52 protein-coding genes and 2 tRNA genes (2 of these 54 cut by a window edge) are annotated in these 57,171 nt (G+C 65.5%); 19 read left to right on the top strand and 35 right to left on the bottom strand.

Annotated elements, in window-relative coordinates; translation table 11 throughout:
• The 5 genes from nthB to DCM79_RS10095 all read left to right on the top strand — a co-directional run.
• Positions 1-526 carry the 3' portion of a nitrile hydratase subunit beta gene (gene nthB, locus DCM79_RS10115; RefSeq protein WP_257179705.1) on the top strand. The gene continues 134 nt to the left of window position 1, outside the view, so 526 of the gene's 660 nt are visible here — the last part of the coding sequence; the start codon falls outside the window, past its left edge; its stop codon occupies positions 524-526.
• Positions 526-903: a nitrile hydratase accessory protein gene (locus DCM79_RS10110; protein ID WP_257179704.1), complete on the top strand. Its 378-nt coding sequence runs from the start codon at positions 526-528 to the stop codon at positions 901-903. Before nthB ends, DCM79_RS10110 begins: the two co-directional genes overlap by 1 nt.
• Before the next feature lie 224 nt (positions 904-1,127).
• Positions 1,128-1,619 carry a hypothetical protein gene (locus DCM79_RS10105; RefSeq protein ID WP_257179703.1) on the top strand — a complete coding sequence of 164 codons (492 nt, stop codon included), beginning with the start codon at positions 1,128-1,130 and terminating at the stop codon, positions 1,617-1,619.
• 3 nt (positions 1,620-1,622) lie between these two features.
• Complete coding sequence (locus DCM79_RS10100; protein ID WP_257179702.1) at positions 1,623-2,225, top strand: hypothetical protein; 603 nt, start codon at positions 1,623-1,625, stop codon at positions 2,223-2,225.
• Entirely contained in the window at positions 2,222-2,872 is a 651-nt protein-coding gene (locus DCM79_RS10095; RefSeq protein WP_257179701.1) for a hypothetical protein, read from the top strand. The genes DCM79_RS10100 and DCM79_RS10095 overlap by 4 nt, the downstream gene beginning before the upstream one ends.
• A 2-nt stretch (positions 2,873-2,874) precedes the next feature.
• Here DCM79_RS10095 and DCM79_RS10090 read toward each other — a convergent pair whose 3' ends face one another.
• The 3 genes from DCM79_RS10090 to DCM79_RS10080 form a co-directional block, all read right to left on the bottom strand.
• Entirely contained in the window at positions 2,875-3,651 is a 777-nt protein-coding gene (locus DCM79_RS10090) for an ABC transporter ATP-binding protein (RefSeq protein ID WP_257179700.1), read from the bottom strand.
• On the bottom strand, positions 3,648-4,604 hold the full coding sequence (locus DCM79_RS10085) for an iron ABC transporter permease (RefSeq protein ID WP_257179699.1): 957 nt from the start codon (positions 4,602-4,604) through the stop codon (positions 3,648-3,650). Before DCM79_RS10085 ends, DCM79_RS10090 begins: the two co-directional genes overlap by 4 nt.
• 92 nt (positions 4,605-4,696) lie before the next feature.
• Entirely contained in the window at positions 4,697-5,704 is a 1,008-nt protein-coding gene (locus DCM79_RS10080; protein WP_257179698.1) for an ABC transporter substrate-binding protein, read from the bottom strand.
• 729 nt (positions 5,705-6,433) lie between these two features.
• Between DCM79_RS10080 and DCM79_RS10075 the strand changes: the two genes are divergently transcribed.
• A complete protein-coding gene (locus tag DCM79_RS10075) occupies positions 6,434-8,485 on the top strand; it encodes a TonB-dependent receptor (RefSeq protein WP_257179697.1) in 2,052 nt (683 codons plus the stop codon).
• Between the two features lie 99 nt (positions 8,486-8,584).
• Here the strand turns inward: DCM79_RS10075 and queC are convergent, their stop codons facing one another.
• Positions 8,585-9,298: a 7-cyano-7-deazaguanine synthase QueC gene (gene queC, locus DCM79_RS10070; RefSeq protein WP_257179696.1), complete on the bottom strand. Its 714-nt coding sequence runs from the start codon at positions 9,296-9,298 to the stop codon at positions 8,585-8,587.
• A gap of 127 nt (positions 9,299-9,425) precedes the next feature.
• Between queC and mazG the strand changes: the two genes are divergently transcribed.
• Positions 9,426-10,280 carry a nucleoside triphosphate pyrophosphohydrolase gene (gene mazG / locus DCM79_RS10065; RefSeq protein ID WP_257179695.1) on the top strand — a complete coding sequence of 285 codons (855 nt, stop codon included), beginning with the start codon at positions 9,426-9,428 and terminating at the stop codon, positions 10,278-10,280.
• A gap of 38 nt (positions 10,281-10,318) precedes the next feature.
• Here mazG and hflX read toward each other — a convergent pair whose 3' ends face one another.
• The 4 genes from hflX to DCM79_RS10045 all read right to left on the bottom strand — a co-directional run bounded on the left by hflX (position 10,319) and on the right by DCM79_RS10045 (position 16,066).
• A complete protein-coding gene (gene hflX, locus DCM79_RS10060; RefSeq protein ID WP_257179694.1) occupies positions 10,319-11,701 on the bottom strand; it encodes a GTPase HflX in 1,383 nt (460 codons plus the stop codon).
• A gap of 11 nt (positions 11,702-11,712) precedes the next feature.
• Positions 11,713-11,961: an RNA chaperone Hfq gene (hfq, locus tag DCM79_RS10055; RefSeq protein WP_007591126.1), complete on the bottom strand. Its 249-nt coding sequence runs from the start codon at positions 11,959-11,961 to the stop codon at positions 11,713-11,715.
• Between the two features lie 314 nt (positions 11,962-12,275).
• Complete coding sequence (locus tag DCM79_RS10050) at positions 12,276-13,646, bottom strand: sigma-54 dependent transcriptional regulator (RefSeq protein ID WP_028136496.1); 1,371 nt, start codon at positions 13,644-13,646, stop codon at positions 12,276-12,278.
• 17 nt (positions 13,647-13,663) lie between these two features.
• Positions 13,664-16,066 carry a PAS domain-containing sensor histidine kinase gene (locus DCM79_RS10045; RefSeq protein WP_257179692.1) on the bottom strand — a complete coding sequence of 801 codons (2,403 nt, stop codon included), beginning with the start codon at positions 16,064-16,066 and terminating at the stop codon, positions 13,664-13,666.
• 178 nt (positions 16,067-16,244) lie between these two features.
• Between DCM79_RS10045 and DCM79_RS10040 the strand changes: the two genes are divergently transcribed.
• Positions 16,245-16,391, top strand: a complete 147-nt coding sequence (locus DCM79_RS10040; protein WP_257179691.1) for a hypothetical protein — start codon at positions 16,245-16,247, stop codon at positions 16,389-16,391.
• Between the two features lie 169 nt (positions 16,392-16,560).
• Here DCM79_RS10040 and ntrC read toward each other — a convergent pair whose 3' ends face one another.
• Genes ntrC through dusB form a run of 3 tightly spaced genes read right to left on the bottom strand, consistent with a single transcriptional unit; the run spans position 16,561 to position 20,132 of the window.
• The gene (gene ntrC / locus DCM79_RS10035) at positions 16,561-18,003 is read right to left on the bottom strand and encodes a nitrogen regulation protein NR(I) (RefSeq protein ID WP_128921811.1); all 1,443 of its coding nucleotides are present in this window, start codon (positions 18,001-18,003) and stop codon (positions 16,561-16,563) included.
• A 9-nt stretch (positions 18,004-18,012) separates the two neighbouring features.
• Complete coding sequence (locus DCM79_RS10030) at positions 18,013-19,182, bottom strand: nitrogen regulation protein NR(II) (protein ID WP_257179690.1); 1,170 nt, start codon at positions 19,180-19,182, stop codon at positions 18,013-18,015.
• Positions 19,179-20,132 (bottom strand): tRNA dihydrouridine synthase DusB, encoded by a 954-nt coding sequence (gene dusB, locus DCM79_RS10025; RefSeq protein ID WP_257179689.1) that lies wholly within the window; start codon positions 20,130-20,132, stop codon positions 19,179-19,181. Before dusB ends, DCM79_RS10030 begins: the two co-directional genes overlap by 4 nt.
• Positions 20,133-20,151: 19 nt before the next feature.
• Between dusB and DCM79_RS10020 the strand changes: the two genes are divergently transcribed.
• The 3 genes from DCM79_RS10020 to DCM79_RS10010 are packed head-to-tail and all read left to right on the top strand — an operon-like array spanning position 20,152 to position 22,257.
• On the top strand, positions 20,152-20,400 hold the full coding sequence (locus DCM79_RS10020) for a hypothetical protein (RefSeq protein ID WP_257179688.1): 249 nt from the start codon (positions 20,152-20,154) through the stop codon (positions 20,398-20,400).
• 60 nt (positions 20,401-20,460) lie between these two features.
• Entirely contained in the window at positions 20,461-21,642 is a 1,182-nt protein-coding gene (locus DCM79_RS10015) for a bifunctional 2-C-methyl-D-erythritol 4-phosphate cytidylyltransferase/2-C-methyl-D-erythritol 2,4-cyclodiphosphate synthase (protein ID WP_257179687.1), read from the top strand.
• Between the two features lie 3 nt (positions 21,643-21,645).
• Entirely contained in the window at positions 21,646-22,257 is a 612-nt protein-coding gene (locus DCM79_RS10010) for a CinA family protein (RefSeq protein WP_257179686.1), read from the top strand.
• 5 nt (positions 22,258-22,262) lie between these two features.
• Here the strand turns inward: DCM79_RS10010 and DCM79_RS10005 are convergent, their stop codons facing one another.
• On the bottom strand, positions 22,263-23,042 hold the full coding sequence (locus DCM79_RS10005) for a mechanosensitive ion channel family protein (RefSeq protein WP_257179684.1): 780 nt from the start codon (positions 23,040-23,042) through the stop codon (positions 22,263-22,265).
• Between the two features lie 830 nt (positions 23,043-23,872).
• Here DCM79_RS10005 and DCM79_RS10000 point away from each other — a divergent pair.
• The 6 genes from DCM79_RS10000 to DCM79_RS09975 are packed head-to-tail and all read left to right on the top strand — an operon-like array spanning position 23,873 to position 29,019.
• Positions 23,873-24,580 (top strand): c-type cytochrome, encoded by a 708-nt coding sequence (locus DCM79_RS10000; RefSeq protein ID WP_257180726.1) that lies wholly within the window; start codon positions 23,873-23,875, stop codon positions 24,578-24,580.
• 10 nt (positions 24,581-24,590) lie between these two features.
• Positions 24,591-25,841, top strand: a complete 1,251-nt coding sequence (locus tag DCM79_RS09995) for a cytochrome c (protein WP_373568071.1) — start codon at positions 24,591-24,593, stop codon at positions 25,839-25,841.
• Positions 25,842-25,849: 8 nt separating this feature from the next.
• The gene (locus DCM79_RS09990; RefSeq protein WP_257179683.1) at positions 25,850-26,029 is read left to right on the top strand and encodes a hypothetical protein; all 180 of its coding nucleotides are present in this window, start codon (positions 25,850-25,852) and stop codon (positions 26,027-26,029) included.
• On the top strand, positions 26,026-26,595 hold the full coding sequence (locus DCM79_RS09985) for a cytochrome C oxidase subunit II (RefSeq protein ID WP_257179682.1): 570 nt from the start codon (positions 26,026-26,028) through the stop codon (positions 26,593-26,595). Before DCM79_RS09990 ends, DCM79_RS09985 begins: the two co-directional genes overlap by 4 nt.
• Positions 26,582-28,204, top strand: a complete 1,623-nt coding sequence (locus tag DCM79_RS09980) for a b(o/a)3-type cytochrome-c oxidase subunit 1 (RefSeq protein ID WP_257179681.1) — start codon at positions 26,582-26,584, stop codon at positions 28,202-28,204. Before DCM79_RS09985 ends, DCM79_RS09980 begins: the two co-directional genes overlap by 14 nt.
• Positions 28,204-29,019 (top strand): cytochrome c, encoded by an 816-nt coding sequence (locus DCM79_RS09975; RefSeq protein ID WP_257179680.1) that lies wholly within the window; start codon positions 28,204-28,206, stop codon positions 29,017-29,019. The genes DCM79_RS09980 and DCM79_RS09975 overlap by 1 nt, the downstream gene beginning before the upstream one ends.
• Positions 29,020-29,181: 162 nt before the next feature.
• Here the strand turns inward: DCM79_RS09975 and DCM79_RS09970 are convergent, their stop codons facing one another.
• Positions 29,182-29,652, bottom strand: coding sequence for a type II toxin-antitoxin system RatA family toxin (locus tag DCM79_RS09970; protein ID WP_028136504.1), 471 nt, complete (start codon positions 29,650-29,652; stop codon positions 29,182-29,184).
• Positions 29,653-29,658: 6 nt separating this feature from the next.
• Positions 29,659-30,615: a lipoyl synthase gene (gene lipA / locus DCM79_RS09965; RefSeq protein WP_257179679.1), complete on the bottom strand. Its 957-nt coding sequence runs from the start codon at positions 30,613-30,615 to the stop codon at positions 29,659-29,661.
• Between the two features lie 130 nt (positions 30,616-30,745).
• Here lipA and DCM79_RS09960 point away from each other — a divergent pair, with 130 nt between their 5' ends.
• Positions 30,746-31,345: a DNA-3-methyladenine glycosylase gene (locus DCM79_RS09960; RefSeq protein WP_257179678.1), complete on the top strand. Its 600-nt coding sequence runs from the start codon at positions 30,746-30,748 to the stop codon at positions 31,343-31,345.
• Positions 31,346-31,393: 48 nt separating this feature from the next.
• On the opposite strand, the gene DCM79_RS09955 is transcribed toward DCM79_RS09960, so the two are convergent.
• From DCM79_RS09955 to DCM79_RS09880, 16 genes are all read right to left on the bottom strand, one after another.
• The gene (locus tag DCM79_RS09955; RefSeq protein ID WP_257179677.1) at positions 31,394-34,270 is read right to left on the bottom strand and encodes a valine--tRNA ligase; all 2,877 of its coding nucleotides are present in this window, start codon (positions 34,268-34,270) and stop codon (positions 31,394-31,396) included.
• Positions 34,271-34,399: 129 nt separating this feature from the next.
• On the bottom strand, positions 34,400-35,170 hold the full coding sequence (locus tag DCM79_RS09950; RefSeq protein WP_257179676.1) for a PopZ family protein: 771 nt from the start codon (positions 35,168-35,170) through the stop codon (positions 34,400-34,402).
• A gap of 304 nt (positions 35,171-35,474) precedes the next feature.
• A complete protein-coding gene (locus DCM79_RS09945; protein ID WP_257180724.1) occupies positions 35,475-36,860 on the bottom strand; it encodes a TolC family outer membrane protein in 1,386 nt (461 codons plus the stop codon).
• A 205-nt stretch (positions 36,861-37,065) separates the two neighbouring features.
• Entirely contained in the window at positions 37,066-37,728 is a 663-nt protein-coding gene (locus tag DCM79_RS09940) for a protein-L-isoaspartate O-methyltransferase (protein WP_257179675.1), read from the bottom strand.
• Between the two features lie 138 nt (positions 37,729-37,866).
• Positions 37,867-38,046, bottom strand: coding sequence for a hypothetical protein (locus DCM79_RS09935; RefSeq protein ID WP_257179674.1), 180 nt, complete (start codon positions 38,044-38,046; stop codon positions 37,867-37,869).
• Between the two features lie 217 nt (positions 38,047-38,263).
• A tRNA-Asn gene (locus tag DCM79_RS09930) sits at positions 38,264-38,338 on the bottom strand.
• A 136-nt stretch (positions 38,339-38,474) separates the two neighbouring features.
• Positions 38,475-38,843, bottom strand: a complete 369-nt coding sequence (locus DCM79_RS09925) for a hypothetical protein (RefSeq protein WP_028136512.1) — start codon at positions 38,841-38,843, stop codon at positions 38,475-38,477.
• Between the two features lie 195 nt (positions 38,844-39,038).
• Entirely contained in the window at positions 39,039-40,739 is a 1,701-nt protein-coding gene (locus DCM79_RS09920; RefSeq protein ID WP_257179673.1) for a flotillin family protein, read from the bottom strand.
• Positions 40,740-40,758: 19 nt separating this feature from the next.
• Positions 40,759-41,421 (bottom strand): YqiJ family protein, encoded by a 663-nt coding sequence (locus DCM79_RS09915; protein ID WP_257179672.1) that lies wholly within the window; start codon positions 41,419-41,421, stop codon positions 40,759-40,761.
• Positions 41,422-41,431: 10 nt separating this feature from the next.
• Entirely contained in the window at positions 41,432-42,595 is a 1,164-nt protein-coding gene (locus DCM79_RS09910; RefSeq protein WP_257179671.1) for a PspA/IM30 family protein, read from the bottom strand.
• A gap of 199 nt (positions 42,596-42,794) precedes the next feature.
• Positions 42,795-43,178 carry a RidA family protein gene (locus tag DCM79_RS09905; RefSeq protein WP_257179670.1) on the bottom strand — a complete coding sequence of 128 codons (384 nt, stop codon included), beginning with the start codon at positions 43,176-43,178 and terminating at the stop codon, positions 42,795-42,797.
• Between the two features lie 13 nt (positions 43,179-43,191).
• Complete coding sequence (locus DCM79_RS09900; protein ID WP_257180723.1) at positions 43,192-45,522, bottom strand: acetamidase/formamidase family protein; 2,331 nt, start codon at positions 45,520-45,522, stop codon at positions 43,192-43,194.
• 134 nt (positions 45,523-45,656) lie between these two features.
• Positions 45,657-46,898 carry an acetamidase/formamidase family protein gene (locus tag DCM79_RS09895; RefSeq protein WP_257179669.1) on the bottom strand — a complete coding sequence of 414 codons (1,242 nt, stop codon included), beginning with the start codon at positions 46,896-46,898 and terminating at the stop codon, positions 45,657-45,659.
• Between the two features lie 47 nt (positions 46,899-46,945).
• Positions 46,946-48,568, bottom strand: a complete 1,623-nt coding sequence (locus DCM79_RS09890) for an amino acid ABC transporter permease/ATP-binding protein (protein ID WP_257179668.1) — start codon at positions 48,566-48,568, stop codon at positions 46,946-46,948.
• Complete coding sequence (locus DCM79_RS09885) at positions 48,568-49,488, bottom strand: ABC transporter substrate-binding protein (protein ID WP_257179667.1); 921 nt, start codon at positions 49,486-49,488, stop codon at positions 48,568-48,570. Before DCM79_RS09885 ends, DCM79_RS09890 begins: the two co-directional genes overlap by 1 nt.
• A 336-nt stretch (positions 49,489-49,824) precedes the next feature.
• A complete protein-coding gene (locus DCM79_RS09880; RefSeq protein ID WP_257179666.1) occupies positions 49,825-50,085 on the bottom strand; it encodes a hypothetical protein in 261 nt (86 codons plus the stop codon).
• Positions 50,086-50,345: 260 nt separating this feature from the next.
• On the opposite strand from DCM79_RS09880, the gene DCM79_RS09875 reads away from it, so the two are divergent.
• The gene (locus tag DCM79_RS09875) at positions 50,346-50,543 is read left to right on the top strand and encodes a hypothetical protein (protein WP_028136522.1); all 198 of its coding nucleotides are present in this window, start codon (positions 50,346-50,348) and stop codon (positions 50,541-50,543) included.
• An 85-nt stretch (positions 50,544-50,628) separates the two neighbouring features.
• Here the strand turns inward: DCM79_RS09875 and DCM79_RS09870 are convergent, their stop codons facing one another.
• The 5 genes from DCM79_RS09870 to DCM79_RS09850 form a co-directional block, all read right to left on the bottom strand.
• Complete coding sequence (locus DCM79_RS09870; RefSeq protein WP_257179665.1) at positions 50,629-50,775, bottom strand: hypothetical protein; 147 nt, start codon at positions 50,773-50,775, stop codon at positions 50,629-50,631.
• A 199-nt stretch (positions 50,776-50,974) separates the two neighbouring features.
• Positions 50,975-51,048: transfer RNA gene (locus tag DCM79_RS09865), tRNA-Cys, on the bottom strand.
• A 57-nt stretch (positions 51,049-51,105) separates the two neighbouring features.
• The gene (locus tag DCM79_RS09860) at positions 51,106-51,837 is read right to left on the bottom strand and encodes a tRNA-uridine aminocarboxypropyltransferase (RefSeq protein WP_257179664.1); all 732 of its coding nucleotides are present in this window, start codon (positions 51,835-51,837) and stop codon (positions 51,106-51,108) included.
• A 37-nt stretch (positions 51,838-51,874) separates the two neighbouring features.
• Positions 51,875-54,979 (bottom strand): efflux RND transporter permease subunit, encoded by a 3,105-nt coding sequence (locus DCM79_RS09855; RefSeq protein WP_257179663.1) that lies wholly within the window; start codon positions 54,977-54,979, stop codon positions 51,875-51,877.
• Positions 54,979-57,171: the 3' portion of an efflux RND transporter permease subunit gene (locus DCM79_RS09850; protein WP_257179662.1), read on the bottom strand. It continues 957 nt past the right edge of the window; the window shows 2,193 of its 3,150 coding nt (coding positions 958-3,150); the start codon falls outside the window, past its right edge; its stop codon occupies positions 54,979-54,981. The genes DCM79_RS09855 and DCM79_RS09850 overlap by 1 nt, the downstream gene beginning before the upstream one ends.

Here is a 57,171-nt window from a genome sequence, read left to right as displayed (position 1 = left end):
CTTCAACATCGACACCTCGCGTTACTATCGCGAGACGCTGCCGCCGCATGTCTATCTCGCGAGCTCCTATTACAAGAAATGGTTCCTCGGTCTCGAGGAGATGCTGATCGAGAAGGGCTACCTCACCAGGGAGGAGGTCGAAGCCGGCCACGCGATGCAGCCTGCAAAGGCGCTCAAGCACGGCAAGTTCGATCTCGCCAATGTCGAACGCGTGATGGTGCGCGGCAAGTTCGCCCGCCCCGCCAGCGCGCCCGCCAAGTTCAAGATCGGCGATCGCGTGCGTGCCAAGAACATCCACCCCAAGACGCACACGCGGCTGCCGCGCTATGTCCGCGGCCATGTCGGAATCGTCGAGCTCAACCACGGCTGCCACGTGTTTCCCGATACGGCGGCGATGGAGCTCGGCGAGCATCCGCAATGGCTCTACACAATCGTGTTCGAAGGCCGCGATCTCTGGGGCGAGGACGGCGATCCGACCCTGAAGGTTTCGATCGACGCCTTCGAGCCCTATCTGGATCCGGCGTGATGAGCAGTGCGCTTGCCGCTGCCGCGACGGCGGCCATTCCGAGCATCCCGCGCGACGACGACGGTCCGGTGTTCCGCGCGCCCTGGGAGGCGCATGCGTTCGCGATGGCCCTGACGCTGCACCAGCGCGGCGTGTTCACCTGGCCGGAATGGGCCGCGGCCCTGGCCTCGGAGATCAAGCGGGCGCAGGCCGCGGGCGATCCTGATACGGGCGAGACCTATTACCTGCATTGGCTCGCCACGCTGGAAGGCCTGGTGGCAAGCAAAGGCGTCGCTTCGACGGACACGCTGCACCGCTATCGCGATGCCTGGGACCGCGCCGCCGACCGCACGCCGCATGGCAAGCCGATCGTGCTGCAGCTTGAGGATTTCGGCTAGCGGCGGAATGATCTTGCTCGAGCCGATTGCCGCCCCCGCTCCCGCCTGCGGGCAGCACAATCGCGCGGCTCTCCAATGCTGCTTCGCCTGCCCGCGCTTTGACTGAATCTAACCTAGGCCTGTTGCCCCGGGCAGACGCGCGCGATAACCGGTGCGGCTGACAGCCATTTGTGGTGCGGGGATCTGTGAGCGCGTCAATCCGAGAAGGATCTACCATCACCATCATGGCCGAGGAGGAGCCGATCGAGATCGGCTTTCCGATGGTGGCCGCCTATCATGGCCAATCCGCGCTCGCCATGGCTGCGATCGTGTTCCAGGCGCAGCGGGCGGCGTTCGCCCTGCTGTCGCCCGAGGCGATGCCGGCACGACGCGACATCTGCATCGTGAGCGGACACCCGGGCCCCGGTGTGCGGGACGCGTTCGAGGCCGTAACCCGTGCCGTGACCCGCGGCGCCTATGTGGTCGACCGGTCGCTGCCCGGCGCGCGATTTGTACCGGGCCACGACATTTCCTACAGCTTTCGAATTACGCTGGGTCAGCGCACCGCCGAGCTGGCGTTGCGGCCGGGCGTCTTGCCCGAGCGCTTTTTCGAACTGGTGTTCGCCAAGAATCGAACCGCGGCACAAGAGCGTGAGCTGAGCGCATTGAAACGCTCCGTTGCCGAGGATGTCCTGGCCAAGGAGCCGGACACTCTCTTCACGATGCGTGCGACTTGACCCATGAAGCCGGGACTTGCTCTCAGCTTCGGCTATGACGACGGATCGCTGCGCGACTTGGCCGGCGCCACGACCGAGCCGCAAATTCTGCTGCGCGACATCTATTCGCTGCCCGAGATCGACCTGAATGATTTCAGCGTCCTGTTCGTCAGCATGCACAGCGATCAGCGTTTCCTGGCGACCCGCGCTTCCCAGATCGAGCAATACCTCGTTCGCGGCGGGGTCGTCGTCGCCAACGGTCACTACGCCTATTCCTACCTTCCGCGCATGGCAGGCTTTCACACCATCGACAATTACAAGCTGGGCGACATCACGGTGCTGCGCCTCGCCGAGCATCCGATCTGGCACGGCATTGATCCGCACGATCTGACCTTCCGTCGCGGCGTGTCCGGGTTCTATGGGAGGGTCTGGCACGAGGCGCCGCCGGACGCGCAAGTCATCCACGCGCTCGGCAAGCCGAACCTGCCGCTCGACTTCATCTATCCTGTCGGCCGCGGCCACGTGCTTTTCCACGGGGGAAACGACCTCTGGAGCTTCGGCGGCGAGGACAAGCAGCTGGCGCCCCGGATCATGCAATGGGTCGCCGCGGGGCGAGACGTTCAATGAGCCTGGCGATCCTCGACGGCGGCACGTTCTACCATCACGCGGCAATTTACGGCCCGCGCTATCGAGAGCTGTTCGACAAGGCCATCTATGCCCCGGAGCTCACGACCGATGCCTTGGCCGGTGTCACATTCCTGATCGTCCCGGATCGCATCAACCCGAACATTCTGTGCGCCAAGCGCGACGTTCTGATCGATTTTGCGAAAGCCGGGCGCACGCTGGTCGTGTTCGGCGAAAATCGCGCCGACACGTGGTTGCCAGGCGTGACGTGGGCGGCACGACCGACCAACTTCTGGTGGTGGCTGGACAAGGACGCCCGGCCGCCGAACCGCCTGCTCGCACCCGATCACGAGCTGTTTCGGGCGGTGCCGTTCGAAAACACGATATGGCACTTCCACGGCGTGCTGACCCCGCCCGCCGGCGCGCGCGCCCTGATCGACGTTCCCGCCGATCCCGAGGGCCGCGACAGCGGCGGAGCGCTGCTCTACGAGGATCGCGTCACCCTGCCCGGCCGCATGCTCGTCTCGACGCTCGATCCGTTCTACCATCATGGCAGCAACTTCATGCCCGCAGCCACGAAGCTGCTCGACGGCTTTCTGCCCTGGGCCAGGGAAAAGGCCGCAACCCGGGCCGATCCCGACGACGTCTGATCTCAACGCGGCGCCAGATCCGGCGCTTTGCCCGGCAGGCCGTGCAACGGTACGATCGCCGATGCCGTCTCGCCGCCCGCATGGATATCCACGCGGCGAACCGGCACGCCGTACATCCGCGCGAGATTGCTTTCGGTCAGGACCATCTCGGTGCGGCCTGCGATGTGAGTGGCATCCCGCTGCATCAACAGCGTCGTGTCGGCGATGCCGATCGCGTGGTCGGGATGATGCGTCGTGAATAGCACCGTCAAGCCAAGGGAGCTCGCGAGGCGCACGAGCAGACGAAGAACGACGCCCTGATTGGCGATGTCGAGCGCCGAGGCCGGCTCGTCCAGCACCAGGACCTTGCAGTCGCTGGCCAGCGCGCGGGCCAGCAGCACGAGCTGCCGCTGCCCGCCGCTGAGCCGGTCATAACGCTGCTGCGCGAGCGCCGCGAGGCCGACTTCCTCGAGGCACGCATAGGCGCGGTCCCGGTCCGTGCGGCCCGGCGAGCTGAACCGGCCGAGATAGCGGCTCCGGCCCAGCAGCACCATGTCGACGGCGTTGTAGGACTGATCCGCCGTCAGCGCCTGTGGAACGAAACCGACGTGACCGTCGATCTCGACAATTCCTTCCTTGAGCGTCAGCGTCCCGCCGATCGCCCGCAGCAGGGTCGTCTTGCCGCAGCCATTGGGCCCGAGGATGGCGGCGATCCTGCCCGCGGGAAAGCTCGCCGACAGGCCACGAAAGAGCCAACGTCCGGATCCGTAGCTGTGGCCTGCATTCTCGATGCGGATCATGCGGCACCGCTCTTCGTCGTGCGCCGAAGCAGCAGCGCGAAGATCGGCGTGCCGACCAGCGCCGTGATGATTCCGACCGGAATTTCCGCCGGTGTCAGCGACCGCGCGAGCGTGTCCGCCGCAACCAGGAAGATGGCGCCGAGGAACGTCGACACCGGTAGAATCCGGCGGTTGTCTGCCCCGACCATCATGCGCGCGAGGTTAGGGATGATGAGACCGACCCAGCCGATGGTCCCACTCACCGCAACCTGGGACGAGATCGCAAGGCACGCGGCCGCAAGAAGGATCAACCGGTCGCGCGCCGGATTGACGCCGAGCGTTCGGGCCTCGTCATCACCAAGCGAAAGCACGTTCACGCGCCACCGCATGCCGACGAGAACGACGGCCGCGAACGTAGTGCAGATCGCGACCAAGCCGAATTGCGGCCAGGTCGAGGACGCAAAGCTGCCCAGCAGCCAGAACACGATCACCTGCAACGTCGTCTCGGGATCTGCCAGATAGGTCACGAGTCCGACCAAAGCGCTGCAGAACGCGCTGACGACCACGCCCGCAAGAACGAGCGTGAGGATCGGCGAGAGATTGTCGCTGCGATGGAACGCAAGCACGGCCACGAGCGCAAGGGCAGCGCCTCCGAACGCGCCGATCTGAACCAGCGGTCCGAACCCGACGAGGTAGATGACGGTGACGCCGCCAAGGGCAGCGCCGGAGGATGCGCCGATGGTCTGCGGTCCGACCAGCGGGTTGCGGAAGATCGCCTGGAGCACCGCGCCGCAGAGCGACAGACCGGCGCCGGCGACGGCGGCGGTGAGCACGCGCGGCAGCCTCACCGTTTCGACGACCACGGCTTCGGTGGCCGTCCACGTCGCTTTGACGGCGACGAGATGGGACAGGATGATCGACAGCACCGTGCCGAACGGGACCTGATATCGTCCCGATGCGACCGACCACAGCAAGACGAGTATCAAGCCCGCGGCGAGAGCAACGTAATACAGGGCAAAGGATCGTTCACCTGTCTGTGGAGCTGGGCGTGAGATGGCGCTTCCCATCAATGAGCCCGATACGCGTCGTAGCCGGCGGAGCCGGCGTTTTCCCGCAGAAACAAGATGCGGTCGATTTCCTCGTCCGTCGGCTTGTAATCATAGAGGAAGCCGAACCAGTCCCGCACCGAGGTACGAATGTTCACCTGTGCAAGCTCGGGATGCAGCAGACCCGCCAGCCAGAGCCAGCCAAGCGCCGATTCGTGACTTGGCGGATCCCAGCGATAGCCGCCGAGCGGAACGCGATAGACGCGGCGCGTCCGGACCGCATCGATGCCCTGCCAGCGCGGATCGCGGTAGAGATCGGACGGCATCGCCGCATCGAAGTTTCCGAGCAGGACGACTTGCGGATTCCACGCCAGGATCTGCTCGATCGTCACTGTGCTGATCGAGGCCGCGCTGCCGACCGCGTTCTGGCCGCCGGCCAGCTGAATGGCCAGATCCTGCGCCGTTCCCTGACCACTGATGCGCAGCACGTTCATGGCGCGGTTGAAATAGGCCACGCGCGGCCGCTGCGTCGACGACAGATCGGAAAACCGCGACGCCAGCGACTGCCGGACCTCGTCCTGTTTGGTGAGCAATTGGCCGGCGCGGTCTTCCCTGCCCGCGATCTTCCCCATCAACTTCACGTACTCGACGTAGTTCTCGAACGAGCCCACACGCATTCCGACCACGGGGACCCCGGTCCGGTCCAATGGTCCGATGACGTCGTTGTTGTTGGCCCATTGGAAGATCGCATCCGGGCGCAATGCGAGGATCGCCTCGACGTTCGGCGCGAAGTTCGATGCGTCTCCCCCGGTCGTCACGCCGGTCTGAATCTGCTTGAAGCCAGGAAACAGCTTCGCGGCAATGCCCTCGTGCATGGCACGTGCGGCGTATTCGTTCATGCCGACGATCTTCCGCTCGCTGCCATCGATCGTCATGAAGGTCGAGGGCGCGGGGATCGGAATGACAACCAGGCGCTCCGGCAACCGTTCGAACGAGAGCTTGCGGTTGCGCTGGTCCGTCACATCCATCGCATGCGCCGTGCCAAGCAAGGCGAACGCAATCACGGGGATGGCCCCCAAGCCCTGCAATGGTCTCCCCCGGCGCAACGACAACAACATCAATCAAGGACCTCGGGCGCCAATGATGATGCGAGTGGCGCCGCCGACATGGCTACATAGTGCCGCGGAAGAAAACGCCAAAGCAAAATATGCGTCGAGGATTGCAAGTGCGGCGCTCTGGACCTGGAATCGTTCAAAGGAAGCGCATCGTTACGATCGATCGCGACGATGCATGATCAGATCGCGTGTATCGACCGCGCGATAGCGCCCGCAAGCGGCACAATTTGAATCGCTCGAAACTCGCCTGCGGACCATGGCTCAGGCGATTGCGACACGATAATGACCGCGCGGCTGAGTGAATGCTGAGGGGTGTCGTCGATGTTGCTGAGAACCGTGCTTATCTCCAAAGGGGGTTCGATGTTCTCATCGACCTTCAAACTGAGCGTCGGGCTCGCTTGTGCGGTGACCACGGCTTCGAGCGTGATTGCCGAAGCCCAGACCGCGAGTGGTTCATCACAACAATCCGTGCTGCCGGCGGTGACCGTGGAGGCAGGAGAACCGGCGAAGCCGCGTCGCGCTGTACGTCAGAGCACGGCTCGCGCGACGCGACAGGCTCAATCCACGGCCGTGCAGCCAGCACAAGGCCGGCAAGCCGGCGCAACGGCCCCTGAAGGCACCAACAGCGATTCCCTCAAGCCAATGGGCGGCAGGCTGCCGCAGCCGGGAATCCCCCATCTGGCGGAGCAGAGCATCACGGTCGTCGATCGCGCGCAGATCGAGGCGACTTCGCCAACCGGTCTTCTCGATGTTCTTGCCTCCGTCCCGGGAGTCTCGATCGCGCGCTCCGGCGGCATCGGCGGCCAAATCTATTTGCGCGGGTTCTCGTCGAACAGCTTCCGTTCGCCGATGTTTATCGACGGCGATCGCTTTCGTGGTCGCAATACGCTGCAGCTCAATTATCTTGCGCCCGACGAAATCGAGCGCGTGGAAGTGATCCGCGGTCCGGGCTCCGTCGTCTATGGAAGCGAGGCGCTGACCGGATTGGTCAACGTCGTCACCAGATCCTATACCGGCGATACGTCGGGGCCGTTCCGCTTCACAGGCGGCGGCTGGTCAACCGGCTACGGCAGCGCGGCCAATTCGTTCAACACCTACGACTGGGTCAAGGGCGCCGGACAGGGCTTCGATTTCATCGGCGGCTTTGCCGGACGCTGGGGCGGCGACTATCAATCCCCGCTCGGGAGGGTGCCGAACAGCGACTATCAGAGCGTCGGCGGCAACATCAAGCTCGGCTACTCGCCCGACATCGGACAGAGACTGGAGCTTTCGTTGCGTTCCTACAGCGAGGTCGACGGCCGCGCCGGCGGCGTCGGAGGAGCGCCGGGCGCGCCTTATCTGCAGGTGCGACAGGATCCCAACCAGGTGCATTCGGCGCGCATCGCCTATACCGGCGAGCTCGACGGCCTCGTGAAGCACGTCGAGACCTCCTTCTACGTCAACTATTTCGACACCAAGCTCTCGACCATAAACAATACGATCAACGCTGCGGGCATTACCACCAGAACCGTCAAATCCACCAGCCACGTCATCGGCCCCTTGGTGATCGGGGGCCGCTCGCTGGCCGCAATTCCCTGGCTCAGTCCCTGGGGAGCAAACAAGACGACGCTCGGCCTTGACGGCTTCCGGGAAGCGCGGCCGGGCAGCGAGTCGACCTCCGAGACGATCACTCGCAACGGAACGACCGGGGCCGTGATCAGCGACGTCTTCTCTCCGTACACCAAGCAAGGTCCGGACACGACACAATCCAATGTCGGTGCCTTCGTCCTGCACGAATGGAAGCCGATCCAGCCGCTGACGCTTTCGGCGGGCGGCCGCTTCGACTGGTTCAACACGACCACGGAGACTTCACCGCTCGCATCGACCATTCCAGCAAATGTTCGGGCCGTCTATGCGCGCAACACCAACGTCGATCAGACGGCTCCGACCGGCAGCCTTGGCTTTGTCTACGCCGTCCTGCCCAACGTCGACCTGCTCGGCAACGTGGCGACCTCGTTCCGCCAGCCGACGAACTCCGAGCTGTTCGCGGTGACGGCCACCCAGCTTCCCAATCCGAACCTGAAGCCCGAGAGCGGTGTGACCTACGAAGGAGGCGCACGCTTTCATACGACCCATGCGGAGCTCAAGGTCACGGCGTTCGATACGCATTACGAGAATTTTCTGCAGACGACCGCGGTGACGCTCAACGGTGTCGGCGGATACACCCAGTCACAGAACGTCGGCAAGGCCGAGGTGACCGGCGTCGAGCTGGAGGCGCGCTGGCAGATCACGCCTGCCGTTAACCTGTTCACGAGTTTCGCCCAGCTGCGCGGAACCAATACGGTGACCGACAAGCCGCTGCCTTTTCTCGCGCCGTATCGCGGGCGGTTGGGGATACAATATGCGGACGCGAGTGGCGCCTATTCGATCCTCGGCGTGATCGATTGGGCCGCCAGCAAGACCCGGATCGATCCGGCGCAGGAATATACGACCTCGGGCTACGCCATCCCCAAGCTCTATGCGACGCTTCAACTCGGCAAGCTGGTATCGCCGCAACTGGGCGATACCAAGCTGATCCTCGGTTTGGAGAACATCTTCAATACGGCCTATGTCGACGCATCGACATTCGTGAATCGCTCCTATCCCCGGAGCTTCACAAATCCCCTGGTGGAGACCGGCCGGAACGTCTCGGTGAAACTGCAGCACACCTTCTAAGGCGAGATCCGGGAAGGTGCGCAGGGTTTTCCGGAAAGGTCATGCGCCGGCAACAACCAGAAGCGCGATGGGATTCGGTCTCGTCGCGCTTGAGCGGCATCATCTGCCCGCCACGAACTCCCGCCACCCCTTTGCTCGCAGGCTGCACGCCGGACACTCGCCGCAGCCATAGCCCCAGTCGTGCTGCGCGCCGCGCATCCCGAGATAGCAGGTGTGGGAGTGCTCGCGGATCAGATCGACCAGCCCCTCGCCGCCGAGATCGTGCGCCAGCTGCCAGGTCGCGGCCTTGTCGATCCACATCAAGGGCGTATGGAGCTCGAACGTCCTGGCCATGCCGAGCGAGAGCGCCGTCTGCATGGCGCGGATGGTCTCGTCGCGGCAATCGGGATAGCCGGAATAATCCGTCTCGCACATGCCGCCGACGATATGGGTGATGCCGCGGCGGTAGGCCAGCGCCGCCGCAAAGGTCAGGAAAACCAGGTTACGCCCGGGCACGAAGGTGTTCGGCAGGCCGTCGGCGCCCATTGCGATCTCGACGTCGCGCGTCAGCGCGGTCTCCGACACCGCCGCCAGTGTCGGGATCGCCAGGGTATGGCTGTCGCCGAGCTTTGCGGCCCAATCCGCGCGCAACGCCTTCACGCCGTCGAACAGCCGCTCGCGGCAGGCGAGCTCGATGGCGTGGCGCTGGCCGTAGTCGAAGCCCAGCGTCTCGACACGCGAAAAGCGGCTGAGCGCCCAGGCAAGGCAGGTGGTGGAATCCTGGCCGCCGGAAAACAGCACCAAGGCGGTCTCTGATGAGAATGTGTCGTTCATGTCCCGCGCTTTAGCACTGTGGAACGTCTCAGCCAATCGGTGGAAATCAGCCCGTTCCGCATGCCCGCGCTGGGAACGGCGGCCGGCTTTTGGCATAACGCAGGGAGCCCTGGAGAATAGCCCCGCGATGACCCCTTCCCGCGACATTTCCCGCCTGATCGAGATCATGGCCGCGCTGCGCACGCCGGTGTCCGGCTGCCCCTGGGATCTCGAGCAGAATTTTGCGACCATCGCGCCCTACACGATCGAGGAAGCCTATGAGGTGGTGGACGCCATCACGCGCGGCGATCTCGACGATTTGCGCGAGGAGCTCGGCGACCTGCTGTTGCAGGTCGTGTTCCACGCCCAGATGGCCTCGGAGCAGAACGCTTTCGCGTTCGGCGACGTCGTCGAAGCCATCACGAGAAAGATGATCCGGCGCCATCCCCACGTCTTCGCCGACAAGGACGGCAACCTCGCCTCCTCCCACGTCAAGGAAGTCTGGGACCGCATCAAGGCCGAGGAGAAAGCCGAGCGCGCCGCGCGCCGGCCGCCGGAGGAGACACCGGCGCACAAATCGCTGCTCTCAGGCGTGAAGGCCGGCCAGCCCGCGCTGACTCGCGCCATGGAGCTGCAGCGCAAGGCCTCGACCGTCGGCTTCGACTGGAACGACCCGCGCGCGGTGCTGGCCAAGATCCGCGAGGAGGCCGACGAGATCGAGGCCGCACTCGACCGCGGCGACAAGCAGGAGCTGGCGGAGGAGACCGGCGACCTGATGTTCGCCCTCGTCAACCTCGCCCGCCACATCGACGCCGATCCGGAAGCCGCGTTGCGTGCGACCAACGCAAAATTCGAGCGCCGCTTTGCCTATATCGAACGAGCGCTGGAGGCGCAGGGCCGCACGCTGGAGCAGGCTTCGCTCGCGGAGATGGACGCGCTGTGGAACGAGGCGAAGGGCGAGACGAAGCCAACGTCAGAAGAACGCAAGGAAGCCAGCCGCTAGCTCCGCCGTCGTCCCTGCGTTCGCAGGTACGACACCGTTTACGTGGCAAGATGCGGCACCGCGTCGAACCTCGACACCACGATGTCCCGCTTGGTCTCGTCCACCCGCACCGTCATGTCGAAGCGGCCGTCGTGCAGCTCCTTGGACAGCACCTCGGCATTGCGGTGCAGCCAGCTGATGCCGGCGCCGTCGGCGGCGTCGATGGAGAGGTCGAGCGTGGTGCGCTTGGCGGCAAGGCGTTCCTCGATCGCGGCGAGCAAGGCATCGACGCCCTCGCCCGTGACGGCGGAGACCAGCATGGCGGGATGGTCCGCGGGCCGGCGCGCCGCGATGTTCAGCAGCTCCTCGCGCTGCTCGGAATCGTAACGGTCGATCTTGTTCCAGACCTCGATGATGCGGCCTGAATCATCGGGGTTGATGCCGAGCTGGCGCAGCACTGCGTCGACGTCGCTCTGCTGGGCCTCGGCATCCTCATGCGAGATGTCGCGCACATGGAGAATGACGTCGGCCTCGAGCACCTCTTCCAGCGTGGCGCGAAAGGCGGCGACCAGCTGGGTCGGCAGGTTGGAGATGAAGCCGACCGTGTCCGACAGCATGGCCTTGCCGCCATGCGGCAGGTTGAGTGCGCGCAAGGTCGGATCGAGCGTCGCAAACAGCATGTCGGCGGCCTGCACGTCGGCGCGGGTCAGGCGGTTGAACAGCGTGGACTTGCCGGCATTGGTGTAGCCGACCAGCGCGACGACGCGATACGGCACGCGCTGACGTCCCGCACGGTGCAGCCGCCGCGTCGCCTGCACCTTCTTCAGCTCGCCCTCGAGCTTGGAGATGCGCTCCTGGATGAGGCGGCGGTCCGCTTCGATCTGGGTCTCGCCGGGACCGCCCATGAAGCCGAAGCCGCCGCGCTGGCGCTCCAGATGGGTCCATGAGCGCACCAGGCGCGAGCGCTGGTAGTTGAGATGCGCGAGCTCGACCTGGAGCGAGCCTTCCCGCGTCTTGGCACGGCGGCCGAAGATTTCAAGAATGAGGCCGGTGCGGTCAAGCACCTTGGCGTGCAGCTCTTTCTCGAGATTGCGCTGCTGAATCGGCGCCAGCGCGCAATCCATCACCACGAGCTCGACGTCGAGGGTCTTGATCAGGCCGGCGATCTCCTCGACCTTGCCCTTGCCGATATAGGTGGCGGGGCGGATCTGGCTGACCGGCGCGACGATGGCGTCGGCGACGACGAGATCGATCGCGCGTGCAAGGCCGGCGGCTTCGTCGAGCCGGGCCTCGACGTCACGCAGGACATGAGCTTCCGATTGCGCGTCGGCACTGCCTGCGCGCACTCGCAAATAGGGGCCGACGACAAGCACCCGCCCCGTTTGCTTAGCCCCTGCCGACCGCGGACGGTCGGCATCCCCGTCGAAATTCCGGGGTTCCAATCAGATCACTCTCAAGCCGGCTGATCCTCGCCGCCTTCGAACAGCTGGATCGGAGCGCCAGGCATGATAGTCGAGATCGCATGCTTGTAGACCAGCTGCGAATGACCGTCGCGCCGAAGCAGCAAACAGAAATTGTCGAACCAGGTCACGATGCCCTGGAGCTTCACTCCGTTGACCAGAAAGATCGTCAGTGGCGTCTTGGTTTTGCGAACGTGATTGAGGAAGGTGTCCTGTAGGTTTTGTGCGCGGTCTGCCGCCATTGTTTTTTTCTCGCTTTGAGTTTCTTTTTATTGCGCCGGTCGCGGCCCTCTTTGTGAGGTTCGGGGCCTCTCCCGGTTGCCGTTCCGTCATGAGATCCCCCTCGGACGGAACAGCTGTGCGATTAGAGGACAGGTGGGCCTATTAGGCAAGCCGCTTCGCGTGGCAGCCCCCGGCTGATTGTCCCGAAAAAATACGGAAATCGATGATTTTTGCGGTTTATCCCTCAGCTGCCGCCGCCATGTCGCGGCGCTAGATTCTTGTTTTCACGTCTCTTTCCGCATGCGAGCCGGCGGCCGCTTCGCGCGAAGAGGCGCTAGCCGACACCGAGCGCCTTCAACTTTCGATGCAGCGCCGACCGTTCCATGCCAACGAACTCGGCCGTGCGAGAAATATTTCCTGAGAAACGGCTGATCTGTGCAATCAAATAGTCGCGCTCGAACACTTCGCGCGCCTCACGTAGCGGCAGGCCCATGATGTGCTCGCCATTGTTGCTGGTCGGCATCGCCGGCACCATGGAGCCGACGTCCTGTGGCAACATGTCCGCCGTGATGATGACCTCCGGCCCGCCTGCCGCGAGAATCATCACCCTCTCGACGTTGTTGCGGAGCTGGCGGACATTGCCTGGCCAGACATGCGATTGCAGCACGGCCATCGCGTCCTGCCCGATCTGCCGCTTGGGCAGGCCGCTGCCGGCCGAGATCTGCTCCATGAAATAGTCGATCAGTTCCGGGATGTCCTCGCGCCGTTCCGAGAGCGCGGGCACGCGGATCGGCACCACCGAGAGCCGGTGATAGAGGTCCTCGCGGAAACGGCCGGCCGCGATCTCCTCTTCGAGGTTGCGCGCGGTCGAGGAGATGATGCGCACGTCGACCTGCACCTTGGCGGTGCCGCCGACGCGCTGGAACGACTGCTCCACCAGCACGCGCAGGATCTTGTTCTGGGTCTCGCGCGGCATGTCCGCGATCTCGTCGATGAACAGCGTGCCGCCATGGGCTTCCTCAAGCGCGCCTGGCTTGCGCGGCTGCTCGCCGTTGGACTGCTCGATGCCGAACAGCTCGTGCTCCATGCGCTCGGGCGTGATCGCGGCGGCGTTGATGACGACGAAGGGACCGTCGGCACGGCCCGAGGCCGTGTGCAGCGTGCGTGCGGTCAATTCCTTGCCGGCGCCGGCGGGGCCGACGATCAGGATGCGGCTGTTGGCCTTGGCGGCGCGCTCGATGGTCTGGCGCAGCTGGTTCATGCTGGGCGACCGGCCGACGAGTTGGCTCGCGCTCGGCGCGAGCTGCTTCAGCTCCTTGACCTCGCGCTTCAGCCGCGAGTTCTCCAGCGCCCGGGTCGCGACCAGGATCAAGCGGTCGGCCTTGAACGGCTTCTCGATGAAGTCGTAGGCGCCGCGCTTGATCGCGGCGACTGCGGTCTCGATGTTGCCGTGGCCGGAGATCATCACGACCGGCAGGTCGGCGTTGTCTTTCTTGACCTGCTCCAGCAGCTGCAAGCCGTCGAGCTTGGAGCCTTGCAGCCAGATGTCGAGGAACACCAGGTGCGGCCTGCGGTTGGCGATCTCGGCAAGTGCCGTATCGCTGTCGCGTGCGGTTCGGGTCACGAAGCCCTCGTCCTCGAGAATGCCCGCAACGAGATCGCGAATATCGGCCTCATCATCGACAATCAGAATTTCACTTGCCATGGATCGCGCCTGTCATGTCAGCTGCCTGTTGAGGCTTCGATTTTCGTTGATTCATTGGTCTTTTCAGCGGGCTCTTTGGTTTCGGCCGCCGGCTCTTTTGTTTCCGGCGCCGCCTCTTTGGCCGGCCCCGTCACGGTGTCCTTGGTGATGTCCTTAGTGATGTTCTTGGCCGCCGACGCCTGCTCGGCTCCCTCGGTTTTGGCGGGTTGCCCGGAGATGGCAAAGCGCATCCGCATCCAGGCACCGCGCTGGCCCTCGCGGAAGTCGGAGGCATCCTTCAGCTCGATGCGGCCGCCATGGTCTTCCAGCACGCGGCCGACGATCGCAAGGCCAAGGCCGGTGCCCTTGGCCCGGGTCGTGACGTAGGGTTCGAGCAGCCGCGAGCGCGCGACCTTGGGCAGGCCGATGCCGTTGTCGATGACGTCGATCAACACGTCATCGCCCTCGCGGGAGACGACGACGTCGATCCGGCCTTTGCCGAGCTCTTCCGGCGGGACCTGCTCGATCGCCTCGGTGGCGTTCTTGACGATGTTGGTGACCGCCTGGGAGATCAGCCGGCGATCGAACTGGGCCCGGAGCGGATCCTGCTTGAACTCGGCCTCGATGTCGATCTCGGGATGGGCGACCTTCATCAGGAACACGGCCTGCCGCACGGTGTCGGCGACGTCCTCGCCCTCCATCACCGGCTTCGGCATCCGGGCAAAGCGCGAGAACTCGTCGACCATGCGGCGGATGTCGTCGACCTGGCGCACGATGGTGTCGGTGCACTGGTCGAAGATCTGCTTGTCCTTGGCCTCGGTGATGTCCTTGCCGAACTTGCGGCGGATGCGTTCGGCCGAGAGCTGGATCGGCGTCAGCGGGTTCTTGATCTCGTGCGCGATACGGCGCGCCACGTCGCCCCAGGCCGAGGTGCGCTGCGCCGAGACCAGTTCGGTGATGTCGTCGAGCGTGATGATGTAGCTGTCGTGCGGCTGATTCTTCTCGGCGCTGACCCGGACCGACAGATTGCGTTCCTGGCCGTCGCGCGTGATCGTGATCTGGCCCTGCACCAGGCGCTGGGTCCCTTCCCGCGCCGCCTTCATCATCTCGTCGAGCTCGGGCAGCACGTCGGAGAGCGGATGGCCGAGCGTCTCGGATTCGGCGTGCCCGATCAGCTTCTCGGCCGAGCGGTTCAGAATGCCGACGCTGCCGGAGGCGTCGACCCCGATGATGCCGGCGCTCGCCGAGGACAGCACGGCCTCGATGAAGCGGCGGCGACTGTCGATGAGGTCGCTGGCGTTGACGAGCTCGTCACGCTGGCTGCGCAATTCCTGCGTCATCTTGTTGAAGGTCTCGCCAAGCTGGGCCAGATCGCCTTCGGACTGGTGCACCGGCACCTGGACATGGAGATCGCCGGTCGAGACCGTGTGGGCCGCGTTCATCAGCCGCCGGATCGGCGAGACCAGCGAGTTGGCAAAGTTGAGGCCGATCAGCACCGACGCCATCAGGATGGTCAGCGCGATCACGGCGAACATCAGCGCGAAGGCGACCTGGATACCGAGCCGGCGCGACTCGATCTGGGCATATTCGGCGACGCTGACCTCGGTCTGCTTGAGCTGATTGACGACGTTGGGATCAAGCGGGCGGGCGACATAGAGGAAGGTGTCGTTGAACGCGCGCAACCGGATCACCGCGGCGACGAAGCTCGCATCGGGGAGCACCGCGATCTCGGGCTCGTTCTCGTTGACGTTGCTGAGGAAGTCTGGCGCCGGCGGCGAATAAGCCAGCCGCATGCCGGTGTCGGCGGATTCCAGGATGTTGGTGTTCTTGTCGATGATCATCGCGCCCGGCAGATTGCGCGAGCCGGCGCTGGCGGTCAGCATCTCGCGGAACGTGCGACGATCCTGGTCGTAGAGCGGCCGGGCATGCGCGATGTCGTTGGCCATGCCGAGAATGTCGCCGCGGATCAGCTGGGCATGGTCCTGCATGTAGGCCCGCGCGATCGTCAGCGAGTTCTGGATCACCTGCTTGGTCGGCCCGGAGAACAGCCGGTCGAGGCCACGCTCGATGGTGACATTGGCGACGATGGCGACCAGCACGGCCGGCAGCACCGCCACGATCGAGAACAGGCTGACGATCTGGACATGGAGGCGCGCCGCCGCCCGGCCCCGCCGCCGCGCCAGGATCAGCTGCCAGAGCTCGCGGACGATGATGCCGACCAGCAGCAGGATGGTGGCCGCGTTGATCAGATAGATCGAGCGGACCACCTCGGGCGTCGGCTCGATCCGGGTGAGGCCGGTCAGGACCAGGAAGGTCAGGAAGGCCGACAGCAGCGCCAGCGCCACGGCAAACGGAGCCAGCCAGCGTCGCGCCGACCAACGCCGGGGCTCTTCCGCTGGGGCCGTGTCAAAGTGTGCGGCCGAGGTCTCTGCGCTGGTCATTCCGGCAATGGCGATGCTGAAAAGGGGTCCGCGGGCGCGCGGATACTGATGTATTCGTACCACATTGTTGCCGAATTGCGACAATTCCGCGGCGCTTGCTCAGCGACCGACCCCCGCCATCCACAACCACATGACGCCTCGAGGGGAACGGATTCCGGCCATCGCGGCTTGACCCGGCATGGATAGGTATTTTCTCGCGACGATGGTGTCGGCTGTTCTGCTGCTGATCGTGGCCGCCGACCTCCTGGTCAACGGCCTAGGTTTCCAGCAGCCGCTGCTGAATGTCGCCAGCGTCACGCCGGCGTCGGCCCGGCTCGTCAGGTAGTGCGACGCTGCGCCATGCGGCCGGATGACCAATTGGAAACGGTCCGGCGGAACATTTCGGCCCCGTCCCGACTTCTGCTCACCGCGTCAGCCACAACGGCCAGCGCGATCCGGACAGGCTCAGCTCTGCCTTGGTAGGGGGAGCTGAGCCACCGTCGGTTCCGCGATGATTAGCCCCCGCTCCGATACACCTGGATATCCAGATCCCGGATCTTCTTCCGCAGCGTGTTGCGGTTGAGGCCGAGCAGGTCGGCGGCGCGGATCTGGTTGCCGCGGGTGGCCGCCAGCGCCGCCGTGAGCAGCGGCACCTCGATCTCCTTGAGGATGCGGTGATAGAGGCCGGGCGGCGGCACGCCGTTCGGAAAGCCCTGGAAGTGCGATGACAGATAGGCCTCCACGGCGCCGCCGAGATTGTCGACGCCCTGCTGGACCGCTGCGCCCGGGCTGACCGAGGGTGGCGCGAGTTCGCCGTCGATGACGGACGCCGTGATGACGTCCTGCGGATAAAGCGCGGCAAGACGCCGGGCGAGATTCTCCAGCTCGCGCACGTTGCCGGGCCAGCGGTGCTGCTTCAGCCGCTCCAGCGCCAGCGCGTCGAGCTTCTTCGGCGGCAGGCCGTCCTTCTCGGCCAGTGCAAAGAAGTGCCGCACCAGATCCGGCAGGTCCTCGATGCGCTCGCGCAGCGGCGGGAGCCGCAGTGGCACTACGTTGAGGCGGAAGAACAGATCTTCCCGGAACAGGCCCTGCTGGATCAGGACGCGCAGATCCTTGTTAGAGGCCGCGACGATGCGCACGTCGGTCTTGATCGGGGTGCGGCCGCCGACGGTGGTGTATTCGCCCTGCTGCAAGACGCGCAGCAATCGCGTCTGCGCCTCCATCGGCATGTCGCCGATCTCGTCCAGGAACAGCGTGCCGCCTTCGGCCTGCTCGAACCGGCCGGAGGCACGGGTGTTGGCGCCGGTGAAGGCGCCGCGCTCGTGGCCGAACAGCTCGGATTCGATGAGGTCGCGCGGGATCGCGGCCATGTTGACGGCGACGAACGGGCCGTTGCGGCGCTTGCCGTAATCGTGCAGCGCGCGCGCCACCAGCTCCTTGCCGGTGCCGGATTCGCCCGTGATCATCACGGTGAGGTCGGTCTGCATCAGGCGCGCGAGCACGCGGTAGATTTCCTGCATCGCCGGCGAGCGGCCGACCAGCGGGATCGCCTCCATCTCGGCGTCCTCGTCCGGCGTCGAGACGCGCTCCTTCGGCTCGGCCAGCGCGCGGCCGACGATCGCGATCAGCTCCTTGAGGTCGAAGGGTTTCGGCAGATATTCGTAGGCTCCGCGCTCGGAGGCGCGGATCGCCGTCATGAAGGTGTTCTGCGCGCTCATGACGATGACGGGCAGATTCGGCCGCATCTTCTTGATCCGCGGCAGCAGGTCGAAGGCGTTTTCGTCCGGCATCACCACGTCGGTGATGACGAGATCGCCCTCGCCCTGGCTGACCCAGCGCCACAGCGTTGCGGCATTGCCGGTGAGCCTGACCTCATAGCCGGCCCGGGACAGCGCCTGGTTGAGAACGGTGCGGATGGCGGTATCGTCATCGGCTACGAGAATGCTACCTGCGGGCATCGTTGATCCTCATTTCGCCCCCTGTGACACAGGCGACGACTTCCCGGCAGAGTCGGCGCGACTGCTTTGATCGGCATGTTTCGCCGATGTGGAATACATCGGCATCAGCACGCGGAAGGTGGTCCTGCGCGGCTGAGATTCGCATTCAATGATGCCCCCGTGATCGCCGACGATCTTGGCGACCAATGCAAGACCGAGGCCCGAGCCGGTCTGCTTGGTGGTCACGAAGGGGTCGAACAGATTGGGCAGAAGATCGTCCGGCACGCCCGGTCCGTTGTCTTTCACGCAGAATTCGAGCGGCAACGATACCCGGGATTTTTGACCGGGGACTGACAGGCGCACGCCGGGGCGGAACGCGGTGGTGAGCTGGATCTCGGCGTCGGGCACGTCGATCAGCGCCTCGGCGGCGTTCTTCACGAGATTGAGGAACACCTGGATCAGCTGGTCCTGGTTCGCCAGCACCGGCGGCAGCGAGGGATCGTAATCCTCGATGAAGCGGATGTTGCGGGCAAAGCCCGACTGCGCCAGCCGCTTCACGTGGTCGAGCACCGAATGGATATTGACCGGCCCGCGCACCACGGGACGCTCGTCGCCGAACACCTCCATGCGGTCGACCAGCGTCACGATGCGGTCGGCCTCGTCGCAGATCAGGCGCGTCAACATGCGGTCCTCGGACGAGGCCTGCTGCTCCAGGAGCTGCGCCGCGCCGCGGATGCCGGACAGCGGGTTCTTGATCTCGTGCGCCAGCATCGCAGCCAGCGCGATCACCGAGCGCGCCGCGCTGCGATGGGTGAGCTGGCGGTCCATCTTGTCGGCGATGGAGCGCTCCTGCAGCATCACCACGATATGGCCGGGCCGCTCGGTGAGCGGGGCGACGTGCAGGTCGACCTGGCGGTCGCCGCCCATGCGCGGCGTGCCGAGATCGACCTTGTATTCGTTCACCGGCGAGTTCGACGCGCGCACCTGGTCGATCAGTGCCAGCAAGGGGCTGCCGAACGGCACCAGCTCCTTCAGCGACTGCCGCTTCAGGAACTGCGTCGAGATCTCGAAGAAGGCTTCGGTGGCGATGTTGGCGGCCACGATCTTGCCGTCGGGCCCGATCATCAGCACGGGATTGGGAAGCGCATCCAGGATCGCGTCACTGTCGGCGGGTTGGCGATGTTCGGCGGCTGTGCTCATGCAGCAGCGCTCCATGCGAAGTCGTCGAACGCATCCTGCAGCGACTGGTGAACGAGGCGCGGATCTTCCGAGGTGAGGATCGTCTGCCGCCACCCTTTCAGCTTCTCGACGGACGCGCCGCTCGCCGCGGCCGCCACATCGAGTGCCCAGCCGAGATGCTTGCGGGCATGTCTCAGTCCGACGCGAAGGCCATAGAGCTTGCAGACGCCCTCATAGAGCGTGCGGACGTAATGCAGCTGGGTTTCGAGCGCGGGCACAGCTTCCTCGGCCCCGCCCTTCAGGCGGCGGCCGATCTGGCCGGGCAGCCAGGGCTGGCCCTGCGCGCCGCGGCCGATCATCACGGCGTCGGCGCCGGAGGCCTCGAGCGCCGCGCGCGCCCGCTCGTAGGAGGTGATGTCGCCGTTGACGACGAGCGGAATGGCGATGGCCTCGCGCACGGCGCGGATCGCTTCCCAATCGGCCTCGCCCTTGTAGAACTGGCTGCGGGTGCGGCCGTGGACCGTGACGAGCTTGACGCCGGCGGCCTCCGCGCGCCGCGCCAGCTCCGGCGCGTTGCGGCTGCGGTCGTCCCAGCCGAGCCGCATCTTCAGCGTCACCGGCACCTTCACCGCCGCGATGGTGGCATCGATCAGGCTGACGGCATGGTCGAGGTCGCGCATCAGGGCCGAGCCCGACTGGCCGCCGGTGACGTGACGGGCCGGACAGCCCATGTTGATGTCGATGATGTCGGCGCCTTCGGCCTCGGCGATCCGGGCGCCCTCGGCCATCCAATGGGCCTCGCAGCCGGCGAGCTGGACCACGTGCGGACCAATTCCGGTGGCTTCGCAACGCAACCGGGACATCCAATGGCCGTTGGCGAGCTCGTCGCTGGCGGTCATTTCGGACACGACGAGACCGGCCCCAAGCTCCGCGGCCAGCCGGCGGACGGGCGAGTCGGTTACCCCCGACATCGGTGCCAGGAAGACCGGGATGGCGACATCAATATCGCCTATTTTCAACGGCTTAGAGCCGGATATTGCCGAACCGGTCACAGGGGTCTCGTGGACTGGGCAGCGCCTCATCGCGCCTGCCATGACCTATCTTGCGCACAATTCTTGTGCAGTCAAGCGCCATGCCTACAGTTTAGACAATTCTGCAGATCTTTCAAGTGCAGTGCAGCAAAATGCCGTTGCGAACAATCCGGGGAAACCCCCTTTTTTTGCGGGCCTGCCGTGCTAGAGGCATGCGGCAATCACCCCGCTCCCCGACTCCCCATCACCAACTGAGTATTTGAGTCCTATGGCGAAATCACAACGCACCGCGGTCGTCCTCGTCGCAGCCGGGCGTGGACTGCGTGCGGGCGCCGGCGGGCCGAAGCAATATCGCGAGATCGGCGGCGTCCCCGTGATCTATCGCGCCATGGAAGCCTTCAGCCGCCACGCCGACGTGTTTGCGGTGCAGCCGGTGGTGAACCCCGATGACAGCGCCATGTTCACGGCTGCGGTCGCGGGGCTCGAGCACGAGCCGCCGGCCCATGGCGGCGCGACGCGGCAGGCCTCGGTGCTTGCAGGCCTCGAAGCGCTCGCACAGCACAAGCCCGACATCGTGCTGATTCACGACGCCGCGCGCCCCTTCGTCTCGGAAGGACTGATCTCGCGCGCGATCGAGGCGGCGGGCCGGACCGGCGCCGCGATTCCCGTCGTCCCTGTCACCGATACGATCAAGGTCACCGGCGCGAGCGGCAATGTCGAGGGTACGCCGGACCGCGCCTCCTTGCGGATCGCGCAGACGCCGCAATCCTTTCGTTTCGACGTCATCCTCGAAGCGCATCGTCGCGCGGCGAAGGACGGCCGTAGCGATTTCACCGACGATGCCGCGATTGCCGAATGGGCGGGATTGACGGTTGCAACCTTTGAAGGCGATGTTGCAAACATGAAGCTCACCACACCCGAGGATTTCGTGCGCGAGGAAGCCCGCCTGGCGGCCCAGCTCGGCGATATCAGGACCGGCACCGGCTACGACGTGCACGCCTTCGGCGAAGGCGACCACGTCATGCTCTGCGGCGTGCGCGTGCCGCACACCAAGGGTTTTCTCGCTCATTCCGACGGCGATGTCGGCCTCCATGCGCTGGTCGATGCCATCCTCGGCGCGCTCGCCGACGGCGACATCGGCTCGCACTTCCCGCCGAGCGATGCGAAGTGGAAGGGCGCCTCCTCCGACCAGTTCCTGAAATACGCCATCGAGCGCGTCACGGCGCGCGGCGGGCGCATCGCCAATCTCGAGGTCACCATGATCTGCGAGCGGCCGAAGATCGGCCCCTTGCGCGACACCATGCGCGCGAGCATCGCCGAGATTTCCGGCGTCGACATCTCGCGCGTCGCGGTGAAGGCGACGACCAGCGAGCGGCTGGGCTTCACCGGCCGCGAGGAAGGCATCGCCGCCACCGCGAGCGCCACCATTCGTCTGCCCTGGAGCGTCTAGGCCATGGGCGGCAGCGACGCACGCGCCCTCTCCCGCTCGCTGCTCGATCTGTGCCGGATGCGCAAGCTGACGGTCGCGACCGCCGAATCCTGCACCGGCGGCCTCGTCGCCGCCGCGCTGACCGACATCCCCGGCTCGTCCGACGTGATCGATCGCGGCTTCGTCACCTATTCCAACGACGCCAAGCGCGCGATGCTCGGCGTCGAAGCCGGCACGCTCGCCACTTTCGGCGCGGTCAGCAAGGAGACCGCAACCGCGATGGCGATCGGCGCGCTGGAGCGCGCCGATGTCGACCTCGCCGTCGCCATCACCGGTATCGCCGGCCCGGGCGGCGCCACGCCCGGCAAGCCGGTCGGCCTCGTGCACTTCGCCGCCGCCGCGCGCGATGGCCGCATCATCCACCGCGAGCACCGCTTCGGCGCGATCGGTCGCAGCACGGTGCGCGGCCGCTCCGTGGTCGAGGCATTGCGCATGCTGATGGAGCTGGCACGCGGACCACAGGCCCAGGCCAAGCCGAAACGCGCTGCCGCGGTAACCCGCCTGCGCCCCCGCGTGACGCGCTCCCCGCGCCGGCATGCGGCCAAGCGGCGTCCGCCGCGCCCGCCAAGAGGCTGATCACCTTACGCCGCCGCAAGCAGCGCGCTTGCATGGTCGAGCACGCACTGCTTGACCGCATCAGCCTCCGACGGTTTCGCCTTGGCGCTAACCGTCAATTCCAGGATGGGTGCCGCGGGATTGCCGACATCGAGGACCTTCGTGACGGAGACGGTCGGTTGCGCCTGAGCGTCGATGCGGGAATCGTTGCGCAGCTCCGTCAGGATGCGATCCGCGAGCGTGTTGGCCGCACCGGCCGGGACCGGAAACGCCACCTTGACCTCGCCCGTGCCGGGATAGGCGCTGTGGTTGATGATGGCCGCGCCCCACACCTGGCCGTTCGGCAACAGGATCTGGGTATTGTCGGCGGCGACGAGCTCGGTCATGAACAGCGACAACGACTGCACCTTGCCCGCCTTGCCGGCGACCTCGACATCGTCGCCGATGTGAAACGGCCGAAACAACAGCAGCATCACGCCGGCGGCGAGATTGGAGAGCGTGCCCTGTAACGCCAGGCCAATGGCCAGCGACGTCGCGCCCAGCACCGCAACGAGGCTGGCCGTCTGGATGCCGAACAGCTGCAGCACGGCGATGCCGACCACGGCCAGCACGCCATAGCGCACAAGGCTGCCGACGAACAGCGTCACCAGCGGGTCGACGCGGTGCGTGACGCTCAGCAGGCGCGTGACGAAGCGCTGCATGGCGCCCGACAGATACCAGCCGATCGCAAGCAACAGCACCGCGTAGATCGCGTTCAGGCCATAGAGGACGAGCGAGGCTTTCAGCGTATCGAAATTGATGGTCATGACGGCTCCAACCCGGACAATCCGTTGCAAACTCGCAGCGGCGCGAAATGATCCGAAGGGAACACCGGTCCCGTCGGGCCACAATTCCTTGTGTTGCCTGTCGGGCAAAACACGCCAGCCGTAGGGCAAGACGCCGTCGCAAAAATATTCGCCTTTACAGAATTTCGGCTTTATCGCATTCTCCGGCCACCTCATCCCTTGTCAGAGGGGCGTATCGCGATCGTCACGAAACGCGGGGTGAGCTGCGGTGGACGCTCGTCACACCGGCGCGAAAGGTTCGCAGGGCGGGCAACCGTGAGCGATAACCGGCGCGCATACGACCGGTGTGAGTTGCGTACGGCAAAACCGTGTGGTCCTGGCGCCCGCAAGCTGGCGCCAAGTCTTGCAGTGATGTGGCGGTCCAACCGGACACGCGCATCAGCCATCTGCACGGCGACGGGGGCAAAAGTGCAACGCTCCCCGGGGAGAGCTCGGCATAAGCCGTCAAACCACTGCGCAGGGAAGGCCGTGTGTTGGGCTTCACCTGTATACCGCTGTGCAGCTTCTTGTTACGCAGAATTCGCACAGTGGACCGCGGGTGCCAAGCCGGCATCCGGTCTTCCCTGCGCCCTTTGACTTCAAAGGGCGACGACGATGCAAAACTCGGACAGGAACTGTCGCGAGGCTGCCGCGTTACGTCCAGTTTTCATAAAGCGTGCAAATCGCCGCAGTATGGCGCGGCCAAACGTCATCGCTCGTGTCCGAGCTTGCACCGGAAAAGATTAGCGCGATAATGCCGTCCTACATTGTGATCCGGAATCAACCGGACCTACCTCATGGAGGGCGACGAATTGTTCGCTCGCGCCGCGGCTTTTGCCGCCGTGACCGTCATCTTGGCCGCCATTGATGGCGCGGCCGCGCAAACGACCAATCAGCCACCGGACACGATGGCGGCGCGGGTAGAGGCCTGCACGCCCTGTCATGGCAATCAAGGCGAAGGCACGAGCGACGTCTATTTCCCGCGGCTTGCCGGCAAGCCGGCCGGCTATCTCTACAACCAGCTCCTTGCCTTCAAGAATGGCCGGCGAAAATACCCGCCGATGAACTATCTGCTGGAATTCCTCCCCGACCCGTACCTGCAGCAAATGGCCGACTATTTCGCGGATCAGCATCCGCCTCTGCCGCCCGTGGCGACGAGCGATGCAAGCAAGGAAGTGCTGCAGCACGGCCAGTCGTTGGTGTCGCGGGGCGATCCGCAGCGGCAGATCCCGGCGTGCGGAAGCTGCCATGGTCCGGCTCTGACCGGAATGGAGCCCGGAATCCCCGGCCTGCTCGGCCTGCGCCCGAACTACATCAGCGCGCAGTTGGGCGCCTGGCGTTACGGCACGCGCACCGCGAAAGCGCCGGACTGCATGCAGCAGGTTGCTGCCCGGCTGACCGAGGACGACGTGACGGCAGTCGCGGCGTGGCTCGCGAGCCGCCCGGCACCCGTGACCGTCGCGCCGGCCCCGAAGGGCACATACGTGCTGCCGTTCGCCTGCGGCAGCCAACCGGATTGAGGAGACGGAATTGCGATCGCGTTCACCCATCCTTGCGCTATGGCTGCTGCTCTTCGCCTCTTCCGCCGACGCGCAACCGAAGGCCAACCCTGACGGCAACAGCCTTGTTGCGCGCGGTGAATATTTGGCGCGCGCCGGCGACTGCATCGCCTGTCACACGGCCCCCGAGGGACGCATCTTCGCCGGCGGACGCGCCATGCCGACGCCGTTCGGCACCCTCTATTCCTCGAACATCACGCCGGATCGAGACACCGGAATCGGCAAATGGACTGCCGAGGACTTCTACAAGGCGATGCACTACGGCCGCTTTCCGGATGGCGGATTGATGTATCCGGCCATGCCGTTCGCGTCCTACACCAAGGTGACGCGAGCCGATACCGAGGCGATCTTCGCCTATCTGAAGTCAATCCCGCCCGTGAACCAGCGCAATCGCGAGCACGACCTGCGCTTCCCCTATTCGAACCGCCAGCTGATCCTTGGCTGGCGCACGCTGTACTTCTCAGAGGGCGAGTTCAAACCCGACCCGACCAAATCGGCGGAATGGAATCGCGGCGCCTATCTGGTCGAGGGCCTCGGCCATTGCGGCATGTGCCATTCCCCGATCAACGCGCTCGGCGGCACCTCGCAATCGGACGCCTTCAAGGGCGGCCTGATCCCGATGCAGAACTGGTACGCGCCCTCGCTGACGTCAAACCGCGAGGCGGGGCTCGGCGACTGGAGCATCAAGGACATCACCGACCTCCTGCAGACCGGCGTCTCCATGCGCGGCGTGGTCTACGGCCCGATGGCCGAGGTCGTGCACAACAGCCTGCAATATCTCAGCGACGAGGACACGCGCGCTATGGCCGTGTACCTCAAGGGCATCGCGGAGCCCTCGCCTCCGCCGCCGGCAAGAACGACGCTGCCGACCACCGAGAGCAGCCTGCTGATCAGCCTCGGCAAGACCGTCTACGACAAGCACTGCGCCAGCTGTCACGGCACACAAGGCGAAGGCAAGCCGCCACACTGGCCGCCGCTCGCCAACAACCAGTCGATCGAGATGCAGTCGGCGGTCAATCCGATCCGCATGGTGCTCAATGGCGGCTATCCGCCGGGCACCAAGGGCAATCCGATGCCCTATGGCATGCCGCCCTTCGCCGGCCTGCTCTCCGACAACGAGGTCGCCGCCGTCGTCTCCTACATCCGCACCGCCTGGGGCAATCGCGGCACGCCGGTCTCGGCGCGCGAGGCCAACGAGCTGCGCTCCGCACCGCTGAACTGAGACATCACATGATCAATTCCGATCCGCCGACCAGCTCTGCCGCCGCCGCCGACCAGGCCGTCGAGGAGGTCGTCGCGCGAGGACCCTCCGGCGCGCTTCTGCTCGCCGGCATCGCCACGGCCTGCGTGGTCGCGATGTGGTTCGCCTTCTATCTGTTCGTGTTCCTGCCGCGCGGACCGCTGCAATGAGCGCACAAGACACCCACGGCAGCGCCAGCGCCGAGGTCGCGGCCCGCGTCGAGCGGCGCTGGGCCACCATTGCCGTGATCATCATCGTGATGATGGCCCTGCTGGCGGCCTTCGCCGGCATCCATCGCGCCACCATGCCGCAGCCGCGCGTCGAGATCACCGATCCCTCGCGCCTGCATCTGTCCGGCGAGTTCGTCGAGAGCAATCTGGGCAGCGTGCTCGAGGCCAACGGCAACGTGACCGTACGCGCAATCGGTCAGCAATACTCCTTCACGCCGGCCTGCATCCTGGTGCCTGCTGACACGCCGATCACGCTGCGCGCCACCAGCGCCGACGTCGTGCACGGCATCCTGATCCAGGGCACCAACGTCAATACCATGCTGGTGCCGGGCTACATTTCAGAGCAGCTCATGCGCTTCACCAGGACGGGCGACTATCTGATGCCCTGCCAGGAGTTCTGCTCCTTCGGCCACGAGGGCATGTGGGGCAAGGTCAAGGTGATCGACAAGGCCGACTTTGCGAACCGCGCGAAGGGCGGCGGGAGGCTGAGCTGTGTTGGTCAATAGGAAGCTCATTCTCGCCCATTTCTGGTTGGCCTTTGCCCTGTTCGGCATCGCGCTCACGCTCGGCGCCTGGCAGATGTTCATCCGCAGCCCGATCGGCACCTGGCTGTCCAATCCCGAGCTTTATTATCGCTCGCTGACCGCGCATGGCACGGTGATGGGCTATGTGTTCCCGACGCTGGTCGCGATGGGTTTTGGCTATGCCATCAGCGAATCCGCGCTTGGGCAGCGCCTGGTCGGCGTGCGCTGGGCCTGGGGCGGCTTCTGGCTGATAGTCGCCGGCAGCATCATGGCAGTGATCCCGATCGCGCTCGGCCGCGCCTCGGTGCTCTACACGTTCTATCCGCCGCTGATCGGCAACGTCTTCTACTATCTCGGCGTGGTCCTGGTCGTGGTCGGCTCGTGGATCTGGGTCGCGCTGATGTCGATCAATTTGCGCGTCTGGCGCAGGGCCCATCCCGGCGCGCCGGTGCCGCTCGCCATGTTCGCCAATGTCGCGGGCTCCTATTTGTGGGCCTGGACCGCCGTCGGCGCTGCACTCGAGCTGCTGCTCCAGATCATTCCGGTCGCGGCCGGCCTGAAGAACACCATCGACGCCGGCCTCGCCCGCATCTTTTTCTCCTGGACGCTGCATGCCATCGTCTATTTCTGGCTGATGCCAACCTACATCGCCTATTACACCATCGTGCCGCGCGCGATCGGCGGCCGCGTCTATTCCGACAGCATGGCGCGGATCTCGTTCATCCTATTCCTGGTGGTGGCGATGCCGATCGGCATGCACCACACTTTCGCCGATCCGCAAGTCGGTGCCGGCTTCAAGTTCATCCATTCGGCCTTCACCGCGCTCGTGGCGTTGCCGACGCTGCTGACCGTGTTCACGATCTGCGCCTCGGTCGAGATCGCGGCGCGCCTGCGTGGCGGCCGTGGCCTGTTCGGCTGGATCAGGGCCCTGCCCTGGGACAATCCGATGATGCTGGCGCTGGCATTCTCGTTCGTCATGCTCGGCTTCGGCGGCGCCGGCGGCCTCATCAACATGAGCTACCAGCTCGATGCGTCGATCCACAACACGCAGTGGATCACCGGCCATTTCCACCTGATCTTCGGCGGCGCCATCGTGATCATGTATTTTGCGATCGCCTACGATCTATGGCCGCATCTGACCGGGCGCGAGCTGATCGATCTCCGCCTGATCCGCACCCAGCTCTGGCTCTGGTTCATCGGCATGATCGTCACCACCTTCCCGTGGCACTGGGTCGGCATTTTGGGCATGCCGCGCCGCATGGCCTATTTCGATTTCGGCGACCCGGCCATCGCGCCGCAGGCGTTGTCCGTCACTCTCTCGGCGATCGGCGGCTTCATCCTGCTGGCCTCGGGGATCATGTTCATCGTCATCCTCGCGCGCGCCATGCGTGCGCCTGAGGCCGACGCCGGCCCGTATCGCTTTGCGCTCGCTGTGCATGAGCCGAAGACGGTGCCTGTCGCGCTCAACACGCACGCACTGTGGGTGGCGCTGATGATTGCGCTGACCCTCACCAATTACGGCTATCCGATTCTGAATCTGGCACTGAGTTCGGGGACCTCGGTGCCGGCCGTCTATGTCGGAGCGCAGTGATGAGCACGCGCGACCTCTTCACCGTCCGTAACAGTCATTTCAGGATCGGCGTCGGCCTCACCGCCGTGATCCTGATCGTCACCGCGATTGCGGGATTCCTGGTGCTGCCCTTTGCGCAGCCCTGGGTGCAGTTCGCCAATGCCTGGGACGCGATCTGCAGCGCTGCCGGCGTCCTGCAGCGTGCGCCTGATGTCACGGCGCCCGAGCAGACCAGGCGCCTGTCGGAGGTCGTGCTCACCTCGAACACGCTGGCGCGCCCGAGCCAGGAGGCGATCGGCCGCGGCGCGACGCTGGCGCAGCGCTGCGCGATCTGCCACGGCCCGACCGGCGTCAGCCGCGCAGACTCGCCGAATCTCGCCGGACAATATGCCGCCGTGATCTACAAGCAGCTGCTCGACTTCCGATCGGGCGCGCGCAGCAATGCCGTGATGACGCCGTTCGCGGTCAACCTGACCGATCAAGAAATTGCTGATCTCTCGAACTATTACGCCTATCTGCCGCGGCTGCCGGCCTACCACCCGACGCCGCAACTGCCGAAGCCCAACATCGTGATCTACGGCGCGCCGATGCGCGGCATCGCGCCCTGCGGCTCTTGCCATGGCAGCCTCGACAACAAGACCGGCAGCCCGTGGCTCGAAGGACAATCGGAAGCTTATATGAAGGCGCAGCTCCAGGCCTTCGCGTCCGGCGACCGCCGTAACGACATCAGCCAGCAGATGCGTAACATCGCCCGCGCCATGACGCCGCAAGAGATCGAGCAGGCCGCAGCGTATTACGCCTCGCAGCCGCCGGATGTGGTGAAGGCAGTGGATTGAGCACGGTCTCGTGCCCCGGACGCAGCGCCGCGCTCCTTCAGCGATGCGCCGCAGAGCCGGGGCCCATGTCTCCAAAGGTGCGTAGGCGGCGGCATGGGTCCCGGCACTGCGGAGCAGCGCTACGCGCTGCACCGCGTCCGGGACACGAGACCTACAAGCACCCTACGTCGACGCCAGCTTCGGCCGGCCGTAGATCGCGTCGGCCCGCTTCTCGAACGCGGTGGAGAAGCGCGCGAAGGCGGCATCGAACATCGAGCCCATCAGCAACGCCAGCATGCGACTCCTGAATTCGTAGGACAGGAAGAAGCCGACGTCGCAGACGCCCTCACCTTTGGGCTCGAACGTCCAGCGGTTCTCCAGATTGCTGAAGGGGCCTTGCAGATATTCGACGAGAATCTTCAGATTGGCGCGATCGAGCGTCACCCGGCTGGTGAAGGATTCCCTGACCAGCTTGAACGACACCGTCATGTCGGCGACCAGCACCTCGGTGCCGTCGGGCTTGGCCATCCGCTGGCGCACCTTCAGCGCGCTGCAGAGCGGCACGAATTCCGGGTAGCGCTCGACGTCGGCGACCAGGTCGAACATCTCGGATGCGCTGTGATTGACACGGCGCTTGCTCGAAAACTTGGGCATGGCGATTCAGCGGGCGTGCGCTGCCCGCGCGGCCTTCAGTCTCGCAAAATCCTCGCCGGCATGATGCGACGAGCGGGTGAGCGGGCTCGCGGACACCATCAGGAAGCCCTTGGTGTAGGCCACCTTCTCGTAGGAGGCGAACTCGTCCGGCGGCACGTAGCGCATCACCGCATGGTGCTTGCGGGTCGGCTGCAGGTACTGGCCGATGGTCAGGAAATCGACGTCGGCGGAACGCAGATCGTCCATCACCTGCTGCACCTCGTGGCGCTCCTCGCCGAGGCCGACCATGATGCCGGACTTGGTGAAGATGGTGGGATCGAGCTCCTTGACCCGCTGCAGCAGCCGGATCGAGTGGAAATAGCGCGCGCCCGGCCGCACCGTGAGATAGCGCGAGGGCACGGTCTCGAGATTGTGGTTGAAGACGTCGGGCTTGGCGGCGACGACGATTTCGAGCGCCCCCTCCTTGCGCAGGAAGTCCGGCGTCAGGATCTCGATCGTGGTCGAGGGACACGCGGCGCGGATGGCGCGGATGGTCTGGGCAAAATGCTCGGCCCCGCCATCAGTGAGGTCATCGCGGTCGACCGAGGTAATGACGACGTGGGCAAGGCCCAGCTTGGCGGTCGCCTCGGCGACATTCTCGGGCTCGGCCGCATCCAGCGCATTCGGCAGGCCGGTCTTGACGTTGCAGAAGGCGCAGGCGCGGGTGCAGGTGTCACCCATGATCATGAAGGTCGCGTGCTTCTTGTCCCAGCACTCGCCGATGTTCGGGCAGCCCGCTTCCTCGCACACCGTGTGCAGGCCGTTCGACCGCACGATGTTGCGGGTGTCGGCATAGCCGCGGGTGTTGGGCGCGCGCACGCGGATCCAGTCCGGCTTCGGCGGCGAAGCGGAATCGGGCCGGTTCACCTTTTCGGGGTGGCGCGGGCGCAGCGGGTTCGAGATGGTATCGACGATTACGACCATGGGGTGTCCGGTCTGTTCAGGTCCTACCTAGTCGGTCTGGCGGGGCATCGCAACCCGGCTCGCCCCGCTTCAGGGAACATGGCAGATATGGGCAATATCCTGCTCTGTCCTCTGGCGATTCTCATCTCGAATGGCTCCAAGATCGAACGCATCCCCGCGGCTCGGCAAGCCGCTGAAGCGTGCCTTTTTCGGCCGCAGCGTCCACGAGGTCGCGCCAGACCTGATCGGCGCGACGATGCTGGTCGACGGAATCGGCGGGATCATCGTCGAGGTCGAGGCCTATCATCATACCGACCCGGCGGCGCATTCCTACAACGGGCCGACGCCGCGGAACCAGGTGATGTTCGGCCCGCCCGGTTATGCCTACGTCTATCGCTCCTACGGCATCCACTGGTGCGTGAACTTCGTGTGCGAGGAAGAAGGCTCGGCCAGCGCCGTGCTGATCCGTGCGATCGAGCCGACGCATGGTATCGCCAAGATGCGCCGCCGCCGTCATCTCCAGGAGCTGCATGCGCTGTGCTCGGGTCCGGGCAAGCTGACCGAGGCGCTCGGGATCACCATCGCGCACAATGCCCTGCCGCTGGACCGGCCGCCGATCGCACTGCATGCGCGGACCGAGGATGTCGAGGTCGCAACCGGCATCCGGATCGGCATCACCAAGGCGGTCGAGCTGCCCTGGCGCTATGGCATCAGGGGCTCGAAATTCTTGAGCAAGCCGTTTCCGAAGTGACGGTCATTCCGGGGCGGCTCGAAGGCCGAACCCGGAATGACGGCGCTGCTACGACGCCTGCTTCAGCCGCTCCAGCGCCTCGAGCAGCTTGGCCTTGCGGGCCAGCGCGGCCTCGCGCTTTTCGCGCTCCTCCTCGACGACCTCCTCGGCCGCGTTGGCGACGAATTTCTCGTTCGCCAGCTTGGATTCGGCGCGCTTGATGTCGGCGTCGGCCTTGGCCATCTCCTTGTCGAGACGCGCGCGCTCGGCAGCGACGTCGATCACGCCCTTCAGCGGCAGCGCAGCCACCTCGCCGCGCACGAGCAGCTGGACGGCGCCGTCGGGTGCGCGGTCGGCGAAGGAGATGTCCGACAGCCGCGCCATGCGCTTGATCACGTCGGTCCAGCGCGGCGCGCGCTCCCTCGTCTCGGCCGAGGCGCCCGCCAGCACCAAAGCCGTCAGCGTCGCCGGCGGAATGTTCATCTCGGCGCGCACCGAACGGATCTGCGTGATGAGGTCGATCACCCAGCCGATCTCGGCCTCGGCCGCAGGGTCGGTGAAGTCGGCATGATCGAAGATCGGCAGCACCCAGGCCGGCGAGACCAGCGGATCAATCGTCGCCGTCGTCGCAGCGAGCATCGCAATCTGCTCGGGCGTCGACTCGGTCCGCTGCAGCGGCCATGGCGCCAGCGCGAGCAGGCCGTCGCGCTTGGCCGTCACCTCCCAAAGCTCCTCGGTGATGAACGGCATGAAGGGGTGCAGCAGCTTCAGGATCTCGTCGCGCGCCCAGGCGACCATGGCGCGGGTCTCGTCCTTGGCCGGACTGTCAGGCCCGAGCAGCACGGGCTTGGCGAGCTCGACATACCAGTCGCAATAGACGTTCCAGACGAAGCGGTAGATGCTGCCGGCCGCATCGTTGAAGCGATAGGCTTCGATCGCCTCGGTCACCTCGCGCGTGGTGTGCGCGCTCTCATGCGCGATCCAGCGGTTCAGCGTCTCCTTCGCCTTCGCCGGCTCGAAGCCTTCAGGCACGGCGCACTGGTTCATCTCGGCGAAGCGGCAGGCGTTCCAGAGCTTGGTCGCGAAATTGCGGTAGCCTTCGACGCGGCTGGTGGCGAGCTTGATGTCGCGCCCCTGCGCCGCCATCGCGGCCAGCGTGAAGCGCAGCGCGTCCGCGCCGTATTCGTCGATCAGGTTGAGCGGATCGATGACGTTGCCCTTCGACTTCGACATCTTGGCGCCCTTCTCGTCGCGGACGAGGGCGTGGATGTAGATGGTCGAGAACGGCACTTCCTTCATGAAGTGCAGGCCCATCATCATCATGCGGGCGACCCAGAAGAAGATGATGTCGAAGCCGGTCACCAGCGCATTGGTCGGGTAGTAGCGCTGCACCTCCGGCGTGTCATCCGGCCAGCCCAGCGTCGAGAACGGCCACAGCGCCGAGGAGAACCAGGTGTCGAGCACGTCCTCGTCGCGCGTGATGAAGCCTTCGCGCTTGTTGCGGTCGAGCGCCATTTCGCGGCCCTGCTCGGCCGTGATGACCTCCTGCTCGACGTAGTAGCCGAGGGCGTGGCTGATCGCCTCCTCCTCGGTCTCGGCGACGAACACCTTGCCGTCGGGCCCGTACCAGGCCGGGATCTGGTGGCCCCACCAGAGCTGGCGCGAGATGCACCAGGGCTGGATGTTCTCCATCCAGTCGAAATAGGTTTTCTCCCAGTTTTTCGGCACGAACGTCGTCTCGCCCGAACGCACCGCCGCGATCGCAGGCCTCGCCAGCGTCTTGGCGTCGACATACCATTGGTCGGTCAGGTACGGCTCGATCACGGTGCCGGACCGATCGCCATGCGGCACCATGTGGGTGTGCGGCTCGATCCGCTCGACGAAGCCGAAGCTCTCCAGCCGCTCGACGATGCGCTTGCGCGCGGCGAAGCGGTCGACCTTGTGAAACTCCTCGGCGAACTGCCCGGCGCCTTCAGGCAGGTCGCGCAGATAGTCCTCGTTGTCGACGAGATCGAGACAACCCTCCCTGTCGATCACGCTGATGCGGGCGAGGCCGTGGCGATTGCCGACCTCGAAGTCGTTGAAGTCGTGCGCCGGCGTGATCTTGACCGCGCCCGAGCCCTTCTCCGGATCGGAATAATCGTCGGCGACGATTTTGATCTTGCGGCCGACCAGCGGCAGGATCACGTTGTGGCCGACCAGCTTCTGATAGCGCTCATCCTCGGGATGCACGGCGACGCCGGTGTCGCCGAGCATGGTCTCGGGACGCGTGGTGGCGACGACGATGAAGCTCGAGGGATCCTCGGGGCTGAACGTCCTGCCCTCGATCGGATAGCGCAGATACCAGAGGTGACCCTTGACCTCGGTCTGCTGCACCTCGAGATCCGAGATCGCGGTGAGCAGCTTGGTGTCCCAGTTCACCAGCCGCTTGTCCTTGTAGATCAGCCCTTCGCGATGCAGCTCGACGAACACCTTGACGACGGCCTTCGACAGGCCCTCGTCCATGGTGAAGCGTTCGCGCGACCAGTCGCAGGACGCGCCGAGGCGCTTGAGCTGGTTGATGATGGTGTCGCCGCTCTCGGCCTTCCACTGCCAGACCCGCTCGAGAAATTTGGCGCGGCCCATCTCGCGGCGGCCGGGCTGCTGACGCTCCATCAACTGGCGCTCGACCACCATCTGGGTGGCGATGCCGGCATGGTCGGTGCCGGGCTGCCACAGCACGTCGCGGCCGCGCATGCGCTCGAACCGGCACAGGATGTCCTGCAGCGTGTTGTTGAGGGCGTGGCCCATGTGCAGCGAGCCCGTCACGTTCGGCGGCGGGATCACGATGGTGAAGGGCACGGCGTCGCGGCGGTCGGGACGACCCGCCTTGAAGGCAAGGCTGTCCTCCCACACCACGGACATGCGGGCTTCGATATCGGCGGGCTGGTAATTTTTCTCGATCATGGGGCTGCTAGAAAGCCGCGTGCGCGGGTCAAGTCAACGGAAAGCTCAGCGGCAAAAGGGCCTTCCAGCCCGGTCCGCAGGCCCAACATGCCCTGGGAGCAGGGCTTTATCGGGGCCGCAGCGCCCCTCTCAGCGGCCGCCGCGCGAGACCCGCTCGATTTCGGCCTTCACGATACGTTCGACGAGGCCCGGCAAATTGTCGTCGAGCCAGGATTTCAGCATCGGCCGCAGCATCTCCTTGACCAGATCCTCCAGTGTCCGTGCATTGCTGCTGAGCACCGTATGGGCCAGCGAGTTGAAGGCGGATTCCACCGCCGAGACCGTCGATTGCGCCAGCATGGGCTGCTGCGGCGGCAGCGGCGGCGCATCGAAGTCTACCGGCGCGTAGGACGGCGGCGGTGGCGTCGGGCGCGGCGGCGGCGATTCGGCGAATTCGAGATCGTCCCGCGGCTCGACCTTGCGGAAGCTCGGCGGCGGCGGAGCCGGCGTCGGATCCATCGCCATCTCGTCGGTCAATTCGAGCACGTCGGGTTCAGGCTCGGGCTCAGGCTCCGGTTCGGGCGCGCGAACCTCGGGCGCTGGCGTGGCCGCGTCGAGCCCCGCCAGCAGCGCGTCGATATCGTCCTGGCTGTTTGGCGATGCATCGGCGGCAGGCGCGGGAGCCGGGGCTGGGGCTGGAGGTGGAGCGGACTTCTCGGCGGCCGGTTTGGCCGGTGCCACCTTGGAGGGTGGAATGTCGTTCATCGCCTGCGGCTTCGGCGGCGCTGCGGGGGCCGCGGCTTTCTCAGGCTTAGCGGCCTCGGCCGCCGGCGGCTTGGCCTCGTCGTCGGCAATGATGCGCCGGATCGAGGCCAGAATCTCCTCCATCGAGGGTTCTGTGACCTTTGCAGGCTGCGTCATCTCCGACTCCACATCATCAACGCCCTCGCATGCGTTGTTTTACACCAAGCAAGGCAGGATTGGCCCGGTTCCGGGCGTGCGGCCTGCCATTTTCGTCGCGGCAGCCCGACTTGTCCCCAGATCACGGCTCAACGTGCGGCGGTGCGCCCCTGCCCCCGGCACTCAAGCTTTACGCATACGGCATCAATACGAGGCGAATCGACCCGCATTGTCTCGGCAAGGCTATGTCAGGGATTTTGATGATTGCAAGCAAAGTGCCGGTCGGCTTCGCCTGTTCGCGAGGCCGACCGGACGATTACGGGGATCAGCGCCCGTCAGGCGTGCGCACGCCGGCCCAGCTGTCGCGGACCTGATGGTAGTGAACGCTGGGATCGTAGACATTGGTCGACAGGCCAAGCACCTGCGGCGCCAGACGGCCGACGGCGGCGAGGACGTTGTAGGACGCGACGACCCGGTCGTGCTGCGCGGTCACGAGCGCGACGCGCGCATTGACCAGCGCCTGCTGCGCGTTGAGCACGTCGAGGGTGGTGCGCTGACCGGCCTTGGCTTCCTCGCGCACGCCGTTCAGCGCGATCTCGGACGCCGTCACCTGCGCCTGCGCCGACTGCACCTGCGCCTTGCCGGCTTGCAACGACCCCCACCATTGTACGATGGTCGCGCGGGTCTGGTCCCGCGTGTTCTCGAGGTTGAGACGCTGCTGCGCCAGATTTTCCTTGGATTGGCGGATTAGCGAATATTCGCTGCCGCCCTGATAGATCGGCACCGAGATCTGCGCGAGCGCGGACGCGTTGAACGCGCGGTACTGGATCAGGGATTGTTCGTAGGCCTGGGTCACGCTGGTCTGCAGGGTGACGGTCGGCAGCAGCGCGCCCTCGGCAACCTTGACCTGCAGAAAATTGACGTCGATGCCGAACATCGCGGCCGTGACATTCGGATGCTCGACGAGGCCGAGCTCGACTGCGGCAGCGAGCGTTGCGGGCAGGAAACGGTCGACCGGCGAGCCGGGCGCCAGGTTCGTCGGCTCGTTGCCGATGATGCGGCGGAAGTTCGCACGGGTTGTGTTGAGATTCGATTCGGCGGTCAGAGCCTGCGTCCTGCCGGCCGCCAGCTGTGCTTCCGATTGCGCAACGTCGGTGCGGGTCACCTCGCCGACATTGAAGCGGTCGCGGGTCTGCTTCAGCGTCTGCTCGAGCACCCGCACGTTGCTGCGCTGGACTTCGAGCGTCGCGGCATCGCGCAGATAGTCCATGTAGGTCGTGGCAGCCTGGAGCAGCACGGTCTGATCGAGACTGCGCAGCGCTTCGCGGGAGCCGGACACCTGGCTCTCCGCGGCGCGCGTCCTGTTGGCGGTCTGGTTGCCGTTGTACAAGGTCTGGGAAGCAGTCAGTCCGACGCTTCGCGGAATGCCGGGCCCGCTGCTTGGCGCGCCGCCGCGCTGGCTTTGGAAGTCCGAATACTGATAGCCGCCGCTCGCCGTCAGCGAGACCCTGGGGCGATAGCCGGACAAGGCCTGCGGCACGTTTTCGTCAGTCGAGCGCACCTGGGCACGCTGTGCGTTGAGCTGCGGATTGTTCTGATAGGCGCGCACCAGCGCGGACTCGATCGTATCCGCCAAGGCAGGCACCGGCCCGGCAAGCGCCAGCAGCAGGACCGAAACCGCAGCTCCGGTGAAGAGCTTCACCCCATGCATCCCTGAAATTCCGTTCATTCTAACGCCCGGCTCGTGCCCGCGAGCTGGGTTACCGTCTACGAGTGGAGTCGTTGCCCCGCCGCAACATAGGATGCGGATTAGCGCGACGGAACTACCTCAGGCGAGTTCTCGGTGGAAACTCTTCACGTGCAGCATCCCGGCCACACTTCTGATTCAGAACGGGATTTTAACGGGCTTTGGGTCGTCAGAAGACGAAAGCGGCCGCCCGTTCGAGCCCGGGAAGGACCGGAGCGGTGGCGTCGAACAGGGTTCGATGGCCGAATTCACCGTGGGTCCGGGTCACGATCATGGCCCGCGGCGGCCTGGATTCGGCGGACACCCCGACCAGGCGCCCGCCCTCCTTCAGCTGTCCGAGCAGCGCCTCCGGCATCACCTCGGCAGCGCCATTGAGGATGATCACGTCATAGGGCGCGGCGGACGGATCGCCTTCGCTGCAGGACGCGGCCTTGCAGGTGACATTGGCAAGCCCCTGAGACGCAAAGGCATCCCTGGCCTTCGCGGCGAGCGCCGAATCGCATTCCGTCGCGGTGACCTGGCGGGCCAGCCTGGCGGCCAGCGCCGCGAGGTATCCGGTGGCGCAGCCGACCACCAGCACGCTGTCGCCCTCGTCGATCTCGGCGGCCTGAAGCAGCTTGCCGGTCAGCTGCGGCTTGATGAGGAAGCGCTTGGCTGTGCCTTCGCTGACGTCGAGGTCGAGATCGAGATAGGCCAGGGCCTGCCGGGCGGCCGGCACGAAGGCCTCGCGCGGAACCGTAAGCATGGCATCGAGAACACGACGGTCGGTGACGTCATTGGTGCGCACCTGGCCATCGACCATTTTGAGGCGCGCGGTCGAGAAACCGGACATTTGCGGACCCTGCAATGCGGACGATGCCGCGGACGAAATTCGCGGCATCTTTGGAGCATGCACGGCCAAAACGCAACACGGCCGTTCGCCCGCGGGACCAAGGCTTCCGCATCTTACCGCATCGGCCGCCGGAGCGGGTTATTCGATCGCCACCGCGAGGCGGCCGATCAGAGCTGCGACCTCATCCAGCCGTGCCGAATCGGGCGTCTCGACCGCGCGCGCCAGACACGCGAGGCATTCGTCGTCGCTCAGCTCCGGGATGTCGGCCGGCAGGATCGAGGGGGCCATTCGGGAACGGTCGACCTGGATGTCTGGCATGGGAATCAGCTCCGTCAAAATCCGGCAGCTGTCGATGCTCGATTTCAATTGAGTCGATTTGGCGCCGTCCGCATGACGCGACGACGCCCGTCCACACATCTGCTTGAACGCGAATTCCCGGCCGGAATCGTGGGGGCACAGGGTTCAGAGATCAATGCAACGAAATCGCGCAACGCGCGAGGACGCGACGACAACTCATTGAACTTGCGGAAAAATTTGGCTCCCCGGGCTGGATTCGAACCAGCGACCATCCGATTAACAGTCGGATGCTCTACCGCTGAGCTACCGAGGAAAAGGCGAACCAGTGGCTCGCGCGCGGCTGCGTATAACAAAGCCGCTTGCGCTTGCAAAGGACGAATTCGTCGTCCTCCGAAACGTCCTTGAGGAAGGGTCTGGATGGCCCCTCCTCCGGCCGTCAGCGGCAGCCGCTATTCCGCGAGAAACGAGGTGGTCCTGGTGCCGGAATCGTAGCGCAGCCGAAGCGCTGTCATCTTGCAGAGGTTGACGTTCTTCCACAGCACCGCCTCGTCGTAGCTCTGCCAATCGACGCGGATGTTCCAGATGCAGCCCTCGTCGTCCTCGTCGAACTCGACATAGGTGCTGGCCTGGTTCTGCAACACCTTCTCGAGCTCGTTGTCCCACTCGTCCAGGCCATCATCGGGCGCGTTGAAGCCCAGGAATTTGATGGCATAGCCGGTCTCGTTGACGACGGTGACGTTGCGGGCGTCGGCCGCCAGCGACGGCATGGCCGCGATCGACAGACCGATCGCGATCAATCCAGACAGAAAATACTTCATGAAAATCCTCCGATCGAAACAGGTCTCGGTCGCTCGGCAGGCGCCGCGGCAACAAAAAGCGTTGCCTGACGAGACGTCCGGAGCGCGATCGAAGGGTTCAATACGCCGTCGAGCTGCGCTCCGGACCGTTGCGCGACGCGAGACGCGCGGGACTGTTTCTATCGTTTCGAATTCTCAGCAGCAATGAACGGGCATTCATAGATCGGCGGAGTTTGTCTTCGCCGGTGCCGGCGCAGCGACCGGCACGGCAGCGCCGTTGCTCTTCCCGGTCACGGCGCCGACCAGCGCCTGCACGGGATCGTCGCCGGGCGCAAAGCCGCCCTGGCGCAGGATCTCGTCGATCATCGGACGCAGCGCGTGCACCTTGAGCAGCTCGCCGGCGAGACCTTCGCCGAAGCCGACATTGCCTCCGCCGGCGCCGTTGCCGCCGAACGCGCCGCCGGTGTGCAGGATGCGGACGTCCTTGAGGTTGGCGATCGGCTTGACCATCTCGGCCAGCGCCGACGGCATCGTCTCGATCCGCCTCTTGGCGATCTCGAAGTCGATGATGTTGCTGCCGAGCTTGTTCTGCGCCTCATTCTTCATGGTGATGACGGCGGCCTCGGCCTCACCGATGTCGCGGACGCCGACGGCCTTGATCTTGTTGGACTCGGCTTCGGCGGTGGCCAGCGTCTTCACGGCCTCGGCGCGATCGAGCGAAGCCTTCTTCTCCGCCTCGGCCGCGACGATCAGCTCGGTCGACTTGCGTTCGGCCTCGGTCCGCGCGGCCAGCACCTGGGTGAGACGGGCGCGATCGGCCACCTCGACCGCACGCGCCGTCACGACCTTCTCCTCCGCGGAGACGGCGAGTGCTTCGGCGGTCTTGGCTTCGGCGACGGCTTCCGAGGTCTCCTTGCTCTTGGCGGCGATCTGGATCTCGTTCTCCTGCGTGGCGATCTGGATCTCGCGCTGGGCGTCGGTCTTGCGCTTGTTGATCGCCAGATCCGATTCGATCACCGCGGTTTCCTTGACCTGCTTGGCACCGGCCTCCTTCTCGGCGACCGCCCTGTCGGTATCGATACGGGCGTTCTCCTCGGTCAGGCGCGCGGTCTGGGTTGCGGTTGCGACCTCGGCGCGGGTGCTCGCGGTCTTGTTGGCGATGTCGCGCTCCTGCGAAAGCTCGGCTTCCTTCTTGGTCCGCTCGATGCCGAGGGTCTGCTGCCGCGCCTCGAGGTCCTTTTGCGCGATCGCCACCTCGTTGTCCCGCACGATGGCGTTGCGGTCGCGGCGGCGGGTTTCGGTGACTGTCTTGAGCTGGGTGAGGCCTTCGGCGTCGAAGAAGTTCTCGGGATTGAAGAACTTGACGTCGGTCTGGTCCAGCTTGGTCAGCGACACCGATTCAAGCTCGAGGCCGTTCGATTTCACGTCGGATTCGACCGTGGACTGCACGTGCTTGACGAAGTCCGAGCGCTTCTCCTGAAGCTCCAGGATGGTCATGGTCGCGGCCACCGAGCGCAGGCCGTCGACGAATTTCGCCTCGACCTGGTTGCGCAGCGCCTCGGCGTCGTTGGTCAGCGCGCCCAGCGTCTGGCTTGCCAGCGCGATGCTCTCTTCGTCCGGGCGGACGCGGACGTAGAACTCCGCGACGATGTCGACCCGCAGGCGGTCCTTGGTGATCAGGGATTCCCGTTCCTTGCGTTCCACAGTAAGCCGCAGCGTCTTCAGGTTGACGCTGGCATAGGAGTGGAAGATCGGCAGGATCATGGCGCCGCCGTCGAGCACGACCTTCTTGCCGCCGAGGCCGGTGCGCACGAAGGCTTCGTCGCGGGTGGCACGCTTGTAGAGGATGGTGAAGACGATACCCAGGACGACGATCAGCGCGACGCCGATCAAGGCCGGGACTGCGATGTCGAACATGACTTTCTCCGATAATGACCTAGCTGCTGCTTAGACTGGGCTTGGAAGGTTTGAGTTCATCGTCGGCCTTGACCGCCACGAAGCGCGTGCCGGCCCGATCGACGAGCAGGACCGCGGTTCCCTGCGGCAAAGGTGCCGATGACGGCGCCGCGACCGCCGAAACGAAATGGCGGTTGCCATGGACATCGGTGACGCTGACGCGGCCGGGCGGTCCCTGGTCCAGCGGGCCGATAACGACCTCACCGATACGGCCGACGAGGTCGCCGAGGCCGACGGCGTAGCTTTCATCCCTGGGAATGACCCGCGCGATGGCACGGCTGGCGGCGCGGACCAGTGGAACCGAGACCACGACCGCCCCGACCGAGGCGACCGTCGCCGGCAAGGGACCGGCCACCATCCGCGCGACGTCCTGGATCAGGAAGCCGGTGATGGAGAAGGCGCCGAGCAGGAGCAGCAAGAAGATGAGGAGCGGCACGCCGCCGACGTTGATCCAGGAGATGGCGTTGATCACGCCGTTGTCGCTGGGATGACCAAAATCGAAGTGGGTGCCGAGCATCTCGCTCAGGGAGGCCCCGACCAGCATCGAGACCACCTCGATCGAGCCGACGATGACGATCATGGCCGCCGCAATCGCGAACGGCCTCACCTCCGGCGACATGACGTGTTCGAGCAGAGCGCTCATGACACGGCACTCAGGTGCGTGACTTGAGACGCGCCAGCCTCGCCGCAATTTCCTTGTCGCGATGGAGCGTGCTGAGCTCGTCGATGTCGCTCGAATACGGAATGGCCTGGGGCACGCCGGTGGCGCGGGCCACCGCCCTGCCCGCACGCAAGGCCTTGGCTGCGGCGGAAGTGCCGCCCTGCTTGCGGGACGACGTCGAGCCCTGCTGGCTTGCGGCCGCCTCGCTCTTTTCGAGCTCGGCGCGGCGCTGCTCGGCGTCCTGGAGGGCCGACAGCACCGCACGCAGCGAGGTGACAGATTGCTCGATCTTCTCGTTGTTCTCGTCGATGGCGCGGGAGAGCACGTCGAACTGGGCCTCCAGATCCATCTGCCGCGCGATGCCGGCGCGCGCGAGGTCGTCGCGGCCATCGGCGATCGCGGTTTCGATCTTGGGGGCGAGATTGGCCATCTCGCGCTCGATTTCGGTGCGGCGCGCGTTGAGGCGGTATTCCTCGGCACGCGCGGCAGCGAGCGCGTCGCGCGCTTCGATCTCGGCGCGCTCGATCTCGCGGATGGCCTGTCCGACCACTCCAAGCTTGTTCTTGCCTTCCGCCTGCTCAATCGCGTCGTAAGCGATCCCGGCGATCAGGCGCCCGACCCGGGACAGGAAATTGTCGGGAGCGGCAGCGATGTTATCCATAGCGTTCTCCTCCTCTGGCAGAATGTTCGGCGTGACGCCGTAGTGGACTTCGAAACCGTCCTCGGTGCGAACCAGGCACGCGGGCACGCTTTGCCCCCAGCCCTCGGCATAGCCGGCATAGTCGAATGGCACGCTGAAGCGGCCTTGCACGGTCGCAATCGAGATGGTGGCCGGGCCTTTGATCTTGGCGAGCTTGTCGTCGAGCGGCAGGCGGCGGCCCTGCGCCGCGCGATAGTCGCTGCGGTCGCGCAGGCCGAGCGTCACGAGGCGCGACGGCAATGCGGTTGCCTTGCGGATCGGGTCATAGGCGTGGGCATGCAGCAGCACGACGTTGGAGCCGACATTATGCGTCCGCGCCACCTCGTCGAGGATCTCCATCATGCGGTCATAGGCCTGGAACGTCGCCTCCAGAGCGGCCTTGGCGGCCGGGTCAGGGGCGAGCCGGTAACGCAGCGCGGACGGCGCGTTTCGAGAGGATTGGCTCATGAAAAGCACTAAAGCACCATTTTAGTACTTTAGGAAGAGGCGGTTGTTCACATTCCTCTGATCCCTCGGCACTCTGCCGGTTAGTCGCGCCGGTCGCCGCCCACGTTCAAGCCCCCGATACCTCTACTCACAACCGATCAAGATCTTCTGCCCGCAGAGATTGCAATTTGAGACAAATGGGCACGCTCTCGGCCCACCCTTCCGACCGTCACGGCCGACGGCACACCAGATCAATCTCGATCAACGCGTCATAGGCGAGCCCGGTGACCCCGACACAGGTGCGCGCGGGGAGCCGGTCCGGCGGAAAGAACGTGCGGTAGGTCTCGTTCATGGCCGTGTAGTCGTCCCGGAAGCGCGTGAGATAAACTCGCGTCATCACGACATGCTCGAGGCCGAGATCGAGACCGGCCAAGACGATCTTCAAATTCGCCATCACCGCGCGGGTCTGCGCGACGATGCCCTCGGGCAGCACGCCCGGCGCCTGCGGCGTGTCCGGCATCTGGCCCGTGACGAAGACGAAGCCATCGGTTTCCACCGCATGGCTGAAAGGCGCGACCGGCTTCGGTCCGCCGCTGATCATGTGGAATTTCACTTGGGTGTCCTTGTTAGGATGCGTCTTGAAACAGGCGCTTGCTGAGGATGGCGTGCACGCCCCAATTGCCGTCGACCACCTGCGTCACGCCGAAATCGACGGCGGCCGACATCAGCGCGATGGCCTCGTCCTCGCTGAGGCCTTTGACGTTCATCAGGAAGCGCCGCATCTTGCGAAACGCATCCTTCATGGCGAGATCGAGCGAAGACTTGGCGTAGACCTCGCTTTGTCCCTGGGCGCCGAACTCCGCGAGGTAGTTCGGATGACTGAAGCCGGTCAGCACCCAATCGGTGGCGGTCTCGATCAGGGGATAAGAGAGATCGGCGAAAGGCCGGCCGGCAAGATCCGCCTTCTTGTGCAGGATCACCTCGAAGGTGCCGGTCATCGAGCATTCGATCGCCGTGCCGCTGAGCTCGCCATCGCCCTGGGCGGCGTGGGGATCGCCGACCGACAGAAGCGCGCCGGGCACGGAAACCGGCAGATAGACGGTTGCCCCCTTCCCCAGCCGCCAATTGTCCAGATTGCCGCCGAAATAGGATGGCGGCACGGAATCGACGAAATCGACCTCGCGCGGTGCCACCGCGATCACGCCGAAATGGGGACGCAGGGGAATCTTGATGCCGTCGAGCACGGCATGGCGACGCTTGATCGTGGCGGATGCGACGGGAACGCCGGGATAGTCGTAGGTCGTGTGAACGACGCCGAAAGGATCGGTCTGCGGCTCCCATCGGTAGGAATAGAGGGCGCGGGCATGGGCCTCGTCGGCGTTGTCGAATATCTCGTAGATGGTGACGGCTTCGCGTGGCTTAAGACCGCCGAGAAACTCGTTGTAATGATAGCCCCACCACGCCGCGACCGAGGAACCGAACACGCGGCCCGCATGATCGGGATGACGGCTCGCCCGCGGCACGATGTCGAGGATGCGCACCTCGAGCACGTCGCCGGGTTGAGCGTCCTTCACAGCCACCGGACCGGTGCAGATGTGCACGCCAAATCCCTCGCCTGCACCACGGCCGAACACGCTGGCGTCCATCGGCCCTGCCCCGCGGCGGTCGACGTTCTTCCGCTGCCGCGTCCAGCCGAACACGCTTTCGGCGGCGGCATCGCCCTCGATCATCAACTCGGGATCGTCGGAGGCGTGCTGCGTCAGCGTCTCGATGGTGATGGTGTCGCCCGAGGCGATCTCGATCTGCGGCGGTAGAGAGCGGCTGAAATAACCCCAATGGACGCGGCTGGCTTCGACGGGAAGATGGTGATGCCGGCGCTCCGACGCGGCCGGTTTCTCGGCACCGGCGCAGGCGACGCTGCTGCGCGCCTCAACGCTCTGATGCGCGCGAAGCTGTGCCAGCGCCTCCTGGGGCCAGCCGCGCTGGCCTGGAACGCCGTGATGCGCCGTCGCGCGCTCCGCCTCCTGCTGGCGAAACTCGCGCGGCGGCAGGCCGAAGCGGTGGCGGAAGGCTCGGCTGAAATGCGCGGAATCGCCGAAGCCATAGGCGTAGGCGATCTCCGAGATCGACCGGTGCGCCTCGGCCGGATTGGAAAGGTCGGCCCAGGCACGCTGAAGCCGGCGTTCGCGAACGTAATGGGTGAAATTGTCCCCGACCGTCTCGAACAGCTTCTGCAAATAGCGCTCGGATATCCCCTCGGCCTCGGCGACACGCGCGGGCCCGAGACCGGGATCGTCGAGGCGATGCTCGATCGTCTGGCAGATCCTGTGCAGAAGCGCGGATTGCGTCGCGCTCGATCCCGCATCTGCGGCCGAGGATGCCTGCTGATGCGCGAGCGTCAGCAGCAGGTCCACCAGCGAACGCGCGACCAGATTCCATTCGGTGTCGCTCAGCGTGTCGAGCGTGCGCGCGGTTGCATCCAGCATGCGCGAGAACAGGTCGGCAAAGCCGCTCGGCGGAACGACCCGGGGCTCGCCGAACCGGGGCCTGCCCGACAGGCGCCCATGCAAAGCCTCCGACGTCACCGAGAGCACGATCGCCCGCATGTCGCGCTGGAACACGATCCGCCAGCCGCCGCTTCGCGGCAGCAGCACGAGGTGCCCGACGGGGACGATGCGGTGGCCGCCGGCGCATTCCAGCACCATGCCGTCCTCCACCGGCATGAGTGCGATGGGAAGGTCCTCGTTTGCGCGCGGCAGCGGTCCGACGCTCTGCGTGCCCGCGGCCACGCGTGTCAGCGCGACGCCTGCAGCGTGCCGGTGCGACGCACTTGCGTGTCCGTCGAAGCTGCTGTGGCCACCCGAAGGCTTCAGGCCGACAGCAGCCAGCACGTCCCGCCAGGCTTCCGGACGGTCGTCTCGCGCGTAGGACTCGCTCGTGAACGGACGGAAGCTCATCGGATCGACCCAGGTTGCCGTCGATCGAAGCAACCTCTGTGCCAGACGCGCGCGGTCGTCCGTCGCCGCAACAGGCCGCAAATGGTCTCTGCCTGTCACGTGCTCATCCCAAAAACAGACTTGGTCTCAATGTATTAGTCGCATCGGAAGACGTTCTTGCGGATCGTGCCATGGACGCCCCAATTGGCGTCGACCACCTGGGTGACGCCGAAATCCGCCGCGACCGACAGCAGCGAGATCGCCTCGTCCTCGCTGAGACGGTGCACCGTCATCAGGAAACGGCGGAGTTTTCGGAACGCGTCGCGCATCGCACGGTCGAGGCTGGAGTGATTGGCAATCTCGGTTTGTGCATCGGCGCCGAGCGTGGCGAGATAGTTCGGATAGGTGAAGCCGTAGAAGGACCAGGCCTGGTCGGTCTCGAGCATCGGGTGGTCGAGGCCTTCGAGGCTGGTGCCGGCAAGGTCGGCCTTCTTATGCAGGATAAATTCGAAATCGCCGGTCAGCGAGGTCTCGATCGCGGTGCCGCCGAGCTCGCTGTCACCTTGCGCAGCGTGAGGATCGCCGACCGAGAAATAGGCGCCGGGGACGGCGACCGGATAGAACATCCGCGCGCCCTTGCCGATGCGCCAGTCGTCGATGTTGCCGCCGGTATAGCCGGGCGGAATCGAGCTGACGAAATCGGCTTCCGACGGCGCAAGGCCCATCGTGCCGAAATGCAGCCGCGCCGGCACCTTGACGCTGGACAGAATGTTCTCGCGCTTCCTGATGGTGGCGTGATCGACGCGGACGCCGGGATAGTCGATGGTCGGATGCACGATGCCGTCGGGATCAGTCTGCGGCGTCCAGACATAGTTGTAGAGCGCCTTCGCGTAGGGCTCGCCCGCGGTATCGAGTTCGAAGATGGTGATGACCTCGCGCGGCTTCGGCTCCTCGATCAGGTCGTGATAGTGAAAGCCCCAGTTCGCAGCGACGTTGGAGCCGAAGCAGCGGCCGGCATGGCACGCGCTGCAACTCGGCCGCGGCCGGACATCGAGGATGCGTACCTCCAGAATGTCGCCGGGCTCGGCACCTTCGATCGCGACCGGACCGGTGAGCAGATGCACGCCGATTCCCTCGCCCGCACCGCGGATGAACGGGCCTTCCGTCGGACCTGAGCCGCGGCGCGCGACGGCCTTGTACTCGCGCGTCCACTGGAACACGCTCTCGGCGCCCGGATCGCCCTGGATCATTCGCTCGTAATCGTCATTGGCGTGATGGGTCAGCGTCTCGATCGTGGCGCGATCTCCGGAGCGCAGCGTCAGGGCCGGCGCCACTGTCTTGGAAAAATAACCCCAGTGGACGGTCTTCGGCGAAACCGACAACGTGACATGCTTCATGAGGTAGCCTCTTCAGGGAACGCGGTCTTGGAGTGTCGTGACGATGGTCATCGCACCGTCTCCGGGGTCTTGTCGGCTTCCATCACGCTGAGGAATCGTGCCGTCAGCGGATGGTGGGGATTGGTGAGCACATCGTGCGCGGGCCCCTCCTCGATGATCGCGCCGCCGCTCAGGAAGGCGACGCGATCGGCGACCTCGTCTGCGAAGCGGATCTGGTGCGTCGAGATGATCATGGTGAGGCCGTCGTCGATGGCCAGGCGCCGGATCACCTCCAGCACCTCGTTGACCAGCTCCGGATCGAGTGCCGAGGTCGGCTCGTCCAGCAGCAGCACGCTCGGGTTCGGCGCCAGCGCACGGGCAATGGCAACGCGCTGCTGCTGGCCGCCGGAAAGATGCCGCGGCAGCGCATGGGCGCGATGCGAAAGCCCGACACGATCGAGCAGCTCGGCGGCGCGGCGATCGGCATCGATGCGGGTCATGCCATGAACCCAGCGCAAGGGGCCGGCGATGTTCTCCTTGGCCGAAAGATGCGCGAACAGATTGAACTGCTGGAACACCATGCCGACGCCGACACTGGCGCGCTCATTGGCGATCGCCCGCGGCGACAACGGCTTGCCGTTCTCGCCGAAGCCGAGGCGCCGGCCGCCGACGCGCACGGTGCCGGCATCCCAGTTTTCGAGGTGATTGATGCAGCGAAGCAGCGTGCTCTTTCCGGAGCCGCTCGGGCCGAGCAGCGCGACCACCTCGCCGATGCGCACCGTGAGGTCGAGGCCATCGAGCACCGTCTGTGACCCGTAGCTCTTGGTCAGGTCCTTCACTTCGACCGCGATATTGTTGCGCGCGATCGTCGCGGCGCGGCGGGCCCGCTCCTCGCGGGTCAGGGCCAGCGGCGGCGTGACCGCGAGCTCTGCCGGCGCGGGCTCGGGATCGGCGGCGGTCGCATCGGCCAGTTCGAGCTTGGCAGCCAGATCGACGCGGCGCCAGGGCAGATAATCGGCGAGCCTACGCTCGCGGCGCGTGGTGCGGTCGAGATCGAGCCACCATTCGACGAAGAGCTGGATGACGCTGATGGCCGTGGTTAGAACGAGATAGAGCAGACCCGAGGCGAAAAAGATCGAGAAGAAATCGAAGGTCGAGGACGCCAGCTGCGTCGAGCGCAAGGTCAGCTCCTGCACCGCGACGACGGAGGCGAGCGAGGAATTCTTCAGCGCACTCACCGCCTCGTTGCCGAAGGCCGGGATCATGGTGCGGATGGCCTGCGGCGCGATGATCCTGCGCATCAGCACCGACGGCGTCATGCCCAGCGCCTGTCCGGCCGTCAGTTGTCCGCGGTCGACGCCGAGCACGCCGGCGCGCAGCATCTCCGCGATGAACGGCGCTTCGTTGCAGGCCAGTGCGAGTCCGGCCGCCAGCACCGCCGGCAGCTTGATGCCGATATGCGGCAACGCGTCGTAGGCGAACACCATCTGCAGGATCAGCGGGGTGCCGCGGAAGATCACGGTGTAGGCCCTGGCGATCGCCGCCAGGAGCCAGAAGCGGGAGAGCTGCATGCCGGCGAGGATCAATCCGAGGATCAATCCACCGCCGAGCCCGAGGGCAGTCACCTCGAGGGTGAGCTCGATGCCCGCGAGCAGATACGGCATGCTCAGGTAGTGGAGGAACAGCGACATCAGTCGGCCGTGAGAATTTCCGGCTCCATGAAATTGTTCACATCGAGCCCGTGCTTCTTCAGAAGCTCCATATGGGTTCCGGCCTTCTGCACTTCGATCAACGCGGCGAGCACGGCGTCGCGGAATTTCGGCTTGTTCTTGGGCACGGCGATGCCGACGGAATACGGGATCGTCACGGCGATCGCCTTCTCCAGCTTGTCCGGATAGGCCTTGACGGCACTGTCGACGGTGTTGACGTCGTTGATGTAGGTGTCGGCGCGGCCGGCGAGGATCGCCTGGATGCAGTTGGCGTTGTTGTCGTAGAGCTGGATGGTCGGCTCGGGCTTGCCGGCCTTCTTGCATTCCGGGATCAGCGCCTGGATCAAGGGCACCTCGACATAGCCGGTGTTTTCGGCCGCAGCGGCGCCACACAGCGACAAGTTGATGCCGTTGATGCCCTTCGGATTGCCCTTGGCGACGAGGACGCCGTCGAACACCTTCGAGTAGGTGATGAAGTCGGCGGCCTTGGCACGCTCCTTGGTGGCGTAGATGTCGGAGATCACGATGTCGGCTTGCCCCGCGGCGAGCGTGGTCAGGAGCGCCGCGAACGTCACCGCCTTGTAGGTCAGCTTGAAACCGAGGCATTCGCCGATGGCTTCGCCGAGATCGATGTCGAAGCCGATATACTTGCTGGGATCCTTGGTATCGATGGTCTCATAGCCCGGCGTATGCGGATTGATGGCGTTGACCAGCGTCTTGCCCTTCCAGTCCGGATATTTTTCCTGGAGCGCGGCGCAGGCGGCGGGCGCTGCGGCCTGCGCGCTCAGCGGTGCTGCAACAAGGAGTCCAAAAGCTGCGGCGGCGCCGAGCATGAGCTTGCGCGGTGGCAATGATGCGCGCACCAATCCCCGCCGCGCCTGCGGCAAAACCCGTCTCTCCATCTCCAGCTCCTTCGCGTTGTCATGGCGCCTGCCATGTTCCAGGTCGAACGCGAAGCTAGGTGGGATCCCGCTCGAAAAGCTTGTCCGCGGGCGTACAAAAAATTGGATCGAGCAGGCCCGCGGTTTGGGCAAGGCGCTGCACAAAAACTGGTCGCATGCCAGGGCGACGCGATTTGAGCTTCCCAGTTCGTGCGCGACGATAGGTGTTGCTCGGTGCAGCGGCGATGCCGCAACTGACCGCCCTTCAACAACCTATCCGCAGCATATCCACAGGGCGGGTGCTGGGAATTGGGGCGTCCGCATAGCCACTTGCTGCGCAACAATCCACAGGCGGGCTCACCCGCCGGCCTGGTCGAACACGCTGCGGCAAGCCTCGCTCAGGCTGGAGCGGTTACGGCGCAGGCAGGCCGTGATGGCGCGGACATTGGGAATCTCGCCGGCGCAGAGCCGGTAGACGTCGGGGGTGCAGGCCCGGCGCTGTTCCGCCGTCCCTTGCGCGTGGGCAGCGGAGGCGAACAGCGTCAGGAACAGCCCGACCGTGGACGCGCCGCGCGCCCGGCTCTTCACACCCGCAAACCGCAAGAACCTCGCCTTCATGACCAGTCTCCTGTCGCCCTGCCGCCTCCCGGCCTTTCCTGGCCGGTATCCTGCGAACGGGTAGGAGAAAAAAATCGCGCAGGATGTGATTTCCTTCACACTGCGCGCGCCGGAGCGGAACGTAGATTTCCGCCGGGACTTTAAGAAATCGCTAACCAATCAAACCTCGATCGCCGGATCGTTAAAATGCGAACGATCGGCTCAATCGGGTGACAAACCGGCTTTGCGACATTGCGCCATCCGCGTTCTGCGAGGGTGCGATGAGAAGCGAAGCCGAATTCAACTTGCTGCTGGATGCTGTCCGGGACGCCATGGTCATTGAAGATTTCGCTCTCGCGCCGGAGGAGGAATTCGTGCCGCGCTCGTGGAGCTTCGACGCGACACCCAAAGCCGCCAATGACAATGAGGGCGCCTGGCCGCTCCTGCCGTTCCCCGAGGACTGGTACGCGGCCTGCTGAGAGCCGCGTTCAGCGTGAACCGGACCGCCCGCCTCGCGGGCGCTTTGCCATGGCGTTGGCGCCGGAAATCCGACCCGGGCAACGATCAGGTCTTGACGGGATCCTCGCCATCCTGCGGCGCCCGGTCGGGCGTGGCCGATGGAAAGACGCTGTCATAGATCGCGCGGGCCTCGCGGATGAGGCGGGCCCGCTCCAACTCGGATTTCGGGACAAATCGGACGATGTCGCCCATTGTGGGCTCCAGTGCTCGGGTGACGAGATGCATCACTTCGCAGATGCGAACTCTATGCCAGCGGCTTGAATCGGGGGTTTCCACGAGACACCGGGCGAACCCGGTGATCACGCCGGCAAGCTCCTAAGCGGAGCGCCGCGCGCAGGATCGGACGAACCAATCCGAAATCAAATTACAATGGAAGATCAGAGGGTTGTTATGGAGGCCACGACCAGAATTGAACTGGTGTACACGGTTTTGCAGACCGTTGCGTAACCACTCCGCCACGTGGCCCCGTAAGGCCGGACCAATATAGGGGATCAATGGCTTAGGCAACTGCCTTCATCCGGCTTAGCCGCGTTTGCGCCGTCGGAAGTCGCGCCGCCCCTTCGGTGCAGGCTTGGGCGCCAGTTCCGGCATCTCGGCCTGGACCTCGCGGTAGCGGGTCAACAATCGTTCGAAGCTCGCACGCAGCGTGTCGGCGATGTCGGGACGCCGCTCGAGGCCCGCGAGGATCGTTGCCGCGGCCTCGATGGTCGAGAGCCCGTCCTTGCGCGGCTCCTTGCGCAGGCGCCCATAGCGCGAGGGATGCGCCGGGTTGAGGATCACGCGCTGGCACTTGAGCATCCAGGGATTGCGCCACCACAGCGCCTTGGCCTGGCTCCACGTGCCGTCGAGCAACACGATTCCCTCGAGCTTGCTGAGGATCGCGCGCTGGTTCTCCGCGATCCCCCCCTTGCGGTCGAGCGCGACGATCTCGCCTTCCGCCTCGAGATCGGCGGCGCGAGCCGAGCCGAGATAGAGCACGGCCCAGCGCGCGGCGTTCTCGACCGGCCGACCCAGCGCCTTGGACAGGCTCGGCCAGGACAGGCCGACCCGCAACGTCGCGTCGGCGAAATGCCGCGCAAGCAGACGCGCGGTGCCGAGCGCCCTGTCCTGCTCCTGCGGATGTTGCAGGATCAGCAGCGCCAGCCGATTTTCAATCGGCGTGACGCTGTCGCAGATGCACAGCGGCATCGGCTTCTGGCAATGCGGGCATTCGGGGATCGGCTCGGCGATGGCCGTATCTGGTGGGTTCGACATGGGCGCCGCTATACGCTCCATGCGGGGCTTCAACAACCTATTCCGCAGGCGCAGGCAGCGGGCGCGGTGCGGACCGTCGCCGCAGGCGGTCGATCAGCAGGTAGATCACGGGCGTGGTGTAGAGCGTCAGGATCTGCGAGACGAACAGGCCGCCGATAATGGTGATGCCGAGCGGACGACGCAGCTCCGTGCCGGGGCCGGTCGCCACCACGAGCGGGATGCCGGCAAACAGCGCCGCCATGGTCGTCATCACGATCGGGCGGAAGCGCGCCTGGCAGGCCTCGAAGATCGCCTCCGCCGACGACAGGCCGCGCTGGCGTTCGGCGTCGAGCGCGAAATCCACCATCATGATGCCGTTCTTCTTGACGATGCCGATCAGGAGGATGATGCCGACGAAGGCGATCACCGTGAGCGGCGTGTTGGTGAGCTGCAAGGCGAGGAGTGCGCCGAGCCCGGCCGAGGGCAGCGTCGAGATGATCGTGAGCGGATGGGCGAGGCTCTCGTAGAGCACCCCGAGCACGATGTACATCGCCACCAGCGCGCCGAGGATCAGAAGCGGCTGGCGGCTGCTGGTCTTGGCGAAGTCGCCGGCATTGCCGTCGAAGCTGCCGCGGATGCCTTCGGGCATGTGCAGCTCTTCCACCGCGCGCTGGATGCTCTGCGTCGCCGTCTGGAGCTGCACGTCCGGCAGCAGGTTGAACGACACCGTGGTCGAGGGGAACGACTGCGAGTGATAGACCGCGAGCGCGGCGAGGCTGCGCGTGGCGTGCACCACGGCCGACAGCGGCACCTGCGCGTCGCCCGCGCCGGCGACGTAGATGCGATCGAGGTTGGAGGGATCGACCTGGAATTTCGGATCGATCTCCAGCACGGTCATGTACTGGTTGCGCTGGGTGTAGATGATCGAGATTTGCCGCTGCGAGAAGGCGTTGTTCAGTGCGTTGTCGATGTCCTGAACCCTGACGCCGAGCGCTGAGGCCTTCTGGCGATCGATCGCGAGCGTGAGCTGAAGGCCGCCGGGGTCGCGGTCGCTGGAGATGTCGGTGATGCCCTCGACACTCTCCATGCGCTTGGCCACGATCGGCGCCCACTTCTGCAGCAGACCGAGGTCGGTGCTGGTCAGCGTGTACTGGTAGTCGGAATCGCTCCGCCGCCCGCCGGCACGGACATCCTGGGCGGCGAACATGAAGAGGCGGATGCCGGGCACCGGGTACAGCGCGCGCCTCAGGCGGTCGATCACGGCCTCCGTCGAGACGTGGCCGCGCTCCTCAGGCGGCTTCAGGCTGATGTACATGATGCCACGGTTCGAGGTCGCTCCCCCGGGCCCGCCTCCCGCACCGACCGTCGAGCCGACGCCGGCCACGGCCGGATCCTTCATCACGATGTCGGCGAGCCGCTGCTGGAGACCGAGCATCGACTGAAACGAGATGTCGGCGGAGGCGCGCGTCGCCCCGATGACGAAGCCGGAATCGTCGGTCGGGAAATAGCCCTTGGGCACCTTGATGTAGAGCGTCACGGTGAGGCCGATGGTGGCGAAGAACACCAGCAGCGTCGCCAGCGGGTAGTCCAGCACGGTGCGCAGGGTCCGGGCATAGAAGGCGACGATGCGCGACAGCGAGCCCTCGATGATGCGGTCGAACAGGGTCGCGGTGCCGGACGGGGTCTGCCGGATGTAATGGGCGCAGATCATCGGCGTCACCGTGAGCGAGACCAGCGTCGAGACCAGGATGGCGAAGGTCAGCGTCAGCGAGAACTCGCGCAAGAGGCGGCCGACGATGCCGTCCATGAAGATCAGCGGCGTGAACGCTGCGATCAGCGACAGGCTGATCGAGACCACCGTGAAGCCGATCTGCCTCGCGCCCTCCTGCGCCGCCCGGAACGGGGTCATGCCGTGCTCGAGATTGCGATACATGTTCTCGATCATGACGATGGCGTCGTCGACCACGAAGCCGACGGAGATCGCGAGCGCCATCAGCGACAGATTGTCGATCGAGAAGCCCGCGATCCACATGCCGGCGCAGGTGCCGGCCAGCGCCAGCGGCACCGAGATGCCGGCGGCGATCGTCGGCGTCAGCCGCCGCAGGAACACGAACACCACGACCATCACCAGGATCGCGGTGGCCAGCAATGTCCATTGCATGTCGAGCACGCTGGCGCGGATGGTGCCGGTGCGATCGACCAGGGTCGAAATCTCGACACCGGCCGGAATCCATTGCTTCAGCTGCGGGACCAGCGCCTTCACCCGGTCGACGGTGTCGATGACGTTGGCATCGCCCTGCTTGGTGATCTGGATCAGCACCGCCGGCTGCTTGTTGAACCATGCGATGGAGCGGGCGTTGCGGACGGAATCCTCGATGTCGGCGACGTCGGAGAGCCGCACGAAGTTGCCGTTGGCGCTCTTGATGACGATGTCGCGGAATTCCTTGGCGGTTCGCATCTGCCGGTTGAGCGCCAGCGTCTCGCTCTGGCGTTCGCCGTTGAAGATGCCGACGGGACCGAGCGGGTTGGCGTTGACGATCGCGGTGCGCACGTCGTCGGTGGCGATGCCGGCGTTCGACAGCGCGACGGGGTTGAGCTGGACCCGCACGGCCGGCTGGTCGGCGCCGGACACGCTGACATCGCCGACGCCCGGGACCTGCGAGATGCGCTGCGCCAGGACCGTGTCGGCGACGTCGTAAATTGCGCTGGGGGACAGCGTCGTCGAGGTCAGCGCCAGCACGAAGACGGGCGCGCCGGCCGTATTGGCCTTGCGGAAGCGCGGCAGCGTCGGCAGGTCGCTGGGCAGGTCGACCATCGAGGCGTTGATCGCCGCCTGCACGTCGCGGGCGGCCTTGTCGATGCTGCGGCCGATGTCGAACTGGAGCTGGATGGTGGTGGTGCCGAGCGTCGAGGTCGAGGTGATCTGGTTGATGCCGGCGATCTCACCCAGCCGCCGCTCCAACGGAGAAGCCACCGTCGCCGCCATCACGGACGGGTCGGCTCCCGGCCGGCTGGCCGAGACGAAGATGGCGGGGAAGTCGACGTTCGGAACCGAGGCGACGGGAAGGAAATGGTAGGCGACCACACCCAGCAGGAACAGCCCGATCGACAGCAGCGTGGTCCCGACCGGGCGGCGGATGAAGGGCTCCGAGATCGATGCCATCACTGCATCCCCTCGGTCGCCCCCGCGACCGGCGGGCCGCCGGATTCGGCCGGCGGCAGCACCTGCTCGAGGCGGCGGTTGATGCGGTCGAGCGCCAGGTAGATCACGGGCGTCGTGTAAAGCGTCAGCAGCTGGCTCAGCAGCAGGCCGCCGATGATGGAGACGCCGAGCGGGAAGCGCAGCTCGGCGCCAGTGCCGCTCTCGATCGCCAGCGGCAGCGCGCCGAACAGCGCCGCCAGCGTCGTCATCATGATCGGGCGGAAGCGCAACAGGCAGGCCTGCACGATCGCCTCGTTCGGCGACATGCCCTGCCCGCGCTCGGCATCGAGCGCGAAGTCGATCATCATGATCGCGTTCTTCTTGACGATGCCCATCAGGAGAATGATGCCGATCAGGCCGATCACCGACAGGTCCTGCCCGCAAAGCACCAGCGCCAGGATCGCGCCGACGCCGGCCGAGGGCAGCGTCGACAGGATCGTGATCGGGTGGATGTAGCTCTCGTAGAGCACTCCCAGCACGATGTAGATCGTGATCACGGCGGCGAGCAGCAGCCAGGGCTGGCCGGCGAGCGCCTTGGCGAATTCGGCGGCATCCCCGGCATAGACGCCGACGATGCTGTTGGGCATGCCGATCCGCGTCTCGATCGTCTTCACGGCCTCGACCGCGTCGCCGAGAGCTGCGCCCGGCGCGAGGTTGAAGCTGAGCGACACCGACGGGAACTGGGCCTGGTGCGAGATCGCGAGCGGCGCGGTGGTGCGCTTCAGCGTCGCCACGGCCGACAGCGGCACCTGCGCGCTCGGCGCCCCGGCGGTGGCGCTGGCGGCGCCCGGCAGATAGAGCTTCGACAGGATCGAGGGATCACGCTGGTACATCGGCAGCGCCTCCAGCACCACGCGGTACTGATTGGCCTGCCCGTAGATGGTCGAGATCTGCCGCTGCGCGAACGCATCGTTCAGCGTGTCGGTGATGGCCTGGAGGCTGACGCCGAGCTGGCCGGCGCGGGTGCGATCGACGTCGAGCTGCGCCCGCAGGCCGCCCTCCTGCGCCTCGGAAGAGACGTCGCGGAACAAGGGATCGCGCCGCATCTCCGTCACCAGCTTGCGCGCCCATTCCGACACCAGCGCCGCATCGGTGCCGGTCAGCGTGTACTGGTATTGCGAGCGGCTCGACTGGGTCGATATCTGAACGTCCTGCACCGGCTGGAAGTACACGGTCATGCCGGGGATACCAGAAACCCGCTGCTTCAGCCGGGTGATGACGGCCGCGACATCGTCACGCCGCTCGCCACGCGGCCTCAGGCTCATGACGAGCCGGCCGACATTGGTGGTCGGATTGACCGAGCCCGCCCCGATCACCGAGACCACGCCGACCACGTCGGGATCCGCCCTGATGGCGTCGGCCGCCTCGGCCTGCCGCTTCTGCATCTCGGCGAACGACACGTCGGGTCCGGCCTCCGTCACCGCCGTGATCGCGGCGGTATCCTGCAGCGGCAGGAAGCCCTTCGGCGCGACGACGTAGAGGACCAGGGTCGCGATCAGCGTGGCGAAGGTCACGATCAGCGTGGCACGCTGGCGTTCCAGCACCCAAAGCAGCGTCCAATGGTAGAATTCGACGGTGCGGTCGATGAAGCGGCTGATCGCGGCCAATCCCGGCACCGCCAGCTCCTCATGGGCGTGCTTGAGCAGGCGCGAGCACATCATCGGCGTCAGCGTCAGCGAGACCACGGCCGAGGTCACCACCGCGATCGTCAAGGTCAGCGCGAATTCGCGGAACATGCGTCCGACGAGGCCCGACATGAACAGCAGCGGGATGAACACCGCGATCAGCGACACCGTCAGCGAGATCACGGTGAAGCCGATCTCGCTGGCGCCCTTCAGCGACGCCTCCATCGCGCCGTCGCCGTTCTCCATGTGGCGCACGATGTTCTCGATCATGACGATGGCGTCGTCGACGACGAAGCCGGTGCCGATCGTGAGCGCCATCAGCGACAGATTGTCGAGGCTGAACCCGGCGAAATACATGATGCCGAAGCTCGTGATCAGCGACAGCGGCAGCGCGACGCCTGCGATCAATGTTGCGCGCAGCGAACGCAGGAACAGCAGCACCACCAGGGTCACCAGCACGACGGCAAGGACCAGCGTGAACTGCACGTCGCGCACCGAGGCGCGGATGGTGACGGTGCGATCGGACAC

Origin of the sequence: Bradyrhizobium sp. WBOS07, assembly GCF_024585165.1 — a bacterium.
Lineage (GTDB): Bacteria > Pseudomonadota > Alphaproteobacteria > Rhizobiales > Xanthobacteraceae > Bradyrhizobium > Bradyrhizobium japonicum_B.
This window is presented reverse-complemented; position numbering and strand designations above follow the sequence as displayed.

Bases quoted from the DNA above. Each gene is read 5' to 3' on its own strand.
- mazG (WP_257179695.1), top strand. From the start codon at position 9,426: ATGACCCCTTCCCGCGACATTTCCCGCCTGATCGAGATCATGGCCGCG.
- DCM79_RS09855 (WP_257179663.1), bottom strand. From the start codon at position 54,979: ATGGCATCGATCTCGGAGCCCTTCATCCGCCGCCCGGTCGGGACCACG.
- DCM79_RS10110 (WP_257179704.1), top strand. From the start codon at position 526: ATGAGCAGTGCGCTTGCCGCTGCCGCGACGGCGGCCATTCCGAGCATC.
- DCM79_RS10030 (WP_257179690.1), bottom strand. From the start codon at position 19,182: ATGAGCACAGCCGCCGAACATCGCCAACCCGCCGACAGTGACGCGATC.
- DCM79_RS09950 (WP_257179676.1), bottom strand. From the start codon at position 35,170: ATGACGCAGCCTGCAAAGGTCACAGAACCCTCGATGGAGGAGATTCTG.
- DCM79_RS09875 (WP_028136522.1), top strand. From the start codon at position 50,346: ATGAGAAGCGAAGCCGAATTCAACTTGCTGCTGGATGCTGTCCGGGAC.
- hfq (WP_007591126.1), bottom strand. From the start codon at position 11,961: ATGGCGGCAGACCGCGCACAAAACCTACAGGACACCTTCCTCAATCAC.
- DCM79_RS10080 (WP_257179698.1), bottom strand. From the start codon at position 5,704: ATGGATGTGACGGACCAGCGCAACCGCAAGCTCTCGTTCGAACGGTTG.
- DCM79_RS10075 (WP_257179697.1), top strand. From the start codon at position 6,434: ATGGGCGGCAGGCTGCCGCAGCCGGGAATCCCCCATCTGGCGGAGCAG.
- DCM79_RS09885 (WP_257179667.1), bottom strand. From the start codon at position 49,488: ATGGAGAGACGGGTTTTGCCGCAGGCGCGGCGGGGATTGGTGCGCGCA.
- DCM79_RS09955 (WP_257179677.1), bottom strand. From the start codon at position 34,270: ATGATCGAGAAAAATTACCAGCCCGCCGATATCGAAGCCCGCATGTCC.
- DCM79_RS09870 (WP_257179665.1), bottom strand. From the start codon at position 50,775: ATGGGCGACATCGTCCGATTTGTCCCGAAATCCGAGTTGGAGCGGGCC.
- DCM79_RS09860 (WP_257179664.1), bottom strand. From the start codon at position 51,837: ATGTCGAACCCACCAGATACGGCCATCGCCGAGCCGATCCCCGAATGC.
- DCM79_RS09915 (WP_257179672.1), bottom strand. From the start codon at position 41,421: ATGAGCGCTCTGCTCGAACACGTCATGTCGCCGGAGGTGAGGCCGTTC.
- DCM79_RS09970 (WP_028136504.1), bottom strand. From the start codon at position 29,652: ATGCCCAAGTTTTCGAGCAAGCGCCGTGTCAATCACAGCGCATCCGAG.
- DCM79_RS10010 (WP_257179686.1), top strand. From the start codon at position 21,646: ATGGGCGGCAGCGACGCACGCGCCCTCTCCCGCTCGCTGCTCGATCTG.
- DCM79_RS10105 (WP_257179703.1), top strand. From the start codon at position 1,128: ATGGCCGAGGAGGAGCCGATCGAGATCGGCTTTCCGATGGTGGCCGCC.
- DCM79_RS10020 (WP_257179688.1), top strand. From the start codon at position 20,152: ATGGCGACATCAATATCGCCTATTTTCAACGGCTTAGAGCCGGATATT.
- DCM79_RS10100 (WP_257179702.1), top strand. From the start codon at position 1,623: ATGAAGCCGGGACTTGCTCTCAGCTTCGGCTATGACGACGGATCGCTG.
- DCM79_RS09985 (WP_257179682.1), top strand. From the start codon at position 26,026: ATGAGCGCACAAGACACCCACGGCAGCGCCAGCGCCGAGGTCGCGGCC.
- queC (WP_257179696.1), bottom strand. From the start codon at position 9,298: ATGAACGACACATTCTCATCAGAGACCGCCTTGGTGCTGTTTTCCGGC.
- DCM79_RS09880 (WP_257179666.1), bottom strand. From the start codon at position 50,085: ATGAAGGCGAGGTTCTTGCGGTTTGCGGGTGTGAAGAGCCGGGCGCGC.
- DCM79_RS09895 (WP_257179669.1), bottom strand. From the start codon at position 46,898: ATGAAGCATGTCACGTTGTCGGTTTCGCCGAAGACCGTCCACTGGGGT.
- DCM79_RS10040 (WP_257179691.1), top strand. From the start codon at position 16,245: ATGGATAGGTATTTTCTCGCGACGATGGTGTCGGCTGTTCTGCTGCTG.
- DCM79_RS09900 (WP_257180723.1), bottom strand. From the start codon at position 45,522: ATGAGCTTCCGTCCGTTCACGAGCGAGTCCTACGCGCGAGACGACCGT.
- DCM79_RS09990 (WP_257179683.1), top strand. From the start codon at position 25,850: ATGATCAATTCCGATCCGCCGACCAGCTCTGCCGCCGCCGCCGACCAG.
- DCM79_RS09940 (WP_257179675.1), bottom strand. From the start codon at position 37,728: ATGTCCGGTTTCTCGACCGCGCGCCTCAAAATGGTCGATGGCCAGGTG.
- DCM79_RS09960 (WP_257179678.1), top strand. From the start codon at position 30,746: ATGGCTCCAAGATCGAACGCATCCCCGCGGCTCGGCAAGCCGCTGAAG.
- DCM79_RS09945 (WP_257180724.1), bottom strand. From the start codon at position 36,860: ATGCATGGGGTGAAGCTCTTCACCGGAGCTGCGGTTTCGGTCCTGCTG.
- DCM79_RS10015 (WP_257179687.1), top strand. From the start codon at position 20,461: ATGGCGAAATCACAACGCACCGCGGTCGTCCTCGTCGCAGCCGGGCGT.
- DCM79_RS10090 (WP_257179700.1), bottom strand. From the start codon at position 3,651: ATGATCCGCATCGAGAATGCAGGCCACAGCTACGGATCCGGACGTTGG.
- dusB (WP_257179689.1), bottom strand. From the start codon at position 20,132: ATGTCGGGGGTAACCGACTCGCCCGTCCGCCGGCTGGCCGCGGAGCTT.
- DCM79_RS09975 (WP_257179680.1), top strand. From the start codon at position 28,204: ATGAGCACGCGCGACCTCTTCACCGTCCGTAACAGTCATTTCAGGATC.
- DCM79_RS09935 (WP_257179674.1), bottom strand. From the start codon at position 38,046: ATGCCAGACATCCAGGTCGACCGTTCCCGAATGGCCCCCTCGATCCTG.
- DCM79_RS09920 (WP_257179673.1), bottom strand. From the start codon at position 40,739: ATGTTCGACATCGCAGTCCCGGCCTTGATCGGCGTCGCGCTGATCGTC.
- ntrC (WP_128921811.1), bottom strand. From the start codon at position 18,003: ATGCCCGCAGGTAGCATTCTCGTAGCCGATGACGATACCGCCATCCGC.
- DCM79_RS10005 (WP_257179684.1), bottom strand. From the start codon at position 23,042: ATGACCATCAATTTCGATACGCTGAAAGCCTCGCTCGTCCTCTATGGC.
- DCM79_RS09890 (WP_257179668.1), bottom strand. From the start codon at position 48,568: ATGTCGCTGTTCCTCCACTACCTGAGCATGCCGTATCTGCTCGCGGGC.
- lipA (WP_257179679.1), bottom strand. From the start codon at position 30,615: ATGGTCGTAATCGTCGATACCATCTCGAACCCGCTGCGCCCGCGCCAC.
- DCM79_RS10045 (WP_257179692.1), bottom strand. From the start codon at position 16,066: ATGACCAGCGCAGAGACCTCGGCCGCACACTTTGACACGGCCCCAGCG.
- DCM79_RS10050 (WP_028136496.1), bottom strand. From the start codon at position 13,646: ATGGCAAGTGAAATTCTGATTGTCGATGATGAGGCCGATATTCGCGAT.
- DCM79_RS09925 (WP_028136512.1), bottom strand. From the start codon at position 38,843: ATGAAGTATTTTCTGTCTGGATTGATCGCGATCGGTCTGTCGATCGCG.
- DCM79_RS10095 (WP_257179701.1), top strand. From the start codon at position 2,222: ATGAGCCTGGCGATCCTCGACGGCGGCACGTTCTACCATCACGCGGCA.